The 57,671-nt window shown below is 43.0% G+C and carries 53 protein-coding genes (1 of these 53 running past the window's edge); 42 read left to right on the top strand and 11 right to left on the bottom strand.

The genetic code is table 11. The annotated features are described in order from the left end of the window. From KHM83_RS06500 to KHM83_RS06450, 11 genes are all read left to right on the top strand, one after another. Positions 1–605, top strand: partial view of a M56 family metallopeptidase gene (locus KHM83_RS06500; protein WP_213236143.1) — the final stretch only. Its footprint begins 1,678 nt before the window's first position; the window shows 605 of its 2,283 coding nt (coding positions 1,679–2,283); its start codon lies beyond the left edge, outside the window; the stop codon is at positions 603–605. A 235-nt stretch (positions 606–840) separates the two neighbouring features. Next, positions 841–1,056, top strand: coding sequence for a CsbD family protein (locus tag KHM83_RS06495; RefSeq protein WP_213236141.1), 216 nt, complete (start codon positions 841–843; stop codon positions 1,054–1,056). A gap of 237 nt (positions 1,057–1,293) precedes the next feature. Further along, on the top strand, positions 1,294–3,132 hold the full coding sequence (locus KHM83_RS06490; protein ID WP_213236140.1) for a putative Na+/H+ antiporter: 1,839 nt from the start codon (positions 1,294–1,296) through the stop codon (positions 3,130–3,132). A 13-nt stretch (positions 3,133–3,145) separates the two neighbouring features. Beyond that, entirely contained in the window at positions 3,146–3,661 is a 516-nt protein-coding gene (locus tag KHM83_RS06485; RefSeq protein ID WP_213236139.1) for an ATP-binding protein, read from the top strand. After that, entirely contained in the window at positions 3,658–3,945 is a 288-nt protein-coding gene (locus KHM83_RS06480; RefSeq protein WP_213236138.1) for an STAS domain-containing protein, read from the top strand. The genes KHM83_RS06485 and KHM83_RS06480 overlap by 4 nt, the downstream gene beginning before the upstream one ends. 15 nt (positions 3,946–3,960) lie before the next feature. After that, complete coding sequence (locus tag KHM83_RS06475; RefSeq protein WP_213236136.1) at positions 3,961–5,127, top strand: SpoIIE family protein phosphatase; 1,167 nt, start codon at positions 3,961–3,963, stop codon at positions 5,125–5,127. Positions 5,128–5,381: 254 nt separating this feature from the next. Further along, positions 5,382–5,801 (top strand): YjdF family protein, encoded by a 420-nt coding sequence (locus KHM83_RS06470; RefSeq protein ID WP_213236135.1) that lies wholly within the window; start codon positions 5,382–5,384, stop codon positions 5,799–5,801. Positions 5,802–6,180: 379 nt separating this feature from the next. Then, on the top strand, positions 6,181–6,852 hold the full coding sequence (locus tag KHM83_RS06465; protein WP_213236134.1) for a response regulator transcription factor: 672 nt from the start codon (positions 6,181–6,183) through the stop codon (positions 6,850–6,852). Between the two features lies 1 nt (position 6,853). After that, on the top strand, positions 6,854–8,308 hold the full coding sequence (locus KHM83_RS19940) for a HAMP domain-containing sensor histidine kinase (RefSeq protein ID WP_213236133.1): 1,455 nt from the start codon (positions 6,854–6,856) through the stop codon (positions 8,306–8,308). A 135-nt stretch (positions 8,309–8,443) separates the two neighbouring features. Then, positions 8,444–9,595, top strand: coding sequence for a hypothetical protein (locus KHM83_RS06455; RefSeq protein ID WP_213236128.1), 1,152 nt, complete (start codon positions 8,444–8,446; stop codon positions 9,593–9,595). Between the two features lie 23 nt (positions 9,596–9,618). After that, positions 9,619–10,266 carry a hypothetical protein gene (locus KHM83_RS06450; protein WP_213236127.1) on the top strand — a complete coding sequence of 216 codons (648 nt, stop codon included), beginning with the start codon at positions 9,619–9,621 and terminating at the stop codon, positions 10,264–10,266. A 49-nt stretch (positions 10,267–10,315) separates the two neighbouring features. Here KHM83_RS06450 and KHM83_RS06445 read toward each other — a convergent pair whose 3' ends face one another. Continuing rightward, positions 10,316–10,771 carry a DMT family transporter gene (locus KHM83_RS06445; protein ID WP_213236126.1) on the bottom strand — a complete coding sequence of 152 codons (456 nt, stop codon included), beginning with the start codon at positions 10,769–10,771 and terminating at the stop codon, positions 10,316–10,318. 237 nt (positions 10,772–11,008) lie between these two features. On the opposite strand from KHM83_RS06445, the gene KHM83_RS06440 reads away from it, so the two are divergent. Then, a complete protein-coding gene (locus KHM83_RS06440) occupies positions 11,009–11,749 on the top strand; it encodes an NADPH-dependent oxidoreductase (RefSeq protein ID WP_213236124.1) in 741 nt (246 codons plus the stop codon). Between the two features lie 150 nt (positions 11,750–11,899). Here KHM83_RS06440 and KHM83_RS06435 read toward each other — a convergent pair whose 3' ends face one another. Further along, entirely contained in the window at positions 11,900–12,817 is a 918-nt protein-coding gene (locus tag KHM83_RS06435) for an AEC family transporter (RefSeq protein WP_213236123.1), read from the bottom strand. 200 nt (positions 12,818–13,017) lie between these two features. On the opposite strand from KHM83_RS06435, the gene KHM83_RS06430 reads away from it, so the two are divergent. After that, positions 13,018–13,389, top strand: a complete 372-nt coding sequence (locus KHM83_RS06430) for a VOC family protein (protein WP_213236121.1) — start codon at positions 13,018–13,020, stop codon at positions 13,387–13,389. Positions 13,390–13,771: 382 nt separating this feature from the next. Beyond that, positions 13,772–16,519 (top strand): EAL domain-containing protein, encoded by a 2,748-nt coding sequence (locus KHM83_RS06425; protein WP_213236120.1) that lies wholly within the window; start codon positions 13,772–13,774, stop codon positions 16,517–16,519. Here the strand turns inward: KHM83_RS06425 and KHM83_RS06420 are convergent. Together KHM83_RS06420 and KHM83_RS06415 are read right to left on the bottom strand one after the other, a co-directional pair. Beyond that, entirely contained in the window at positions 16,501–17,118 is a 618-nt protein-coding gene (locus tag KHM83_RS06420) for a TetR/AcrR family transcriptional regulator (protein WP_213236118.1), read from the bottom strand. The genes KHM83_RS06425 and KHM83_RS06420 overlap by 19 nt on opposite strands. A 74-nt stretch (positions 17,119–17,192) precedes the next feature. Further along, positions 17,193–17,765 carry a hypothetical protein gene (locus KHM83_RS06415; protein WP_213236117.1) on the bottom strand — a complete coding sequence of 191 codons (573 nt, stop codon included), beginning with the start codon at positions 17,763–17,765 and terminating at the stop codon, positions 17,193–17,195. Positions 17,766–17,921: 156 nt separating this feature from the next. Between KHM83_RS06415 and KHM83_RS06410 the strand changes: the two genes are divergently transcribed. After that, positions 17,922–18,116 carry a DUF5320 domain-containing protein gene (locus KHM83_RS06410; RefSeq protein WP_213236116.1) on the top strand — a complete coding sequence of 65 codons (195 nt, stop codon included), beginning with the start codon at positions 17,922–17,924 and terminating at the stop codon, positions 18,114–18,116. A 115-nt stretch (positions 18,117–18,231) separates the two neighbouring features. Here the strand turns inward: KHM83_RS06410 and KHM83_RS06405 are convergent, their stop codons facing one another. Further along, complete coding sequence (locus KHM83_RS06405) at positions 18,232–19,221, bottom strand: NAD(P)-dependent oxidoreductase (RefSeq protein WP_213236115.1); 990 nt, start codon at positions 19,219–19,221, stop codon at positions 18,232–18,234. Positions 19,222–19,531: 310 nt separating this feature from the next. Here KHM83_RS06405 and KHM83_RS06400 point away from each other — a divergent pair, with 310 nt between their 5' ends. The 3 genes from KHM83_RS06400 to KHM83_RS06390 all read left to right on the top strand — a co-directional run bounded on the left by KHM83_RS06400 (position 19,532) and on the right by KHM83_RS06390 (position 22,301). After that, positions 19,532–20,584, top strand: coding sequence for a 1-aminocyclopropane-1-carboxylate deaminase/D-cysteine desulfhydrase (locus KHM83_RS06400; protein ID WP_213236113.1), 1,053 nt, complete (start codon positions 19,532–19,534; stop codon positions 20,582–20,584). A gap of 94 nt (positions 20,585–20,678) precedes the next feature. Next, positions 20,679–21,527, top strand: a complete 849-nt coding sequence (locus tag KHM83_RS06395) for a patatin-like phospholipase family protein (RefSeq protein WP_213236111.1) — start codon at positions 20,679–20,681, stop codon at positions 21,525–21,527. Between the two features lie 108 nt (positions 21,528–21,635). Beyond that, positions 21,636–22,301 carry an HAD family hydrolase gene (locus KHM83_RS06390; protein ID WP_213236109.1) on the top strand — a complete coding sequence of 222 codons (666 nt, stop codon included), beginning with the start codon at positions 21,636–21,638 and terminating at the stop codon, positions 22,299–22,301. On the opposite strand, the gene KHM83_RS06385 is transcribed toward KHM83_RS06390, so the two are convergent. Then, on the bottom strand, positions 22,270–23,220 hold the full coding sequence (locus tag KHM83_RS06385) for a LysR family transcriptional regulator (RefSeq protein WP_213236108.1): 951 nt from the start codon (positions 23,218–23,220) through the stop codon (positions 22,270–22,272). The two genes, KHM83_RS06390 and KHM83_RS06385, sit on opposite strands and share 32 nt — an antisense overlap. A 355-nt stretch (positions 23,221–23,575) precedes the next feature. Between KHM83_RS06385 and KHM83_RS06380 the strand changes: the two genes are divergently transcribed. The 22 genes from KHM83_RS06380 (at position 23,576) to KHM83_RS06275 (ending at position 48,105) form a co-directional block, all read left to right on the top strand. After that, the gene (locus KHM83_RS06380) at positions 23,576–24,061 is read left to right on the top strand and encodes a GNAT family N-acetyltransferase (RefSeq protein WP_213236106.1); all 486 of its coding nucleotides are present in this window, start codon (positions 23,576–23,578) and stop codon (positions 24,059–24,061) included. A gap of 10 nt (positions 24,062–24,071) precedes the next feature. Then, a complete protein-coding gene (locus KHM83_RS06375; RefSeq protein WP_213236104.1) occupies positions 24,072–24,995 on the top strand; it encodes a DMT family transporter in 924 nt (307 codons plus the stop codon). Positions 24,996–25,079: 84 nt separating this feature from the next. Then, the gene (locus tag KHM83_RS06370) at positions 25,080–25,931 is read left to right on the top strand and encodes an AraC family transcriptional regulator (protein ID WP_213236102.1); all 852 of its coding nucleotides are present in this window, start codon (positions 25,080–25,082) and stop codon (positions 25,929–25,931) included. A 147-nt stretch (positions 25,932–26,078) separates the two neighbouring features. Continuing rightward, positions 26,079–26,726, top strand: a complete 648-nt coding sequence (locus KHM83_RS06365) for a GntR family transcriptional regulator (RefSeq protein WP_213236100.1) — start codon at positions 26,079–26,081, stop codon at positions 26,724–26,726. 72 nt (positions 26,727–26,798) lie between these two features. Further along, complete coding sequence (locus KHM83_RS06360) at positions 26,799–27,746, top strand: DMT family transporter (protein ID WP_213236098.1); 948 nt, start codon at positions 26,799–26,801, stop codon at positions 27,744–27,746. A gap of 279 nt (positions 27,747–28,025) precedes the next feature. Further along, the gene (locus KHM83_RS06355) at positions 28,026–28,574 is read left to right on the top strand and encodes a DUF3793 family protein (protein WP_213236097.1); all 549 of its coding nucleotides are present in this window, start codon (positions 28,026–28,028) and stop codon (positions 28,572–28,574) included. Between the two features lie 13 nt (positions 28,575–28,587). Then, entirely contained in the window at positions 28,588–29,016 is a 429-nt protein-coding gene (locus tag KHM83_RS06350; RefSeq protein ID WP_213236096.1) for a flavodoxin, read from the top strand. 119 nt (positions 29,017–29,135) lie between these two features. Then, a complete protein-coding gene (locus KHM83_RS06345) occupies positions 29,136–30,359 on the top strand; it encodes an MDR family MFS transporter (protein ID WP_213236095.1) in 1,224 nt (407 codons plus the stop codon). A gap of 157 nt (positions 30,360–30,516) precedes the next feature. After that, positions 30,517–31,008, top strand: coding sequence for a hypothetical protein (locus KHM83_RS06340; RefSeq protein WP_213236094.1), 492 nt, complete (start codon positions 30,517–30,519; stop codon positions 31,006–31,008). A 426-nt stretch (positions 31,009–31,434) separates the two neighbouring features. Continuing rightward, entirely contained in the window at positions 31,435–32,178 is a 744-nt protein-coding gene (locus KHM83_RS06335) for an Ig-like domain-containing domain (RefSeq protein ID WP_213236093.1), read from the top strand. Then, positions 32,162–33,205 (top strand): FecCD family ABC transporter permease, encoded by a 1,044-nt coding sequence (locus tag KHM83_RS06330; protein WP_246542912.1) that lies wholly within the window; start codon positions 32,162–32,164, stop codon positions 33,203–33,205. The genes KHM83_RS06335 and KHM83_RS06330 overlap by 17 nt, the downstream gene beginning before the upstream one ends. Positions 33,206–33,216: 11 nt before the next feature. After that, a complete protein-coding gene (locus tag KHM83_RS06325; protein WP_213236091.1) occupies positions 33,217–34,032 on the top strand; it encodes an ABC transporter ATP-binding protein in 816 nt (271 codons plus the stop codon). Continuing rightward, positions 34,033–35,124 (top strand): ABC transporter substrate-binding protein, encoded by a 1,092-nt coding sequence (locus KHM83_RS06320; protein ID WP_213236090.1) that lies wholly within the window; start codon positions 34,033–34,035, stop codon positions 35,122–35,124. It begins immediately after the preceding gene. Beyond that, the gene (locus KHM83_RS06315; RefSeq protein WP_213236089.1) at positions 35,121–36,044 is read left to right on the top strand and encodes a hypothetical protein; all 924 of its coding nucleotides are present in this window, start codon (positions 35,121–35,123) and stop codon (positions 36,042–36,044) included. Before KHM83_RS06320 ends, KHM83_RS06315 begins: the two co-directional genes overlap by 4 nt. A 133-nt stretch (positions 36,045–36,177) precedes the next feature. Further along, entirely contained in the window at positions 36,178–37,011 is an 834-nt protein-coding gene (locus KHM83_RS06310) for an Mrp/NBP35 family ATP-binding protein (protein WP_213236088.1), read from the top strand. A gap of 346 nt (positions 37,012–37,357) precedes the next feature. After that, a complete protein-coding gene (locus KHM83_RS06305; RefSeq protein ID WP_213236087.1) occupies positions 37,358–38,278 on the top strand; it encodes a cobalamin-dependent protein in 921 nt (306 codons plus the stop codon). Further along, a complete protein-coding gene (locus KHM83_RS06300; protein ID WP_213236085.1) occupies positions 38,271–41,564 on the top strand; it encodes an efflux RND transporter permease subunit in 3,294 nt (1,097 codons plus the stop codon). The genes KHM83_RS06305 and KHM83_RS06300 overlap by 8 nt, the downstream gene beginning before the upstream one ends. After that, positions 41,554–42,636: an efflux RND transporter periplasmic adaptor subunit gene (locus KHM83_RS06295; RefSeq protein ID WP_213236083.1), complete on the top strand. Its 1,083-nt coding sequence runs from the start codon at positions 41,554–41,556 to the stop codon at positions 42,634–42,636. Before KHM83_RS06300 ends, KHM83_RS06295 begins: the two co-directional genes overlap by 11 nt. Positions 42,637–42,825: 189 nt before the next feature. Next, on the top strand, positions 42,826–43,443 hold the full coding sequence (locus tag KHM83_RS06290) for a DUF1847 domain-containing protein (RefSeq protein ID WP_246542910.1): 618 nt from the start codon (positions 42,826–42,828) through the stop codon (positions 43,441–43,443). 364 nt (positions 43,444–43,807) lie between these two features. Continuing rightward, a complete protein-coding gene (locus tag KHM83_RS06285) occupies positions 43,808–45,142 on the top strand; it encodes a pyridoxal phosphate-dependent aminotransferase (RefSeq protein WP_246542908.1) in 1,335 nt (444 codons plus the stop codon). A 383-nt stretch (positions 45,143–45,525) separates the two neighbouring features. Beyond that, a complete protein-coding gene (locus KHM83_RS06280) occupies positions 45,526–46,398 on the top strand; it encodes a MurR/RpiR family transcriptional regulator (RefSeq protein ID WP_213236082.1) in 873 nt (290 codons plus the stop codon). A gap of 36 nt (positions 46,399–46,434) precedes the next feature. Then, a complete protein-coding gene (locus KHM83_RS06275; protein ID WP_213236081.1) occupies positions 46,435–48,105 on the top strand; it encodes an aminotransferase class V-fold PLP-dependent enzyme in 1,671 nt (556 codons plus the stop codon). Between the two features lie 204 nt (positions 48,106–48,309). Here the strand turns inward: KHM83_RS06275 and KHM83_RS06270 are convergent, their stop codons facing one another. The 3 genes from KHM83_RS06270 to KHM83_RS06260 all read right to left on the bottom strand — a co-directional run bounded on the left by KHM83_RS06270 (position 48,310) and on the right by KHM83_RS06260 (position 51,419). After that, entirely contained in the window at positions 48,310–48,573 is a 264-nt protein-coding gene (locus tag KHM83_RS06270; RefSeq protein ID WP_213236080.1) for a TM1266 family iron-only hydrogenase system putative regulator, read from the bottom strand. A gap of 2 nt (positions 48,574–48,575) precedes the next feature. Then, complete coding sequence (gene hydF / locus KHM83_RS06265; RefSeq protein ID WP_213236079.1) at positions 48,576–49,832, bottom strand: [FeFe] hydrogenase H-cluster maturation GTPase HydF; 1,257 nt, start codon at positions 49,830–49,832, stop codon at positions 48,576–48,578. Positions 49,833–49,949: 117 nt separating this feature from the next. Continuing rightward, entirely contained in the window at positions 49,950–51,419 is a 1,470-nt protein-coding gene (locus KHM83_RS06260; RefSeq protein ID WP_343213124.1) for an aspartate ammonia-lyase, read from the bottom strand. A gap of 283 nt (positions 51,420–51,702) precedes the next feature. On the opposite strand from KHM83_RS06260, the gene KHM83_RS06255 reads away from it, so the two are divergent. After that, entirely contained in the window at positions 51,703–53,697 is a 1,995-nt protein-coding gene (locus tag KHM83_RS06255; protein ID WP_213236077.1) for an HD-GYP domain-containing protein, read from the top strand. Positions 53,698–53,787: 90 nt separating this feature from the next. Here KHM83_RS06255 and KHM83_RS06250 read toward each other — a convergent pair whose 3' ends face one another. After that, positions 53,788–55,116 carry a hypothetical protein gene (locus tag KHM83_RS06250; RefSeq protein WP_213236076.1) on the bottom strand — a complete coding sequence of 443 codons (1,329 nt, stop codon included), beginning with the start codon at positions 55,114–55,116 and terminating at the stop codon, positions 53,788–53,790. 39 nt (positions 55,117–55,155) lie between these two features. Next, positions 55,156–56,688 carry a histidine kinase N-terminal 7TM domain-containing diguanylate cyclase gene (locus tag KHM83_RS06245; protein ID WP_213236075.1) on the bottom strand — a complete coding sequence of 511 codons (1,533 nt, stop codon included), beginning with the start codon at positions 56,686–56,688 and terminating at the stop codon, positions 55,156–55,158. Positions 56,689–56,890: 202 nt separating this feature from the next. Here KHM83_RS06245 and KHM83_RS06240 point away from each other — a divergent pair, with 202 nt between their 5' ends. After that, the gene (locus KHM83_RS06240; protein ID WP_213236071.1) at positions 56,891–57,487 is read left to right on the top strand and encodes a TetR/AcrR family transcriptional regulator; all 597 of its coding nucleotides are present in this window, start codon (positions 56,891–56,893) and stop codon (positions 57,485–57,487) included. Positions 57,488–57,671: the final 184 nt, after the last annotated feature.

Raw genomic sequence — 57,671 nt, 5'->3', positions numbered from 1 at the left:
GTATCGAAACGCCGGTGCTGATGACACTGCAAGTGACGGAACAGGGAATATATGAACTCATAGAGATCCGGACGCCTAATACAGCAGAACAAGCTGAAACATGGCGAACCGTTCATAAAAATGTGGCAGATCCAATACCGCTTACATCGTATACAGTTCCAAATGCGATTGCGTGTTATCAGCAGGCGATTGCTGAAGCGGTATTGCCACCGGAGGCGATAAAGGTGTGGATTGAAGCGTTGATTGCCGAAATCGAATCTTCACCGGCGCTCAGTTCGGCACCTGGCGATTATATTGAGACGCATCGTGATGCTTATGACGAACTCGTTTATTTGGGGCGCGAAACACTGAAATATGGTTTTGCAGCCTTTGAAAACGGCGGCTTGAAGGGACTTGATGGTCATCTTGTTGCAATCGCGTGTCTCGATATTATCCCTGCTTTAGGTGAACCGCTAGCAAGCGAAGCAATGGTTGAGACGGGCTATGACTGGTATACAGTTTATCGGACGCAGACGCTTGGACATTTTGAAGCAATGCCGGATGACGCGGTTTTTCAGAAAGCCTATCCGGCAGGCGCTGTTCTCATGTCGATTATTGAAAAGTGATGAAAATAGGTGTTTAAGAGAATTGATTATTTTAAGATAATCATAATGTTATCTGAATCAATCAAACAACTTAAATGCCTTTTATTTTTTTGTTTTTTAGTAATTTCATCAAATACTTTAAGTGTATTTGGTGAGATTGATTAATCGTTTATTGATTTACATAAAATTGATTAAAATTTATCAAAATAGGTATACATAGAATGACGAAATCAGTAAAAATGAAGGAGGCTTTATCATGAATCGCAATCAACTGGAAATTGAATGGGATGAAATGAAAGAAGAAGTCAAAATGAGATGGGATGAGCTGACAGATAATGATCTGGATGAGATCGAAGCTAATCTCGAAAGCTTGGTTGGTATTATTGAAAAACGCTGCGGCGTATCACATGCGGAGGCTGAAAAAGAAGTGAATGATTTCAGTCATGCATGGGTTAATCGAAATTTCCAATAACAGAGGAAAGGAACAGTAAGGGCGTATGGTAAAACGACATCATGAACGGCACTGAAAAGACAGCTTTCGCAAGGGGGCTGTTTTTTCATGCAAAGAGGATCCAAACCTGTAAAAGTGTCTCTGGGGGAATTGACAGGCGATTAATATTGCCGTTTGGAGGACTATTCGTATAAGCAAATGATAGTATTGCCGAGATCTGGGTATCCTTTTGATATATCCCATTTTTGAGGTGCTCCCATGTATGAAAAGTTGTGTACAGTAAATGAAAAATTGAGTTTTTTTCGACATCATCGAATGATTTTATTAATGGTCATTGGCATTTTTTTACTGTTTTTTTTGCAGTCGGCCGCGTTTGCAAACGGTACTGAAGAGGCGGCGGTTTTCCCAAGATCAGATTTGAGTTATGAAGACCAAGCGATGACCGGCTATTTTAATATATTGGCGCATCGTGCTGCGGTAGAACCCTTTAATGTCATTGCGTTGGTGATTTTTGTACTCGCCATCGCCCATACACTGTTGACCAGTTTTTTTACGGGACTTGCGCATCGTTTGGAGCATGAATATGAGTTGCTGATTAAAGAAGGTCTTCGCGATAAGCACTCACATTCGATCCCTGCCAGTTTTTTTCACTTATTGGGCGAAATAGAAGTGGTCTTTGGATTTTGGGCGGTTTTTCTGGCTATTGCCATTGCGACTTATTATGATTGGTCGACATTTGTACACTATGTCGAAGGGCTTGAATATATTGAACCGCTCTTTGTTATTGTGATTATGGTGATTGCCTCTTCGCGACCGATTATTAAACTCTTTGAACTCGTCCTTTGGCGCATTGTCAGAATCATTGGCGATTCGCTTGAGACATGGTGGGTACTCATATTATTTTTATCGGGTATTCTGGGTGCATTTATCACGGAACCTGCTGCCATGGCTGTTTCGGCGTTGCTACTTGCAGATAAGTTTTATAGTCTTGGGCCATCTAAAAGATTGAAATATGCGACACTGGCGTTGCTCTTCGTCAACATCTCAATTGGCGGTTCATTGACCAATTTTGCATCGCCGCCGGTGATGATGGTAGCGGGGCCTTGGTCTTGGGATATGAATTTTATGCTGACCACATTTGGTTGGAAGACACTTCTGGCACTGGTTGCCAATACGGCAAGTTATTACATATTGATTCGAGGTGAACTTGGAGATATGAAGGAAGCCTACGAAAATGCAAAATTTAAACGTTATATACAGCGGCGTTTCATTAGTCAAAAGGAACTTGAAGAGAATTTTACGGAACTGGAAAAACTGGTGGATAAACGCGTTCACTTTACGTCTGAACTCAATGCATACAGCATTATTCTGAAAGAAAACATCAAGGATTTGGCTCACGAAAAACTGACGCCTGAAGAGTGTGAAAAATATGATATCAGCAATGCCATCGACGAAAAATTTGATGGGATTGTAATGGAAGAAATGGCGAAGTCCATCCCGGGACTTACAAAGTCATCAGGTTTGACGACAATCTACGATTCACACTGGGATGAGCGGGAAGATCAAGTTCCCTATTGGATTATGGGTGTCCATGTGTTTTTCCTCGTTTGGACAGTGATTCATGCTGAGACACCAGTCCTTTTCTTAGCGGGTTTTCTTTTCTTTCTCGGTTTTTATCAAGTCACTGAATTTTATCAAAACAGGTTGGATTTAAAGTCTCCATTGCTTGTCGCATTCTTTTTATCGGGCATTATGATTCATGGGACGCTGCAAGCTTGGTGGATTGCCCCGTTACTTGGAAGATTAAACCCTTTGCATCTCAATATTGCAGCAACGGTTTTAACGGCTTTTAATGACAATGCCGCCATTACTTATTTAAGTACGCTGGTACCGGATTTCCCAGCATCTATGCGTTATGCTGTCGTATCAGGCGCTTTGACTGGCGGGGGGCTTACCATTATTGCCAATGCACCAAACCCTATTGGTCAGTCTGTGCTAAAACGTTTTTTTGAAACGGGTATTTCTGCGGGCAAACTTTTTCAATATGCTCTGCTGCCAACATTGCTAACGGCGCTGATCTATAATTTCTTTTCCTGATAGGAGGCTTTTTATGGTGATTTATGAAACGACATTTCACTCGACATTCGAATTGGTGGATGAAAAAGCGAAAGAAGCGCTGATGCTGTTAAAAGCCAGAGAAATTGACTGGATGTCTCATACGCTTTTTAAAATCAATTTTGTACTCAGAGAGCTGTTAAATAATGCAGTGGAACACGGCAATGCATTTGATCCGCAAAAAAAAGTCTTTTTGAGAATCGAATCAAGAGATCAACTGTTTATTTTTACAATTCGAGATGAGGGGTCAGGTATTTGCATGGATGTAGCATCCTCTGATGCAGGTGTCGCAGAAAAAGTGCCAAGGCACGACAAGACCTATCATGCAATTTGTGCCAATGAGACACTGGAGCGTCTGAAACATTCGGCGGATGAGACCGAGTCGGACGTTGATGCACTCGCTGACCGACGACGAGGATTAGAAACGATTAGACGGCTGGAATTTGAGCTAAATATAACGGGAAACACCATCGTTGCGACGTTGGATTTGAGTAAGGAGGCGATGCAATGAATCATTTGAAAATGACAATTAAGGATGGCTTAACGGCCAACAACGTTGCAGCTTATCAAAAAGAAGTTGAACAAATTTTTACGGAGATCGATGATTTTAATGAACTTATATTAGACTTGGCAGGCAATGACAATATTGATTCAACAGGTGTTACCTTTATTATCAGTGTTTTTAAACGTGCAAAGGGTATGGAAAAACATTTTAGAGTTATTGGCGCCAATGCGGATGTACAGATGTTGTTTAAACTGATGAAGCTCGATCAGTTTTTTGAAATGAGTGATTGATTCGGGGGTGATGATTTGGGTTACTGTATTCTCATTGCAGATGATGCTAATATGAATCGGATGCTGGTTAAGGAAATTTTATCGCAAAGTTTACAAAATGTAACGTTTGAAGAGGCGGCAAATGGGTTAGAAGTTTTAGAGATTGTTTCAAAGAAGCAGATTGACCTCATAATGCTGGATTTAATTATGCCGAAAATGGATGGCTATGAAACGCTGAAAAAACTTAAGAGTCATGAACGAAGCCGAGATATTCCGGTTATCGTCAACAGTTCCATTCGGGAGATTGCCTCGATAGAGAGCACGTTGAAAAGCGGTGCAGTGGACTACTTTACGAAGCCTTTGTCACCGGATGATATGAACATTATCTTGCCGCTCAAAGCAAAAAACGCACTGATTATGTATGAGCAGAGCCGGACTATTTTTGAGCTTAATCGGGAAATTCAGGAAGAACTTAAAAATGCCAATGTCTTTGCCAATATTATGCTGCCGAAGTCGGATAGTTTTGAAGACATAGATCTCTATATTAAGTATCAGCCATCACTTGGGATTGGCGGCGATTTTTTTGACTGCGTTGAGAGAGATGGGCGCGTCTACTTTATGATCGCAGATGTGACGGGACATGGTATTGCAGCCGGTATGGCATCGTCCATGGTTAAAATTCTGTTCCGAAAGTGTGTCGATCATACAGCGTATATGCCGCATGAAATTCTGGAAGATATGAACCGAGCGATCTTTGAATACTTTGATTTTGCAGGGAGAGATCATTACTTTGTCTTCACGGCATTCGTAGGGATTATTGATCATGGCAAACTCTACTATGCCAATGCCGGACAGCCATATCCACTTATTTATATTTCATCGGAAGACGTGATACAGACCATTGAACAAAATGGCTTTATCGTTGGTATTTTTGATGATATTGCATTTGAAACGGAAGTGATCCCCTTTGAAAGTGACGACAGCATTTTTCTCTATACAGATGGTCTTTTCTGTTCCGGTGAAGCATCGGATATAACGGCGTGGACAGAGGTCAAAAAAGTAGCAGAAAAGTTCCAAACAATGTGGACGCAATCACCAAAAGATTTTCTGGACGAAGTACTCTATGCCTTTCATATGATTCACAAATCGAAAGAGACACACTTTAACGACGATGTAGCAATGATGGTGTTAAAGGGCAAATAAAAGACAGTACAGCCAACGATAAGGACAGAAGACAATAAGGCTGATGCTGTCAAAGCGAGGGCTTAAATTCGGTTGATGTGACGCTATAAGATGTGTTAAACTGAAAATGTACGTGTACAGGATAAAAACACGATCCGGTTGGTAGTCCGGATGCGGTTTATGGAGAAAGATGATAGAGCGCTGTAAAACCGTCAGTAACCTGCCCTCCTGGGTTGTCCATTCTTGAAAAAATGCCGTTCAAATAAGGAGGGAATATGAGCATTTTTTTAAGAGGACAGTTAACCGTTTTTTTTGAATCACCCTATTGGGTCGGCGTTTTTGAACGCTGGACTGAGGGGACTTTTCAGGCGAGTAAGGTAACCTTTGGTGCTGAACCGAGTACAGCTGAAGTCTATGTATTTTTAATGAATCAATACAAGCATTTGACTTTTAGTGAAGGCGTTGATGATGGCACGGCGGTGAAAACGATAAACCCCAAGCGATTGCAGCGCGCGATTCATCGGCAGACGATTGATCAGGATGTGCGTTCCAAAGCTCAGGCAGTTATTGCCGCGCAATATGAAGCGCAGAAATGTGTTCGGCGCAAAGCGGCCAAAGAACGCAGTGCTTTAACAGCTGCGGCTCGATATGAACAGAAACAAGTGAAAAAGAAGCAAAAAAAGCGTGGCCATTAATGGCTGAAAATGTCTGAAGCCGCGGGAACCGAAAAGCGTTCCCGCGGTTTTTAATGTGCCTTGAAGGATCAAAAGATGGAAAATCTCATCATAATCTTTAGCGTTTTCTTTACGACTGCCGTATTTTTTTACGATTGGATACATTTTGTTTATATTTCCTTTTTATAATGGGAGAGAGTATCCAATGAAAACTGAAAAATGATGCGGTTGATTGATAGTATTTACTGAGGGTCACCGGTTACAATTAAATGAAGGATACAAATAAATGAAGGATGCAAAAGTGATGTTTAAGGAATTTGCATAATCGCCTTAAAATTGCCTCATTTAGAAGCTGATTCACATTAAAGAGCAATTGTCATAAAATAAAAAAGGGGGAACCATGCCTGAAAAAATATTAATTGCAGATGATGAAGCCGGTATTGTCAGTGCAGTCAGTTATGCCTTAAAACGAGAGGGGTACACGGTAGAAACGGCATGCAATGGGCGCGAAGCACTGACACTGGCGGCGCAGTTTAAACCGGATATACTAATTCTTGATATTATGATGCCTGAACTCAGTGGTTTAGAGGTTTGCAAAGCGATGGAGGGCAATTCGTCCGCGGGGATTATATTACTGACAGCAAAAGATGATATTGTCGATAAAGTGCTGGGGCTGGCTTTTGGTGCAGACGATTATCTGACAAAACCGTTCGATATGCGCGAATTGATGGCACGTGTCAAAGCGCTGATTAGACGGCTTGGAAAAGAAGCAACCGCAGTGCAGTATCAATATGACGCGATTTGTGTGATTCCGTCCAGACGTGAAGCGCGAGTTGATGGACGTATACTTTCATTGACGCCAAAAGAGTTTGATCTGCTGGCGTTATTGGTCGCACACCCCGGTAGGGTTTATGAACGCGAGATGCTACTGGATATGCTTTGGGAGATGACCTATGAAGGCGGTACCCGAACAGTTGATATTCACGTTCAAAGGCTTAGGAAGAAATTAGGTACGGCGTATGAGCATTTAATCCAAACGGTTTATGGCGTTGGCTATAAAATTGGAGGTTGATGTGAAGCAGAGCATCAAATTTAAAACGGGGTTCTTTTTAGCGACGATTCTGCTGATTGCCATAACGGCATTGAGTGCCTTGGTTCTCTTTAATATTCGGAATTATCAGCGACAGGAGTTCGAGCGCACACTTATGGAGCGCGGTGAAATTGCGAATGACTATATTAAGCAGACTTATTTGATGGAGTCCATCGTCGATCCGCAGGCTTTTATCCATACAAGGGCAGCAGCACTGGTAAAGCGATTTGATCTCATCAGTGGGCTTCGGGTTGTCCTCTACGATAGAGATGGTGAAATTATCGCAGACTCAAGGTCTTATTTACCGACAGTGGCCGTTGAGAAAATGATGCCGTATGCGCTGGACGGGCAGAATGTGTATGTACAGCGCGGTAATACGGTTCATTTTTTAACACCGCTCAGCAATACGAATCAGCAAATCGGCGTTTTGCGATACGATGACGATGTATCGGCAATGAATGCTTTTTACGGACTGATGACAAAACGGTTGATGTCGATGGCAGGCATTGTCTTTGTCGTAACGTTAGTTGGGGCGATTGTCTTTAGTCATCCGCTGACAAAAGGATTGGCACAGTTAACAGCGTCTGCGGCAGCTATTGAGGCTGGTCGACCGAAAGAGGTGGTGCGGCTGGTACGAAAGGATGAACTTGGTGAACTCAGCGAGGCCATTTGGCATATGGGTGAAACCATAGCGAGGCAAATGAACGCGCTGCATTCAGAACAGGATAAGCTGCGTCATGCTGTTGACGATTTGGAAGCAATGGGACAGCATCAGAAACGCTTCATTGGCAATGTGACACATGAATTCAGAACGCCGTTGACAGTGATCAAGGCCTACGCTGACTTGATTCAAATGTATGAATCCGATAGGGAACTGCACGGTGAAGCTGCCGCTTATATTCAAAAGGAAGTCAGTCGGCTTTCAGAAATGGTCAATCGCGTATTGCGTTTAACGGCAATGGAGCATTATGATTTTCAGCTCAAGTGTGAGGTCTTAAACTTGGGCGAATGTCTGGAAGTTGCCGTACAGCACGTTCATGGAAAGGCACAGCATCGTGGGCTGGAGATGATACAAGCATTTGAACCGGTTTGCGTCTATGCTGATAGAGAAGCCGTTATGCAAATCGCCATTAATCTCCTCGATAATGCGATTAAATACAATCGGCCAAACGGGAGGATAACCATTCGTTGTTTTGAAATGGATCAGATGGCGTGTTTAGAAGTCGCAGATACGGGCGTGGGCATTTCTGAATCAGAGAAAACTGCGATCTTTGAGCCTTTTTACCGCATTGATCAGAGCCGTGCCGGTGATGATGAAAGCAGCGGCATCGGATTGGCGCTGGTTAAGGGGCTTGTGGAAAAACTGGGTGGACAGATTACAGTCGAAGATGAAGTAACCGGCGGAACGCGATTTACCGTACGGATGCCGATCGCTTAAAATGTCGGAACAAGCAAAGTGATTAAGGATGCGTTTGCAGTGAAGTTGATATTGTTTACAATGTGGATACATTTGTTTATTGTGATGAAAAGATTGAAGCGTATGCTAATAGCATCACTTCGTTAGGAGACGATGATGATTAAGTTTAATCGAATGACAATAAAGCACCGATCTTGGCGAATTTTTTTATTGACGGGTGTGTTGAGCGCTATGAGCATCAGTCTGCTGACAGCCTGCCAATCAGATGCATATCATCGAAAAACTGTTTCAGTGGGTGAGGAAACCCTCGTGATGCTTACACCTCTGGATGATGCAGAAGCATCAGATACTTACATGACGCTGAACAATCGTTTTGACTTTCAGAAAATAGAGCGTTATGAAGGAATGCGTGGTGAAGGCTGGCTTGATGATGATACTGTTTTGGTGACGAGACCCAATGAGGCGATTTCACCGGTGGTTGCTTTTAATGCTGTTCAGACCGTGCAGAGTCTTTATGCATTTCAGCTAAATGACGCAAGGCTGAAACAGCTTTCAGAACCATCAGCCTACATATGGGCGCCGATTATTTCACCGGATAGACAGCATCTTTTTTACGCGAAAGTTATCGATGGCATGACGATGGGTGAGATGTCGGATGCGAATGGCAAGGCGAAAGTAACGGTGGATGTACCAATGGGATATGGGAAGGCGGAATGGCTTAGCAATGATGAAGTCATCGTTCCCTATGGGAAAGACGGTGTTTGTATTATCAATGCAGATCAAACAGTGGATTATATGGATGGTATCGGTAGTATGCAAACGCAGCGTGCAGTGAAAGTTGGTGACAATATCTATTACGTTGGTACAGACCGAACCCTTAAGGCATATGACCTATCGCGAGGGATTCGTTCGACAATTGCCGATGCTGTGTTAGGATTTGAATTGTCGCCTAATCGGGATGCCTTTGCGGTTGAACGTCGTATTGATAATGAGACGGTGTCGCTCGTTCGAATGAACTTAACAGGAGATGAAAACGAAGTGTTGGCTGAAGGCAGTGCGATTTTTGGTATTGAATGGTCGCCTCAGCAGGATAAATTGGCGTATATCGTCATATCAGAAGATGAACAAAAAACGGGCCTACATATTCTTCATTTGAATAAGATGACAGACCTGTTCGTTTCCAGAGAATTTGTCGATGTCGTGGACGGTGTCAAATGGAGCCCATCCGGTGACAAGTTGCTGACGAGCATTGCAGAAACGAAAGCCATGAAAGCAATGGATGTTTCTTATGTCATTTATCTCAAATAGGGCACCGCTGAAAGGAGACACATATGTTTAAACAATCATTGAACCATAAAACGGGTATGCTGAGAGGACAGCGATTGAGAATGCTGTTATTGACGCTTTTAATCAGTGTGCTTGCCACCGTTGCATTAACGGGATGTAAAGATACGACAAGTCAAGATGATCCTCAGAATAATTTGCCAAATAGTGAACAAAGTGATAATGCAGCAGGACAGGATGATGAAGCAGAAGGGCCCATAGAATCTGATGCGACGGAAGGGGAAACGGCAGAAGAAGCGTCTGCTAATGCAGATCATGAAGCGATCGAAACAAAGGATAACAAATTTGAAACCTACATTAGCCTTTTGGGAATGGATGAACAAACGTTGACGGAAACACTAAATGAAACGCCGGAGAAAACGGATGAAGGCGGTCTGGCATTTGAAAACGAAGGGATACGCGTTTGGTTTAACGATAATACCGTTAGTCAAGTGTTCACAACTTCTTCTGAGATCGACTTGGACGGTGTCGTACTCGGCGATACAATTGATGCCTTTAAAACCGTATTTGGAGAGCCAACCAGCGACAGCGACGGCGATATGCACTTTCAATACGGTGATGTTTATCTTTCTGTCAACTATGATGCGGCAACGCAGAAGACAATGGCGCTTTATATTCTAAAAGAAGATTTTTAGAATGGTGATTAGGCTGACAATTATTCCGAATGACCACATTTAGACAGTGTTAAAATTTCTGAATAATATAGACGCCGCCGATTAAGAGAACGAGTCCTATAAGGCGCATGGGATTTAATGCGTGAACAGCATTGCCGAAGAGTCCAAAGTGGTCGAAGAGAATTGAGAGCAGTACTTGACCGAAGATGACCATGCTGAACATATTGGCGAAACCGATTTTCTGAGGTGCGATAATGGACATGAAGATATAAAAGGCGCCAAATAGTCCGCCGGTAAAAAGCCACCAAGGCATGCCTGTGAATAGCGTTTGGCGATCAATAACATAACTCTTATTGAGAATAGAGGCAAAGAAAATAACGGCAAGGCTGAGGGTGCCAACGGCAAAACTTATTAATGATGACAGGACAGGATTGCCAATACTTTGGCGAAGCTGACTGTTAATGCCGACTTGAATGGCGACAGCAGTACCGGCGACAAAAGATAAAAGATAGTAAAGATAGGACATGACTTCCTCCCTTAAAATTAAAATGGCAATTTATTAAGATGTGCATGTGCGTTCAAGGCGCAGCGGTATAGGTATTTTATACTGCTGCGCTTTGGCGGCATTTCAATATCATAGCAGAGCTTTAGCTAAGATACAAGCTAAAATGTAAAAAAGTTGTAAATGGCTTTAGGGTGCTTTTAGCGTTCGTGCAATTGGGTATGAAAAGGATATCTGTAAATCGTAAGGGAGGCATGACATATGAACAACCTGCAATCGCAGCTCGAGCATCGCACCATTCGTCAATTCAAACAAGAACCTATTCCAGAAACGCTATTTGATCAGCTGATGGCTGTTGCCCGACAGACGGCAACTTCCAACGGCATGCAGCAGTATTCGATTATTCGTGTTACCGATCCTGAACTGAAACAGTCGATTGCTGAAATCTGTCATCAAAAGTATGTGGCGAGAGCGCCGGAACTGCTTATCTTTATTGCAGATCAACATCGCAATGCGCAAATTGCTAAGGAAAAAGCGGGTTCAGTTTTTTATGCATCTGATATGGATCGTTTTTTCCAAGGTGTTACAGATGCATGCCTTGCAGCGCAAAATGTCGTCAATGCGGCAGAGCGCATCGGACTTGGCGCCATGTTTCTCGGCAGCATTCTCAACGACGCTGAAAAATTATGCGAATTGTTGAAGCTGCCGCCGTTAACTTTTCCTGTCGTCGGGCTTGGCTTGGGTTATCCAAACCAATCGCCGCAGCTAAAACCCAGAATGGCCAATACACTTAAAATATTTGAAAACAGTTACCAGTCATTTGACAGTTATTTAACAGAAATTGCCGATTATGATGAAGAAATGCAAACCTATTATGATCTTAGAAATGCCAATAAACGCGTTGACAGTTTTAGTGACCAAGTTGTTGCAAAATTGCAGGCAGTTATTGACAAACGGCAGGACATCATGGCAATTGCGAAAAAGCAAGGATTTACCGATTAAAATCGGGGAAATGACACATCATATTTTAATGAAAAAAAGCTCCTTTCCAATCTACGAAACCAGCCGCCTGATAAATGTTATAAAATCGTTTATCAAGGCGGCTGATGACGTGATGATTTAGGTGCTTTTTTAGATTGCCGATTGCATCCATTAGGCAAAGAGCAGGCTGAGCATGGGAATGGTAAAGATTGAAAAGAGTGTTGAAACAAAGGTGATTTGAGAGGCAAACATGGAATCTCCCTTGTAGGTATCCGCTAGAATAGAGGTTGTACTCCCAGCCGGCATCCCGGTCATAATGACGCAAATATTGACGAGCAAGGGATCAAGATGAAACGGCATGAGTACAAAATAGACCGATACGGGAAAGATGATGAGTCGAATCGCTGTAAAAAAGAGAACTGCCGGAGAAAATAGCGTTTTCAAATCGGCATCTGATAAAATGGCACCGATGACGATCATTGAAACGGGGATACTGCACTGACTAATTCGCTTAATTGCTGACGTCATAAAAGTTGGCAGTGTAATGGGGGCAAGCATGAGGATAAAGCCAACAAAGATGGCAATGATACACGGATGCTTGATTACTTTGCGATAGGCATCGCGTTTTTTGACATCTGTAAAGAGCGATAACCCCGCTGTCCACATAGTGATGCGGATCGGAATTTGAAAGATGGATGTATAAAGCACGCCCATGCTGCCATAGAGCGATTCGGCAATAGGAATGCCAATGAAACTCGAATTGGAAGTAATGAGGCCGTATGAAAGTACGCTCTTCTTGCCTTCGTCAAATTTTGCAAAGATTACTTTGCTGATGTTGATGGCAAAGAGCTGAATCAGCATTGAGAGGACAATGGCCTGGATACAACTAATCAGAAAGGATGCGCTGACATCGTCAGTACCAATAAAGGACTGAACAATGCTGCATGGCAATATAATAAAAATCAGCAAATTTGAAAGCGCCTTGCGCGCATGCTGATCGACGATGCCGATACGTTTCGTCAAGACGCCTACTGCGATTAGAGAAAAGAGCATCAGCTGTAAGTTAATCATATTGGTGAAAAATGACATGACCCTTCTCCTTTGGTTTAAGCATTTATGTCAGTATACCATGCAGTATTTTAGTTGTGAAATAAATATTGATTATTTTGCATGAAGTTTCAATTTCAAATGTGAATATTCATCCTTTTGCAGGCGTGATAAAATAGAAGGGTAGAGAATCATCAATTGATCTTAAAAAATTAGAAAACATCATGAAGGAGGCTGGATTTATGGGGTATGCGTGGACGACGATTACGGTTAAAGATTTAGAGAAGTCATTGGCCTTTTACACAGAAATTGCCGGGTTAACACTGGAACGACGCTTTTCACCGACAGATGGCGTGACGATCGCTTTTTTAACAGATGGTGAAAGTAAAACGGAATTGGAGCTTATGTGTCATCATGGAGAAGAAGCGATTGAACACATGCCGTTTATTTCGATTGGTTTTACCTGTGATTCGTTAGCAGATACAATGGCGCGGCTGCGCGAACGGGGTGATGCGTTTGATGAGACTGTTTATTCGCCGATGCCGGCGCTTAAGTTTATCTTTGCAAATGATCCGGATGGCTTAAGAGTTCAGTTAATTGAGCAGCAATCATAAACGGATTGCTGCTGTTGATCAAAAACGCTTATCTCACATGAAGAGGTAAGCGTTTTCTATTCATTGAGGTAATTACCTTCATGATTAATATTTCATTAACGAAGCGGCATCCAGTTTTTGATGTCTATGCGAATCGAGGGTTCGAAATCAAAAGAAGGCAGAAAAGTCACTTGAGATTTTAGTCAGGGATATTGTTTTTAGACCTTATTTTGTTGATGACAACGGATAGAAAAATGCGTAAAAATCGCCCTAAAAGGTATAAAAGCAAATATAGGCGCATCATATGATTAACGTCAACAGATTTAGTTGTTAGTCCTTTAAATCTGTCTACTGACCAAGAGGCTGACAAGCTGGGACGAATACATATTGAGAAAGGCAACTTATGAAGAGTTTTTACAAATCAAACGGGCTTTCACAGCGTTCTAAATGGATGATACTCATAATGGCGCTCGTGATGACATTTATCGCAAATGCAGCAATTATATACATTCATAATATCGCATATCGTGAGATGATGGCTAAATACAACCATCAACAAAATACAGCGCTTAAAGTCAGTGAACTCTTTATGAAAGAGAGTTTTCAAACGGTATATGATGACATGGGCTTGTTAAAGACATCGTATTCGATGATGAATTATCTGGACACCGATCGATCTGAGCTGGCGCGCGACGAACTTGAGAATATGTTCTATCGGTATGCGGGCGGACGAAATGGTTTATCGCAAATACGGATTCTAGACATGGATGGCAACGAATTGGTGCGCGTTAACCGAAGGAAAGCGGACGAAGTAGTGGAGCGCGTCTCGCCGAAAGACCTTCAAAATAAAGCGGATCGCTATTACTATCAGAGTGCGCTTGATTTGAGAGAAGGCGAAATGTACATTTCGGATTTTGACCTCAATATTGAAAACGGTGTTATTGTCGTGCCGTATGAACCGACCATTCGATTTGCCAGAAAGGTCTATGACGGTTTTGGCAATGAGGCGGGGATCTTGGTGCTTAATTTTGACGGCGATCGTTTTTTTTCTATTATTGGCAAGTACAAAGAACTTAACTTAGAACAGTTTGATATTGGTCTTGCGGATTCTAATAACTACTGGTCGTTTATAGGTGAAAACCTGGAACGGATGAGTGATTTGTATCAAACAACACTTGGATTTAGTGTCGAATCCATCTTGACATCAATAGAAAACCGCAAGCAAACTTCACAGGCAGAAACCGTTTCATGGGTAGAGGATGATGTCCTCTATATGTATGAAGAACTGCCTATTTTTAGTGAAGAACACTATGTTTTTGATTTTCCGGAAAATACATGGTATCTAATGACGGCGCTCGACATACAAAAAGCGCTTGAAAATGAAAATCTGTTCTTGAATCATTTTTACACGGTTCTTTTAGCATTGGATCTTCTGGTTTTTATTCTTACCTTTAGCCTTGCGGTTCTATTTAATACGAAAAATCAGCAAAACATGATGCTGTTGGTATCCGCATATATTTCCAATAATTCTCATGACGGCATTGTGATTTTAGATGAAAAGCTGACGATTCAATATTGCAACAGTATTTTTGAAGAGATATTCGGTTTCACATTGGCTGAAATACTTGGAAAACCCATTCGGCAATTCTTTAGCGATAATCGCATCACATTTTCGAAGGATGAGGAAACGGATCTGTGGGACGGCAACGTCTGGAATCGGACAAAGCGCGGGCATATGATACGCAAGCACTTACTGATTAAAGCCGTGCGAAACCGTCATAATGAAATTCGATATTATATTGGGATCTATGCCAATCCTAAGCTAAACTCAAATCTACAGCTGTCAGCAGCCGACAAGGATATTACGAGTTCTTTTATAACAGATGACGAAATTGAACGCGTGGGAAGCTATCTTGACGAGCGGTTTGAAGGAAGTGCAAAATACATGGTTGTTGCACTTCAAGTAAAAGATCGGCTGGGAGCGATGCTTGAGGCCAATCAGTCGATACAAGGCAATTTTGTCCGAAAGAGCAGTACGATACTCAATGCCATGATGCCGGAAAACACATTTATTATCCCACATTCAAACCTCATGGTTCTGGCGTCAGAAGTCTCGGATTCTGAAAAGGATACGGAAGAGCACATCACAGAAATAATACAGCGGATGGAACAGCTTTTAAGAAAAGTGCTGTTTGATATGAATCTCAGTAGCTTCAGTGTCAAGTTTCACGCCGGTGTCGCGTGCAGAGGCGATAATGATGCGCGTGGCGGCACGATTGTCGGCAATGCACTAATTGCGCTGGAAGCGTTGCTTAAGCTGAAACGCAGCAATTATCTGGTCTATACGGATCAGATATACAATTATGTTAAAGAAGATATGAGTATCCGAAAAGCCCTGCTGCACGCTTTTGATGAAGATGAGTACTATGTTCTTTATCAGCCGCAGGTAAATTTTGAGACCAATGAAATAGAAGGTGTCGAGGCGCTCGTCAGATGGCAGAGTTCTGAGCTCGGCATCGTATCGCCAAATAAGTTTGTACCGCTTTTAGAAGATACGAAAGAAATTTTGAGACTTGGGAAGCGCGTACTCGAAAAAGTGATTGATGATTTGGAACGTCTTAATCCGAGGCGGTCTGATGGAGAACCTTTGAGAATTTCAATTAACTTGTCCAGTATTGAGTTTACCAACAGCGTGATCATGATGGAACTGATTGAGATGATTCGAAATGCAGAACTCCAAAATTATCAATTCTGTTTTGAAATTATTGAAACGACATTGATGGATAATATTGCCGTTGCCAACATGATTATTGAGCAGCTGCATTTGGCGGGCATAGAAATAGCCATTGACGATTTTGGATCCGGCTATTCTTCACTGGCCTATTTAAAAGAAATCAATGCGGATGAGCTTAAGATTGACAGGCTATTTATCAAAGACTATCCGGAAACCGATGACGGCAAGATTATCAAAGCCATTATTCGTATGGGAAAAGAAATTGGCATTCGCATTGTCGTGGAAGGTGTCGAGACAGAATTGCAGTACCGTTTTGTTAAAGGTGCTGAGGCGGAGCTGTATCAAGGCTATTATATGTCGAAGCCGGTGTTGCTGGATACATTGTTTGCGAATAATCATCATGAGCCGGATGAATGAGAAGAAAGGCCGTTGCGCATAAAGTCGACATAGTGTTCTAATTGTATTTGGAGCACATTGGTGTGTTCTGCTTCAAAAATATCATAAAAACTTTGAAATAGATGGGTAATCAATCGATGAATAAACGCTTCGTCAAAATCGGGACGCAATTCGCCGTGCGCAATGGCCTCGTTAATGAGCTTGGTGAGTGCAGCGTTGCCGTCTGATCCGATATGGTGAATGGCGCGTTCGTAGATGGGATTGCCCTTTTCTTTTGTCAGCCTTACAGAGAGCAAGTGATACTGTGGATGTTCATTGGCGAAAGCAATCCCCATTTTGGCTTGATAGAGAAATCGGTCAAAGAGGTCCAAATTTTCATAAATGGGAGCGTTGTTTTCGGTTTGGGCATTGATAAATGTCCATTTTTGGCGATTGGCTTCATCGAGCAGTGCGAGATAGAGTGCTTCTTTGTTTTCAAAATGATAGTAGAAGACACCTTTGCTAATGCCGGATGTTTTAATAATTTGATTGAGTGAAGCACTTTCATAATCCGTTGTTGAAAATTCGGCAAGTGCTGCTGCGATAAGCTGTTCGCGTTTTGTAAATGATTTTGCTGCCATGGCAATCTCCCGTTTGATCTGTTTTATCATCTTGTCTATGAAATATCAAATTATATCATGATAAGCGGTTAGAATCAATGTGTCGCCTTATCGTCGTTACGGCGCTGAAACTTTATGAAAATTAGTATGGCGATGATGCAGATGCCAAGGCCAAGCAATGCGGGGACAAGGATGGATAAGCCGGAATTGCCGCCTTCGACAACACTCCATAAAATTTTTAGGAAGGCGATGAGCACAACGATGACCAGACCTATTTTGAGGCTGCGCTGCCAGAATGCATAGGCGAGGGCAGACATGGTAATCGGTACCAGCATGCTGACGGCTATTTTCGAAAGGGACCAATGAGCGGTAAGGTATTGCTGTTCCATAGCCAGAAAAGCGGCTACTGTTTCTGAAGTCGTCTCAGGTTTTGGAAACCAGAACATACTGGTGAGCAGCAAAAAAATGGTTACGGCAATGCCGGCACCATTTCGGCGATAGGCGAAGAAGCAAAACGGCATCATAAAAAGCGGCCGAATATACCAACTGAGTACATTGTGATGTCGTTCAAAAGCCCAGACGAACAGAGAATCCGATAGCGCCATAGCGATGATAAACGCAATTGATAAAAAGGTGAAGAGCAGGGTCCACTTATTTTTTTTCAACATGAAAAGCCTCCTTTTCAGAATAGACCATGTGGTCTAATTTTAGAATAACATAAACCGTTAAAAGATACAAGGAATTTTTTTAAAAAAGTTATTGACATATGCCCATAAAGGCCTTATACTTTATTTAGAGCATATGACCGAAACGGAGGTGATGATATGCCAAGAAGAGATGGAACAGGACCAAATGGTGAAGGACCGATGACCGGAAAGGGAATGGGCAGCTGCAATAGTGACAGTCGACAATTTTCCCGAGGTGGCTCTGGACGCGGCAGAAGATGCGGCGGCAGAGGCATGGGTATGGGCAAAGGCTGGCGTGGTGCCGGACAAGACAAAGCGACAGGCGATATGTAATTTCCTCATTTAAAAACCGCTGTAAGGGTGTGAAAACGTTTAAGTGTTCTCGTTTCACAGTAGCGACTTTACAGCGGTTTTTTTTATTGTGATACAGTTTTGCGGTTTTAGAAAACTAAAGACCATTGACGATATTGTCAGGCATTTCACCGTTCAAAGCTTTATAAATATTGAGCCAATTACGCTGATGCGCGTCTTGAAAAAAGCGCATGGTAACACCGCCGATATGCGGCGAGACAATGAGCCGATCGGCATAAGGCGACGGCAGTTTAAAAAGGATGTGGTCTTTGGGGACGGGGATTGGTGAAATTGTATCCAGGCCGGCGCCGGCGATTGTTTCTGAAAAAATGGCATCGTAAAGGGCCTGATTATCAACGATTTCCCCTCTGGCTGTATTAATGAGAAATGCATCAGGTTTCATTTTGCTCAAAAAAGAAGCGTTGACCATACCACGTGTCGATTCGTTAAGCGGACAGAGTATCACGACAAAATCACAGGTTGCAATCAGTTGATCTTGCGTGAGATAGGCGACAGCATATTGCTTTTCAACGGCTGACGCCTTGCGGTTTGGCGTGTGATAAAATTGCTGGCAGCCAAAGGGCTTAAGGCGATCGGTCGTTGCTTTTGCAATATCGCCAAAACCGATATACCCAACGCGGCAGTCAGCCATTTCTCTGATTCCTTCAATCATGAGGCGTTCTTTCATCGCGAGCTGACCGCCGTTTCGAACGGTACGGTCTCCAAGAACGAACTGCCTAAGCAAAGCAAGCATGAGCAGGATTGTCTGCTCTGCGACGGCTGGGGCATTGGCACCTTTTTGATTACAGACGTAGATACCGCGATCATGGGCGGTGTCGATGTCAATGCCATTATAACCGACGCCTTCTGATTGAATTATTTTTAAGTGAGGCATCTTGTTAATGAGGCCTTCAGGGAGCTGTACAGTGGGATCGACGGCAATGGCATCTGCATCGCTTCCCGCAGCTAAGAGATCCGTGAGGGATGCATCACGCGGCTGGTATACGATATCGAATGCGGGGAGATAGTCTGCATGCGGCATATACTGCCGATAACGGGCTTCATTGCCAATGATGAGAACTTTCATATAGCCTCCTTGTATAATGAGTGAGTCGTCAACGTGCGTAATCAAAGCGATGGCTTCAGGTGTTTTTAAGCTTTGTGATTGCTGCTTGTGACAGCGCTGTTATCAAGAATGGGATGCTGGTTGTTGCGGCGTTAATATTTATGCCTAATTATGTTTAATATAGTATCGCACTTTGCATTGAAGGTGAACCCTTAAAGCGATATAATTTAAGAACACGGATAATGCACTAATAAGTGCGGCAGAATCACATGGCATGATAGAAAATAACGCCAAGTGGCAAAATACTGCTGTGCACAATTGGAGGATAATGATGAAAAAAAATGAACTGCTTTATCAAAAATTAACGGCACAACCTCATCAGCCGCTCGGTTTTTTCCCAACGCCGCTGTATCGACTGGATAAGTTATCGAATAGTCTCGGCGTAAACATTTATATAAAACGCGACGATTTTACGGGTGCCAATACATTTGGCGGCAATAAAATTCGAAAACTGGAATATTTAATGGGTGACGCGGTGATGAAGGGGTGTGATACGGTGATCACCTTTGGTGCAACGCAGTCCAACCATGCGATGCAAACGGCGACGGCTGCACGTATTTGCGGTCTGCATCCGATCTTATACTTAGTGGATCTCGTCGAAAACGATTCGCCTGAGATGCGCGCCAATTTATTACTGGATAAAATATTTGGTGCTGAGCTTCATATAGAACCTTCCAATGGCGAGGATATGTCAATTGGCGTTGAGCGTTCGCGGGTTGCTGCTGCAGAAAAAGTGGCGGAACTCGAATCAGAAGGCAGAAAAGCTTATGTTATTCCAACAGGTGGGGCAACACCGGTCGGTAGCAGTGCTTACATCGGCGGGTATTTGGAGATACAGCAGCAAATGCGTGCCATTGGTCAGAACATGGACTATATCTTTTTGGCATCCGGCACTGGCGGGACGCTGGCGGGATTAAGCGGTGCCAATCATTACTTAGGGGAAGAAACTAAAATTATCGGTATCGCCGTCGGGGTTAAAAATGATGATTACTGCAAAACGGTTGCATCGCTTGCGACGATGGCACTTGAACATATAGGGATTGACCACGCAGTGCCTGAAAATGCGATTTTTGTAGATGATCATTATTATGCACCCGGTTATGAAAAACCAAGTGAAATGGGCAATGAAGCCATTCGTCGACTAGCACGAGCAGAAGGCATCTTAACAGATCCTGTCTATTCAGGAAAGGCGTTCTCGGGATTGATTGACTATGTGGAAAGCGGTAAGATCGAACCGGGTTCAAATGTGGTATTTTTACATACCGGCGGGGCGACGGCATTGTTTGCAGAGCCTGAAATCATTGGTACTTTAACGGAAAAATAAAACAATAGACCAACCTTTTAACAACAAATTTTTGAGCAGCAATCGCATTAATTTTTTTAATCAGTTAGTACATTTACATCTGGGAGGTGACATCATGCGAAGCGATGTTGGACTGGTACTGGAAGGCGGCGGTATGCGCGGGCTGTACACATGTGGTGTACTGGATGGCTTGCTGGCACAGCAAATGATGTTTCCATATGTGATCGGCGTTTCGGCCGGCGCATGCAATGCCGTATCATATATTGCAAAGCAAAAGGGAAGGAATTTTATTGTCAATACGGCTTATGTCAACGATTGGCGGTATATGAGCCTTAGAAATCTTTTAAGAGAAAAATCATACTTTGGAATGCATTTTATCTTTGACGAAATTCCGAATCAGCACGTGTCTTTTGACTATCAGGCATTTGAAGCGGCAGATTGTCGTTTTATCGTAGGGACGACGGACTGTCAAACCGGGATGCCGGTCTATTTTGAAAAAGAGGATTTTAAACAGGGATTTGATATTCTCAAGGCCTCATCGTCACTGCCGATGATTGCGCCAATGGTTGATGTCCAAGGGAAAATGCTGTTGGATGGTGGGGTTTCAGATCCAATTCCGCTGGAAAAATCCATAAGAGACGGCAACCAAAAACATGTGGTTGTATTGACGCGTGATGCAGCTTATCGAAAGAAGCCGCAGGCGTTTCGAAACTTGATCAAGGCGAAATACCGTCATTATCCTAAGTTGGTTGATGCCATGATGCAGCGTCATGAACGTTATAATCAAACGCTGGCGCTCATTGAACGCATGTCCGCAGAGGGAACTGTCTACGTCATTCGACCGGAGGAACTGGTAAAAGTAGATCGTCTTGAAAAAGATGTTGAAAAGCTAAAAGCGCTTTATCAGCAAGGGGAGAATGATTTTAATCGCCATTTAACGGCACTTAAGGACTTTATTAAATAGTGCTGTCAGCAGATGAAGTGATAAACTCGCGGAAAGAAGAATATTCCAATAACAAGCATACGAAACAACGTCTAAGCGGCGATGTTTATTAAAAATGAGGAGATTGAAATGAGTTGGATCAATACGGTAATCTTTGACCTTGATGGTACGCTTTTGGATACGTTAGAGGATTTAGCAGACAGCGTCAATGCGGCACTGTCAGCAGAGGGATTTCCCGTACGAACCTTGGAGGAGATTAGGACGTTTGTCGGGAATGGTGCAGAACAGCTGATTCGTCGAAGCATCGGCAATGGTGTTGATGATGCGGTTGTTCAAAAGGTTCTGTCTGTTTATAAAGCGCATTATGATCACAATTGTCAAAACAAAACGGTTCTTTATCCCGGTATTGCCGAGCTGTTGGAAAAGTTAAAAGCGGATGGGTACAAAATGGCCATTGTGTCCAATAAGCATCAAGAAGCCGTGAAGCCGCTTTATGAAGCTTATTTCGAAACGATGATTGATGTCGCCATTGGTCAACAGGCTGCTTATCGAAAGAAGCCGGATCCCGATTCGGTTTTTCTGGCGATACAAGCATTGGATGCCGATCGGGAGCGCGCTGTGTATATTGGCGATTCCGAGGTGGATTTGGAGACGGCAAAACGCGCTAATTTACCATGTGTTCTCGTAACGTGGGGGTTTCGCGATCGTAAACAGCTTGAAGATGCAGGCGGTGTGTACTTCGCGGATACGCCGGCTGAAATTCTCAGTTTTTTAAATCAGTATCAACCGGAGTAATATCACTTGGGAGTGATTCAATAACAGCTGCTTGAAGTGCATTCACATAATTGGACAGATAATTCGGCAATGACACATCGCGACGTGTTACATAGCCGATGGTCATCTCGCAGCCGTCAAAGAGTGGGATGACGCGCAGCTGATGCTGATAAGGATCTCTGGCGAGGCAGCCTGTGCCGATATTGTAGCCGTCGGTTTCTGCCAACAGTTTATCCATGGTGGCACGATCATTTAAGTAAACAATTTTTTCGGCATATTTAAGATGATTGCCCTCTTCTGTAAAAGTTTGAGGAAGATCATCTTTTTTATAGGTATAGCGCGTGTAAGGCTTTAACGCTTCGAGCGTAATGGTGCACTGTTTTGCAAGCGGGTGCTTGGCATTTAGATAAACGTGCTGTATGGTGCTGCCGAGTGCATGAAATGAAAGTGCTTTGCGTTTCATGATCCGTTCGAGAAACAGGCGGTTATTGTCGGTTAAAGCGATAATGCCGAGCTCGCTGATGCCGTCTGCAACGTCGGTAATAACAGTGGTACTCTTATCTTCACGAAAATTGATTTCGTAGTACTGCGGCGCTGCTAATCGTTTCACTAGAATTGCAAGTGCTTCCACGGCAAAAGTATAGTGCTGAGAAGTAATGCTGAATTGAAGCAATTGACGTGTTTGCTTCGCTTTGAAATGGGCAGACATGGCGGAAGCCTGTTCCAGCAGCATACTGGCGTAGAAAAGGACGTCGCGTCCGGCTTCGGTGAATGTAATGCCTTTATTGTTCCGGTTGAGGATGTGAATTCCCAACTCGAGCTCCAATTCACTAATCGCTTTTGAAATGGTTGGCTGTGTAACGAATAGTGCCTTTGCTGCACGGTTAATGGTCTTATGTTCAGAAATGGCGACAACGTAGCGGCATTGCTGTAATGTCATCTTATGGCTCCTGTCTTCAAATGAAATGAAAGGTCGTGGTCAGTAAGGAATCATTTATTATAAATATTATTTATAACAAATGATAGAAAATGGTTGCTGTACTTTCTTTTTCTCATCAATTAATATAAATATATACTAATAATATGTTCAAAAATAGTCCTTGTCAAATGACAGTGACAGTTTGGACGGGTTATAGTATTTATGCATAATATATGACATGCAAATATTGTATCATTCCTTTCGTTGATCCTTCACAACGATGAAGTTGAATGATCGTACTGGGAAAATAGTGCCTATTGCCGTAAAAGGATTTAAGTTTGAATGATGCAATTTCGCAAGCAACAGGAGGAAAGTGATGATTAGAGAAGTGATGGCAAGTGATCTGCCGGCAATTAAGGAAATTTACAATGAGGCTATTCTCAATACCACGGTGGTCTTTGATATTGAACCGAAGACAGATGCCGTTATGCAGGCGTGGTATCAGGCGCATCAGGATTATCACAAGATTTTTGTCTATGATGAGGGTGGTAAGGCAGTTGGATTTGCGGCACTTTCCAGATATAGAGAGCATCAGGCTTTTGCGGCGACGGTCGAACTCTCCATCTATGTGACGAAGACTCTGCGGGGAACCGGTATTGGGAAAAAGCTTATGGCACATGTGATTGCATATGCAAGACAGTGTGAAGCCATTCACACCATTGTTTCTGTCATTACATCATCGAATGAGGGGAGTATTCGATTTCACTTGGATTTTGGATTTAAGCATTGTGGACGCATTGAAGGTGCAGGCTATAAATTTGGAACCTATTTGGGCATTGATAATCTTCAGTTGATTGTCTAGGAGGATGTAAATGGCTTCCAAAAGAGCAGAGATAAAGCGCATGGGGATCTTGGCAGTATTGGCATCCTTTTGCTGTGCGCTTTGGGGGAGTGCATTCCCCGTTGTGAAATGGGGATATGCGCTTTCGGGCATGACAGACGGCAGTGTGTGGCAGTATATTTATTATGCCGGGCTCAGGTTTGTTTTGGCAGGTGCATTGTTATGGGTGATGACGGTTCGCAAAATAGGTTTGCCAAAACGACAGGACTGGCAGCCGATTTTATGGATCAGCCTTTTTCAAACCGTGCTGCAATATACTTTTTTTTACATTGGTGTTTCAAAAACTTCCGGAACGGGGGCCTCTATTATCGCAGGAGGCAATGTCTTTGTCGCCGTGATGATTTCATCACTGGTTTTTCACAATGAAAAATTGACAGCACCAAAAGTGATCGGCTGTTTGCTGGGCTTCTTTGGCATATTATGGGTTCATTTGCATGATTTCAATATGCTCACAGGGATGCACTGGTTAGGAGAGGGCTTGGTTTTTATGGCGACGATTTCTTATGCGATCTCAACGAATCTCATGAAACGGTTTGGCAAAACTTCAAGCCCTGTATTGCTGGCGACTTATCAATTTATTGTTGGTGGCATCGTTATGCTTGCCGCCGGTAATATCTTCGGCGGTACAGTAACCTTACAGACGGCGCAGAGTATTGGGGTTTTAGGCTATTTGAGCGGCGTCTCCGCAATTGCCTATGTGATTTGGAGCCTGCTGCTCAAGGCATATCCCGTTTCTAGCGTCGCAGTCTTCGGTTTTACAACGCCGATTTTTGGTGTCATTTTTTCAGATATTTTATTGGCAGAAGCCGGGATATTCGATACGACTGCCGTATGGATTGCGCTGTTGTTGATTGCCATTGGGATTATGATCGTTAATCGAAGTGAAGGTGTTTGAGAATGAAAACCTTTTTCAATTTTGAGTAGCAAGACGCTGCGGGTTGTGATATGATGTACAAATCAATAGCATTTGGAGATTGATTTGTACGAAATAAGTATTGAAGGTAAGCTGAGATACGCTTCAATCAAAATTGAACAAGTGACCAATGAGTTGCCCGGTATTCTTTTTTTGCCGCACTGGCATCATCAGATGGAATTTTATCGCATGCTTGAAGGCGAGATGATGCTTACGATTATTGACGAAACCGTTCACGTCAAATCTGGCGATATTGTCGTCGTCAATCCGAATGAGGTGCATAGTGCAGAGCGGATAACAGCATCTGTAAGTTTTGTGCTGTATCAAATTGATTTGTTTTCGCTGACGGATAATCTAGCCGATATACAGCAGAAATTTTTAAATCATATGTTTCATCAGCGTCGTTATTTTCTGAAAAGGGATCCGGTACTCAGCACGCGGGCGTTGCCCTTTTTAATGACCGTTGAAGCGGGATGGCGAGCCGGCAATGTCGAAGCCGTAGAAAGCGCAACCCGACTGATGCTCGTTGAATTGCTCAGACAGGTCAAGACAAAGTATCCCGATCAGGGTGCCTATAAAACTTACAAGCATACGTTGAGTCAGTTAAAGCCTACGGTGTCATTGATGACTTTTCGTTATCAGGAGCGCATTACACTGGATATTTTGGCAGAGATGACAAAGGTTAGTGCGATTCACTATTCGAGATTATTTAAGGGTGTTATGCACTATACGCCCATAGATTTTTTGAATCAAGTGCGAATTGCTAAGGCGCGGCAGTTGTTGCTGACAACTGAGCTCAGTGTCGGGGAAATTGCCTTTCAAACAGGACTCAGAGACAGTAATTATTTCAGCCGTTTTTTTAAGCATTATAATCAGATGACGCCGACTGCTTTTCGCAAAAAGTATCGAATTTCTTAAAAAGGTGAATATTTTAAAGTAAAAAGGCATACAACTTAAAATTAGGCATTGTAAAATCCCGAACAATGTGAAATAATGTGTTTGAAAAAATACAATTAAATGAGGCGATGGTGCCTCAAATCGTTTTCACATGAAAGGATACGTGCAATGAGCATCTATTCGGAAAAGGCAAAAGGGCGCTCTCTTTCAGATGTCGTTTTTCAAAAGTTGAGGAATGATATCGTCAATGGTCTATATCCCAAGGGTTACAAGCTCAATGAGATCAAGATCGCGAAAGAGATGGACATCAGTAGGACGCCGGTTAGAGAAGCGCTAAAGCAATTAGAGCTAGAGGGGCTGATTGACAGTATTCCCAATCGAGGAGCTGTGGTTGTCGGCATTTCAGATCAGGACGTTAAAGATTTATGTGCAATGCGGCAGAGTATTGAAGATGTTGCGATTCGATTTGCAATTGATAGAATGTCGTCAGATGATGTCGAAAAGCTGGAAGATATTTATGATCTGATGGCATTTTATACGAAGAAGGCGGACGTGGATAAGGTCTTCGATCTGAATACTTCTTTTCACGAAACGATCTATCAAACATTAAACAGTCCGCAGCTAGAATCGATTTTAAAGCACTTTCAAGATTTATTGAGAATATCCAGATATCAGTCATTAAATCGCGAAGGTCGCATTCAAGCGACTTTAGATGAACATGGTCGGATTTTAGATGCCATTAAATCGCGCAATGCAGAACTTGCAGCGACGGAAGTGACAAATCACCACAGTAAACTTGAGTATATTTTCAAATAAGAATCGCCCCGTTTGCTTTTAACGGGGCGTTCCATATTTTTTTGATGACGCGATCGAAGTAGAAAGGCATTTATGATGAAAAATCAGATGAAAATGGTTTCAGAGATTGAAACAGATATGAAAAAAGACGACAATGGGGAAAAAGAAAAAGTACGTGCGATTATATACATGCTCATTTCGGCATTTTTCTTCGCGCTTATGAGTATTTCAGTAAAACTGGCAGGAAACGATGTGCCAATATTTGAAAAGGTTTTTTTCCGAAACTTCTTTTCAATTTTTTTTGCCTATTATATTGTCCGTAAAAATAAGGTTAGGCCCCTGGGAAGCTTGAAAAGTCTACCTTTCCTTATTGGAAGGAGTGTTTGTGGTATTGGCGGCGTCGTCACGATGTTCTATGCACTTGAGCGTATGGATGTTGCAACGGCAAGTACTATTCAGAAGCTCTCACAGTTCTGGGTATTGATTTTTGCCGTCTTTCTTTTGAAAGAGAAAATTCGATCTTCGCAAGTCATCTATATGATCATAGCACTGGCAGGCGTGATCATTGTTTCAAAGCCGTCGGCTCCAGAAGTGCTGATCCCGACACTCGTCGTGTTTCTTTCCTCAATTTTTGCAGGGATGGCCTATGCCTTTGTCAGTAAACTTCGAACTTACGAGGAACCGGCAACAGTGGTATTTTTCTTTTCTTTTTTTTCAACGGTTGCGATGCTTATTCCAACTATTTTGGACTTTAAGTGGCTTACGCTTCGTGAATTTATCTTTCTGCTCATGACAGGACTCAGTGCAATGGGTGGGCAAGTGTTTTTAACGAGTGCCTACCATCATGCGAAGGCATCTGAAGTGTCGATCTATGCCTATGCCAATATTATTTTCAGTGCCGTTTTGGCATTGTTCATATGGGGGACTTACCCAGATTTGTTAAGCACAGTGGGGATTATCATCATCGTTGGCGCCAGTTATCTAAACTATAAAGATGTTAAAAACGCTTCTGCTGTTGAAGAAGTAAAAGCGATTTCATAAACTTGCAGTTACCTGCACAGCATAAAAATGAATTTTAGTGAAATGAAAAGTCGGCATGATCCCATTGGGTGAATGTCGACTTTTTTGAAATTAAGAAGATGATGCTTTTTGAGATGTTTCAACGGTTAAGCGTCATTGGCGAAATTTGATGGCGTCGAAATTCATCGAAACGGTGTTATTTATTGTTGAAAAAATAACAGTAAGGGATTGACAAAGTAATTGAGAAGAATTATCATTTATCTTGTAAATGAAAATAATTCTCAATTGATGGAGGTGCTCTTGCAGATCGATTTTCTTTTAGCTTATTATTGTGCACCGACGCTCTATGGTCTGAAGCCGTCCAATCTAATCCTTCACGAAACTGATAATACGACTGATGATGACTGCGAATTAACTGAAACATTGCTGTCGCGGGGGATTAAAATGCTGAAAATGCGGTCTTGCTCAAAGCGAACGCTAACGCTCGTCTATGATGAAAAGCGACTTGAAATGGTATTGGCAGATGCTGAAGTGTCCGCTTTTTTAGCATCAAGGGGCTATACAAATGATCATTCAGTCACAGAAAAGCTAACCATTTTAAAACATCGCATGAGGAAAGAAACAGATTTCCCGCATGAAGTAGGCGTTTTTCTTGGCTATCCAATGACAGATGTGAGAGGCTTTATTGAGCATAAGGGAAAGCACTGTAAATATTGTGGTTATTGGAAAGTATATGGTGATGTCGACGATGCAAAACAGCGCTTCAATACTTTTACCGCTGTTCGTGATGAATTGTTGCGACATTTGCAGCATGGCACGAAGTTGACTGAAATTATTAAATCAGCATAACAAGGAGTGTAAGATGGAAAAGATTGCAATACTTTACTGGTCCGGCACGGGAAATACGGCATTAATGGCCGATGCTATAGCAAAGGGGGTTCGTGAAGCCGGCGCAGAACCCGTTGTTGTCAATATTTCGGAAGATGCCTCAATAGCACTGGAATCATATGAACACATTGCCCTCGGTTGTCCGTCAATGGGGGATGAGGTACTGGAAGAAACAGAGTTTGAACCTTTCTATGAATCGGTCAAAGCAAAGCTCAGCGGTAAAAAAGTGGCACTATTTGGCTCATATGGCTGGGGTGATGGCGAATGGATGCGTGTTTGGGAAGAAGATGTCGAACACATTGGGGCAAAACTATTTGAAACGGGACTGATGATCAATGGCGAACCCGACAATATAGGCGAAGCGAATTGTTCTGAATTCGGGAAGCGCTTTTCCGCTAGTTGAAGACAGTCCGGTATCCGCTAAATGTGACGTTAACTTAATATCCGATCAAAGTGATTCTACGTGACTTCTCATAACCCTGATGGTAAGGTATTACTATATTATTTTCAAGGGGTGATGAAATGGGGATATTGAAGCGCTTTGACACCTATAGAGGGCTCCCTCAAGCGGTTTATGTGATTTTTATCGCGCAGATTATCAATCGCTTTGGTGATTTTGTCAGACCTTTTCTGACATTTTTTCTAACGTCGCAGTTTAACTATAGTATCACCTATACCGGTACCATTGTCATGATGACAACACTTGTTGCGATTCCAGGGAGCTTCATTGGCGGAAAGGCGGCCGATCACTGGGGACGCAAGCGAACGTATTTAGTTGCACAGGCGTTGGCAGGTATTTCGCTGTTTATTTGTACATTTGTGTATGATCAACCCGTGATGATTGGTCTTATTATGGCATCCGCTTTTTTTAATGGCGCTGTTCGCCCGATTATTGGCGCCATTCTAGCGGATGTCCTGCCGCCGGAAGATCGCCAGCGCGGCTTTTCGCTTTCTTATTTGGGGATTAATATTGGCGTGGCACTTGGACCAATTGTTGCGGGGTTTCTCTTTAACCATATGTTGTTTATGATTTTTTTGGGTGATGCGATTACATCGTTTGTCGCCGTCGTTCTGGTTAGTCGACTGGTTTCTGAATCCATGCCGGATGAGAAGGAGACAATTGCCCATTCAGAAGCTGAAAAGCACGAGGAAGGCAATATTTTTACAGTCTTGATAAAACGACCACTGCTCCTGGTATTTTTGGTATTTAATATCTTTTTCAGTGCGAGTTATGTACAGACCGGTTTTTCGCTGCCGCTCATGATGGAGGCGCTCTATGGTGAAAGCGGCGCGCCTATTTTTGGATCGCTGATGAGCTTAAATGCGATTACGGTTATTCTCCTCACTATTGCGGCGACGCGTTTTTCTCAGCAATTCAGGCCGATAACCAATATGGCTTTCAGCGGTTTGACCTATGTGTTGGGATTTGGCATGATTGGCTTGATTCGATATTTGCCGCTTTTTTATCTTTCAACAGTCATTTGGACGCTTGGTGAGATTATTAATGCCGTCAATTTTGGCGTTTATATTACCAATCATACACCACAAAATTTTAGAGCACGCTTTAATGCCGTGACGAATTTAAGTTTTTCCATTGGTGCGATCTTGGGAACGGCAGTCATTGGCCGATACATCGATTACACGGATATTTATAGTGTTTGGTGGCTGGTTGGTGCCTTTGCCGTCGTGGGTACGCTGGGCATGGCTGGGATCAGTTATGTGGAAGGGCGACAAAATACACGCTAATGAGGCAATATAGAGGCTCAATGGTTTGGCGGTGAAAATTTTGTGTATAATGAAGGTGAACGCAAGAGAGAAAGAATGTGCTCACCTTTTTTTAATTGAAACGTGATAGCGTGCGGGGTCGTGAACAGAACTTGATGATGAGTAGGAGGTGCTGATAATGACAGCATTATCGGGGATTAATCAATTCAATTCGGCGACAGCTGCAAATCAAATGAATGCAGAACTTGAAAGAAACACAGAAGCGGGGCAAAATAGTGATGACAAAACGGCAGTTGATAAAGAATCACTATCAACAGCAATATCAGAAGAAAACGCAGCGATTGCAAGCACAGCGGTGGATGGGACGTCAACTGTGACGGTGCTGTCAGACGGTGACTTGCTTGAACTGAGTGCAAAAGGCGTCTCGATGGCTATGGCGATGGACACGTCTGCGGTGACGGGAACAACATCTGCGGTGACGGGAACAACATCTGAAGATGATACATCCGATTTGTCGAATTACTCTGAATACGAATTGAGCAAAATGCTTTCTGAAGGAACCATTTCTGCTGGCGCGTACAATGCTGAGATTAGGAAAAGACAGCAGGCCGAAGCGCAGCAGCAATTCATGGGAAATGGTTTGCAGCGAAACATTGCAGATGATCTGTAATCATATGGGTTTCGCTTTAAAAAAGCATTCTATGATGTGATAGGCTCTGAAATGTGGGCCTATTTGCTTTTTGTCAATGATAACCGGTGAAAGCAATAACGTTTGAAACGAAGCAGATGGCGCAGGTTACTGTTTGACAGTTAGTGGACAAAGGCCTATAATCTTATTGTGATGAATGCGCATCCAGCGCTGCATAAAAACTCGAGGATAGGCGAAATCAATACGGGACAAAACGGAACGTGTGATCAATACTTAGCCGCTTTGCCCGAATCACAAGCTCCGCCTGACGGTGCTTTTTTTATGCTCAGTTAAGGGGTATACTATCTTGATTTTTCTGTAGTATCATATGTGATACTTACCTCGATGTGTTTCTGTTTTGGGTTGTAGCGTCAATCACAATGTTAAATAAAGAGTGGAGGCATTCGTATGAAACAGTTTAGATCACTAAAAAGCATCAGCCTTATTTTAGTGTGTTTATTGATGCTTGGAATCGCATCTTTTGCTGAAGGCGGCAATGGCAGTGGCGGAGGCGGCGGGGACAATCCGCTGACACTGGAATCCGTCGATGTGGCAGACGGACTTGATGCCGTTGGGGTAGACGAAATTATTTACCTGAATTTTTCAAATAATGTCGTTAACCTAAGTGTGAAAGATGCAAATGCCGCTTGTTTTTCAATGGTTGATTCGGCGGGTGAACCGGCTAATTTCCTCACATTTTTTGGGGATGATCAAGTCAATCGCGATATTCGAAATACCATTGAAATCAGACCGTTCGGCGGATGGACGCCAGGCGAAACGTATACGCTTAATATTTCAAAAGATTTGACGGCTAAAAACGGCAGTGCATTAGGTGAAGATGCACAAGTAACCTTTACAATTGTCGCCGATGAAGCGGCGGCAGAAACAGCACCTGAAGCGACAGCACCTGAAGCGTCAGCTGAGAGCGGCGAGAGTAGCCCTGAGACCACTGAGGTTTCTGCATCGGATTCCAATGATACTGCCGCCAGTGAAGCAACAGATGCTGATGCACCTGACGAAAGTGAGGCAGCTGAACCGTCGAATGATACCGTGGAAGATCAAAGCGGTGGTATTTCAAGAAATACGATTCTCGTTGTCGTCGTTGGCTTAATCGTAGTCGTGGGGGTTGTTTGGGTTGTCAAATCAAAATAACTTGACAAATCATCATAAAAAACGTTTGCGAATTGTAAGTGTCTGCATTGCATTGCTGCCTTTTGCAGCAATGCTCGCAGCACTATTTCTAGGACGTTATCCCATCACATTTCAAGAAGCGATTCAGCGAATATGGCAGGTATTAACGACCGGACACTATGATGTTCAGGATGTCGTGGCCGGCATTATCTTTCAGATTCGTTTGCCGCGTGCGATTTTAGGCTTTTTCGTTGGTGGTGCACTGGCTGTCAGCGGCGCTGTGTTGCAGGGAATCTTCAGAAATCCATTAGTTGATGCGGGGATGTTGGGCGTGAGCAATGGTGCTAGTTTTGGTGCAGTGCTAGGCTTTATCTTTTTTAATGGCCGTTATGAAGTCGTTATTCTATTGGCATTTTCATTTGGGTTACTCGCTGTATGGATGAGTTATCACATTGCGTCTGCTTATCGGTCGACGCCCACCATTATGCTTGTATTGGGTGGTGTCATTGTATCATCGGTATTTTCAGCGCTTGTTTCTTTCGGTAAATACATAGCCGATCCTTATGATGAATTGCCTGGGATTGTTTTTTGGTTGATGGGAAGTTTGGCGAATACAGGTTATCGAGAGCTGATGATTGCACTTTTGCCGATTGTCGTCAGCTTTCTGGTTATCTATTTGATGCGCTGGCGCATGAATGTTTTATCACTAGGTGATTTGGAAGCTTTTTCACTGGGGGTTAATATTCGTCAAACGAAGGGGATTCTCATTGCGTGCAGTGCCCTTATGACAGCGGCTGCGGTAGCTGTTTCAGGTACGATTGGATGGATTGGACTTGTAATGCCGCATATGATTCGAATGCTTATCGGATCGGATTATCGTTCACTGCTGCCGCTTTCATTTGCGCTTGGCGGCGGCTTTCTGGTTATTGTAGATATATTTGCCAGGAGTATTTCATCTGCTGAGATGCCCATTGGTATTATCACAGCGCTTGTAGGTGCACCGTTTTACGTATTCCTCTTAAGGAAGACAAAGGGGAAAAACTGGTAGGGGGAAAGCGTATGACGCTGAGTATCAAAAATTTATGCTTTCAGTATGGGAAGCAAACCATATTGAATGATGTTTCGACTACGTTGAAACAGGGAGAGCTCGTGTGTCTATTAGGGCCGAACGGCAGCGGCAAGACAACAATGCTTAACTGTATCAGCGGGTTTGAAGACGATTTTGATGGATACATTGAAATTGAAGGCATTCCCGTTAGTAAAATGCGCGATACTGAACGCGCGCGGCGTATTGCTTACATGCCGCAAAAAGATGAGGTCAATTTTCCTTTTGCCGCAAGAGAAGTCGTGTTGATGGGGCGAACGCCTTATCTAGGGCGTTTTGATGTGCCTGGCGATAAAGACCATGCACTGGTATTGGCGGTTCTGGAGGCACTGGATATTCAGCATCTTGCCGATCAGATGTATCATACGCTCAGCGGAGGTGAAAAGCAATTGGTACGCATTGCCCGCGGACTTGTTCAAGGTGCCGTTTTTCAGCTGCTTGATGAACCAACGGCATCACTTGATTTAAAAAATGAAATGATGGTGCTTGAACATATCAGCGACATGATGCTGTCATCTTCACATGGCATCGTCATGTCGACGCATGATCCCAATCATGCTTTTTACTTTGCACAAAGGGGCGTGAAAACGCGGGCGGTTCTGCTCGAAGCAGGAGCTGTCGTTTCAGAAGGGGCGCCAGAAGCCGTTCTGACTGTTGATAACATCAGACGTGTTTATCGATTGGGAACACAGATTCTGAGTTTTACAGCGGATGGGGCTGTAAAGCCGCAATCTCATATTGTGCCCATTCGTACGGAAAGGGGCATCTAAATGAAAACAAAAATTACAATACTGGGACTAATCGTCCTATTGGCAGTATCAGGATGTGCGACTGCACCCAAAACACAAACTGCTGATGATCCTGCAATGGTAACTGTTACAGATAGTGCCGGCAGAACACTGTCTCTGCCAAAGAATCCAGATCATATTGCAGCACTGTATGCTGTGTCCGGTCATATGGTAAGCATGCTTGATCGCGGCGATCATATTGTGGCGGTTAATAATGGTCTAAAGCGAGATGTTTTGTTAAATGAATTAGTGCCGACGATTGGCGATGCTGTAATGGCGGTGTCCAGCGGTCAAATCAACATGGAAACGTTGCTGGATCAATCCATTGATGTCGCACTAATATCCATGAGTATTTATCATGACGATAAACAGACAGAACAACTGGATAAATTCGGCATTCCGTATTTCGTCGTTGACTTTCAAAATATGACAGAGGAAAAAGAGATTGTGACGATGCTGGGGAAACTGTTGGATGCCGAAGCGGAGGCAGAGGCGTATACGACTTTTTACGATCGCATCATCGCATTGGTTGAAACACAGTTAGAAACACTTTCTGAGGAAGAAAAAGTACGTGTTTATCATTCGATCAATGAGGCGAACTGTACTGTCGCCAGTGATACGCTGCCGGCAGATTGGATGAAAGTTGCAGGCGGCATCAATGTTTCACTAGGTGCTGATCTTGAAAAAGACGGTGATAAATATTATACAAATTTAGAGGAGATTATTCTTTGGAATCCCGCGGTTATTTATTGTAATGAAAGCGGTGTTCCCAATTATATACTGACGAATCCACAGTGGCAGTTTATTGATGCTGTGAAAAATCAGGACGTGAAACAAATGCCTATTGGCATAAGCCGCTGGGGTCATAAAACATCTATAGAAACCCCGCTGGCGATTTTATGGGTGGCAAATGATTTATATCCGGATCGTTTTGTCGACGTTGATCTGCAAGGAGAGGTTCATCAATTTTATGATACACTGTTTGAATTCAATTTGACAGAGGACATGTATCAAGCCATCATGCGTGGTGAAACGATGCGGTTGCCTAAGAATTACGAGGAGGGACAGCTATGAAGTTCTTTCTGTGCTTAGACGATACGGACAATGTTGATTCTATTGGAACGGGTGAGCTGGTTGAAAGGATTAAACGTGAAATTGCGGCGCAGGGCATTGGAAAATGTCATCATATCACTAGGCACCAATTGCTGATTCATGAAGCGATTCCGTATACTTCGCACAATAGCTCCATGTGTCTTGAAGGAGAAGCGCCAAGATGTTCGATGCGTTTAATACAGGATATTGGTATCGACATCATTCGAAAATTCAGGGCCGCAGGTTCAGATCCTGGATTTTGTATGATTGGCAATCCTACGATTAATGAAAAAAACATGCTGATTCATTATGGACAGCGTGCGACGACAGAAGTGCTTACGAAACAGGAAGCATATGATCTCGCATACTATTTGGGAATACATCTTTCCGAACACGGCGGCACTGGTGATGGAATCATTGGTGCTATGGCCGGCATTGGATTGAGACTTTCCGGCAATCACGGTGAGGCGAAAGGACTGTTGAAGCGCGTCGAAAATCAACGATTTACAGTTAAAGCGCTTCAAGCTGATTATGATATTGAAGTGACTGAGACGACAATGGGTAAAGTCGTGCCTGAAAATGCAGAAATTCTCATTTATCAGCCTACCAAGGTGATTTTAAAAGATCATCGTTTTACCTTGCTCGTTGATGAAACACCTCAAGGTTATGTTGCACTGGACAAGCGCGTGATTAGGCAGACACAGATGGGCGCGGGCTTTGTTGAGCGTTTTGATTACCAAGTACTAAAAACGTATCAGCTGCAAGCGCCGAAAAAGGCTTGCCGAGCATTTGTAAAAGATATGGAAGAAGAATGTATTGATGCCGTTGTGGGTGTCTGCTGGAATTGTAAATACAGGCGATGGTCTCAAGAGGGAATGACATGCTTAAAAGGGATTGTCTGATCGAATGAGACGGCCTTTGTTTCGACATTGCCGCAAGATTGAACGAAAGCGATTTATGGGTTGACTTTGCTTGGCAGTGGCGTATAATGTTTTTATGGGGCATATGCCCAATATTTTAAAGTGGGTGATATTAATGAGTGAAAATTGTTCACATCAATGTGATTCGTGTACAGAGAATTGCGATTCAAGAGAAAGCAAGCCGCATGATTTTTCGGCGCCGCTGCATCAGGCGAGTCGTGTCAAAAAGGTGATCGGTGTCGTCAGCGGTAAGGGGGGCGTCGGTAAAAGCTTGGTAACGTCAATGCTTGCTGTAACCATGCAGCGCCGGGGTCACAAAGCCGCTATTTTAGATGCGGATATTACAGGACCCTCTATTCCAAAAGCTTTTGGCATTAAAGAGAAAGCGCTCGGAACACCAGAAGGCATTTATCCGCTTTCGACCAAAACGGGCATTGACATTATGAGTATTAATTTGCTGCTTGAAAATGAGAATGATCCGGTTGTATGGCGCGGCCCGATTATTGCAAATATGGTAAAACAGTTCTGGTCAGAAGTTATTTGGGAAGATGTTGACTACATGTTTATCGATATGCCGCCGGGAACGGGTGATGTACCGCTGACGGTTTTCCAATCAATTAAAGTAGATGGTATTATTGTCGTCACTTCACCGCAGGCATTGGTCGGAATGATTGTGGAAAAGGCTGTCAACATGGCCAATCATATGTCGATTCCTATCTTAGGTGTCGTCGAAAACATGTCGTATTTTGAATGCGGCAACTGCGGCGAAAAACATCAAATATTCGGCGAATCGAATTTAGAACAAATGGCAAGCCAGTATGCACTGCCGATTTTAGAAAAGCTGCCAATTGATCCGGCTTTTGCAAAAATCTGTGATAAAGGTATGATTGAACTCTTTAAAGGCAGCTGGTTTGAGAATACGGCTGAAAAATTGGAAGCGCTTTCATAAACGGAATAATGCATGTTTGTTCATGATATCGTATCGAACATGATGCTATACTGAAAAAATAATGCGGCAATTTACAAAAGCATTGCTGCGATGATGAAAGACCTTGTCAAAAATGACAAGGTCTTTTCTAATACAACAAAATTTCAGCAAATGTCGTCAAGAGTTGATTAAATATCACAAAGTGTGATATTTTTTTAAATCCGTGATAGGCTGTGATGAAAATGGGTATCCATTAGATTAAATAATCAGTCGCTAAATGAATACGCATTAAAATAACGTCATCTATAAGCGTTGCATATGATTTTGTATAAAATTGCGATGAAAGCATATAGGATGGGAGAGCAGTATGACATTTTCAGAACAGCTGAAATACTTGCGAAAACAAAAAGGATTAAGTCAGGTTCAATTGGCGCATGCTTTGTCGATTACACAGCCGGCGGTTGCGAATTATGAAAGCGGTGCACGCATGCCTTCTATAAAATTACTCCAAAAAATGGCGCTTATCTTTGATATAGCGATGCATGAATTGGTGACGGAAGATGAGATTGCAGCAGATATGCAAATGCTCCATCGCGAACAATCTAAAATATTAAAAACTAATCCCGACGTATTCTATAGCGTTCAAGTGGAAAAACTCATGATTTATCTTTTGAATGGCCACCTTGCGGATATTGTTCATTTCATTGCCATGCTGCATTATTATGAAATCACGACTGCGATGATTTGCGAACGTATTCTCAAAGTCGTTTTATACCGTATCGGCGGATTATGGGCAAACGGTGAAATTGATGTTTTTCAAGAACATTTTATGACGGAAGCCATTCATTTAGGTATGCAGCAGCTCTATGCAAAGCGCCATCCATTTAAAAAAGCAGGATTTACGACTTTTATCGGTGTAACGGCGCCGCAGGAGATGCATGACATGGGGCTTCGGATGATGCATCATGAATTGATGCAGGCGGGGTGGACGACTTATTATCTCGGAAGTCAAACGGCAATTGCCGAAGTTGTTGCAGCTGTTACTAAATGGGAACCTCACGTACTGGGAATATCGTGCACGATGCCTCAGCATCTCAATGGCGTTCATGAGTTGATCAATGCGATTCGATTAATGCCGAATGGATTACAGCCGCTTATTCTTGTGAGCGGACAGGCACTGGAATCACTAATGGCAGATACAGTTAAAAAAGAAGCGGACTTATATGCAGAAAGCATGGAAGAAGCGATTTATAAATTGTCTACATTGAAAAGAGGTATTTATGCGTAATGTGAATAATCAAGAAAATGATCGAGATCAATCAATTGAAATCGTTGAGCAGAGAAAGTCACACTTGCTCAGTAGAATAGCTGGCTATTTTATTCATCACACACATATGACCTATTTGTTTATCATATTGCTCCTAGTACTCGGGATTAGCAGTGCCTATTTGCTGCCAAAGGAATCACTGCCGGAAATCGTCTTTCCAACACTGATGATTCAAACGCCTTATCCGGGTGCCGGCGCATTAGATGTCGAGCAGCTTGTGACTGATCCCATTGAAACGGCATTGTCGGGAATGGATGAAGTCGATGAAATGACATCGCAGTCGTCGGAAGGTCTTTCTTATGTCGTCATTACGTTTCTGGAAGGCGTGGATATTCAGAAAAAGGAGCTCGAGGCAGACAGTCTTCTGGGTGAAGTTGATTTGCCCGACGGAGCTGAGCAGCCGGATGCTGTTATTTTTAAAACGAGTGAATTGCCGTTAATGACATTCAGCGTTAGTGGCCCCTATCGCATTTCAACCCTATCGCAAATAGCATCGGATATTGCTGATGAAGTTACTGCGATGCCCGCCGTGGATGATGTAACCTTATCAGGGGATGTCACTGAGGAAATTCATGTCGTCGTGGATGAAAAGAAACTGATCAACAGCGGTTTTACATTCGATCAGGTGATGAATGCACTGGCCGGCAGCAATGTTGATTTGCCGGTGGGCACCATTGAACGCGGCGGTCAAGTGACAACCGTCAGCATTGATAACCGAATCACAGATCTGGAAGCCATGAAAAATGTCATTGTTTCGGGAAACGGCGGTCAGTCGGTCTATCTTGGCGAATTAGCAGATATTCATTATGACATCAAATCACAGCGGCTGACGAACCGTACGTATTTTAAGGCTGACAACAGTGAGACGGCCAAAGAAAGTGTATCGATGACGGTCTATCGGAAAAAGGGCGCCGATGTCATTGGAACTAGTGCAGATATCAAAGCGATGATTGAAGCGGGACGCGGTAGACTGTATCCTAAAGATGTTGCAGTGGAAATTGTCTATGACAATGCTGTAAACGTCAAACGTGATTTAAGCAACATACAATTGAGTGCCGGTTCTGGTTTGATGGTCGTCATTATGGTGCTGTTTCTGTTTATCGGCCTTAAAGAATCACTTATTGTCGCGATTACCATGCCGTTATCGCTGCTTTTGACATTGGGACTTTTAAGTTACCTTGGGATATCACTAAATACTTTTGCTATTTTGGGCCTAATCGTGGCACTGGGGCTGCTGGTGGACAATGCTATTATTGTCATGGAAAACATGGATCGACTGTACCGGATGGGCTATACACCTTATCGGGCGGCACTTGACGGTGTGACTCAGGTGGCGCTCCCCATACTCGCATCAACGCTGACAACCGTTGCGGCATTTTTCCCACTTTCAATATTGCCGGGGATTCTCGGTGCCTTTGTTAATACGATTCCAAGAACGATTATTTTAACACTGCTGTCATCACTGCTTATTTCAATTACAGTAACGCCATCCATTTACTTGGTGATGTTAAAAAGGTCAAAACGACGTCCGGCGATGATTGATGCAGGACGCATCAAAAAAATGCTGGCACTGGCTTTTATGATGCTGATGAGTTTTATAGCTTTTTATGATCCGGAGGGAGCCAAATGGCTTCCCATTGCGGCATCAGCTTTTTTTGGAAGCTTAATGGCGTTGAAGCTTTGGCATTTAGGCAGTACCTCTATGGACACATCGCGGCTTGTGAAGTGGTACGAAAAGGTGCTCTCATGGTTCATTGGTTCACCTTTGCGTCAGCTTTCACTCATTGGTGTTGGGATTATTATACTTGTTGGCACAGCCGCTTTTATACCGCTTGGCATTTTAAAAGTCAATTTCTTTCCACAGTCTGAGCCGAGTAGTCTGACTGTCACAGTTGATACCCCGGGCGGTATGACGCTTGATGAAACGGGAGTCGTGACCGCTGAAGTCGAGCGCATTTTAATTGAAGAGCCGGCAGTTGCCGTGTTTAATACGGCAATTGGCGGTGTGGCGGCAGCGGATACAGCGACGATTAATGTAACATTTTATGATAAATCGTTCATGACAGAAGACGGTTTTACGGTACTTAAACGGCTGGAGCGCGCTTTTGCAGCGATTCCAGATGCCAAAATTGAAGTAACTGTAGCTGCACAAGGCGGACCGCCATCTGGCAAACCTATTGCAATAGAACTCTTGGCAAATGATTATGAAGCCGGTAAAGGGGTTGCCGATCAATATGTATCTATTTTAAGGGAAATTGACGGCGTTTATAATGCTGCTGTTTCTGTTACGGACAGCGGGCCGCGAACGGTCATGAAGATTGATCCCATTGCGGCGAATCAATATGGTTTGTCTGTCAGTGATATTGCAAGGCAGTTGAACCGAGCATTGAACGGCGCGATTGCCACGACACTTAAAGAAGGACAGACGCTGATTGATGTGCGCGTACTTGATGAAGCAATTCATAAAACAGATGCTGTCAACCTCGACACGATGTATGTCACATTGCAAAACGGGACGAAACTGCCGCTTTCGGCGGTTGCATCCTATCATTTTGAGCAAGGCGTTTCTGCCATTGCACATCAGGACGGTGAAAGGATTATTACTGTGACAGCTGATGTCATGGAAGGTTACAATGCCTCTGAAATTACAAATGATCTAGATGTGAAAATTTCGGCGATTCAAATGCCGGATGGCGTTAAAGTCAAGCTCTCTGGAGAAGTCGCACAGATTCAGGATAGTTTTAAAGATTTGATGCGATCAATGATTCTCGCCGTTCTGCTGGTCTTTGTCATCTTAACGGTTCAATTTAAATCTGTGAAGCAGCCTTTTGCCATACTCACGACTGTGCCGATGGCCTTTATTGGGGTGTTTTCCGGACTGGTCATCACGGGCAATGAATTTGGCTTTTATGCTTTTATGGGATTGATTGCCCTTGTGGGGATTGCCGTGAACGATGCAATTGTGCTCATTGATTTTATGAATGGTTTGAGACGGGAAGGTGTGAGTCTAGATGAAGCGGTTGTGGAAGCCGGGAAGATACGGTTTAATCCGGTGCTGGCAACGACGATGACGACGATTGGCGGCGTACTGCCGTTGGCGTTCCGAGAAGTTTACTATGCACAATTTAGTTTTACACTTGTCTTTGGACTGCTTGTGACGACGGTTATGACGCTCTATTTTATTCCGGTGACTTATCACTTGATTGAGCGTCGTTCAGATAAAAAGGAGGCGCATGATGAAGTATAATTTAAAGCTTATGGGATGGCTGGTGCTGTTGACGGTTAGTCTAACAGCATGTCAAAGTGATTCGACAGATGCGAATTCAGTAGAAAATCAGATTGTCGTAACATCGACAGCAGCGGAAACAACTGTTTTTACGGATGGCTTTAAAACAATTGGTGCTGTAAGGCCCGCCAATGTACTTTCGGTGACCCCTGCACTTGGCGGTACGATTAAAGAGGTCTTTGTAAAAAATGGGGCCTATGTTGAAGCGGGTGATATACTCTATCGATTAGATGATTCCACAGCGAAAGCCAATTATGAAGCAACCGTTTCCAGTTTGAAAACGACGCGGGATAACTTATCAATACAGCTTAAAGATGCGGAAAAGCAACTGGCTGATATTGAAGCGCTTCATGCTGTCGGTGCTGCGACGGATTCAGCCAGGACGTCAGCGCAATCACAAGTTTCATCTTTATCGAAACAGTATGATAATGCGGCCACTGCTTATAGAGAACAAGTTCGAATCTTAAGTGCGGGGATTACAGATTATACGGTAAAAAGCCCTGTTGAAGGAATTGTCAATGACTTTGAATTAAATGCAGGTGAACGCGTTTCATCACAAACAGCTGTTCAGGTGATACAGACTGACGGCATGCTCATCGAAACGGCGTTGACATTTGATCAGCTCAAACGCCTTGACACAATTGAGAAAAGTGTTGTGACGATTGATGGTGATGTTTATGATGCCGATGTTGAGACGCTTAGTTTTCTTCAAAATGAAATAACGAAAATGTATGATGTGACGTTAACGCTTTTGAATGTGGACGAGATGCTCCTAGACGGCATTGCCTGCGAAATTGACTTCTTGGAAGCGCCGCGAACGGCAATGACACTGCCGCTTTCCGCAATTAAATATATTGGTGAAGATCAGTATGCTTTCTATATTGAGGATTCAACGGCAGTCAGAGTGCCGGTTGAGCTTGGCAGTATAGCGGGCGACCGTATTGAGGTTAGGGATCTGCCAACGGATAAAGTGTGGATTGCCAGAGGTGTAGACCAAATCCAAGATGGGATGCGCGTTCAGATTTTGGAATAATTATGGCGTGATTTTGGGATGGTTTTGGCACCGTTTTCATATTTGACAGTATAGGTTATTAGCGTTATAATCAGGTTGCAAAAATGATGATAACAACTGCAATAACAGCGCTTTCAGCAGTATCTAAATGAACTGCAATTGGATGCCGTGCAGTGTGACAATGGAATGTGCTTTGAAATGGAGGAAAAAATGCCGTATACTTGTGCCGTGTGTGCAAAGACCAGCTGTCTGAATGAAGATAAATCCGATATGCCGGCGAATTGTCCAATGCGTGATCAATCAACACTGTCAAAAAGTCTTGAACTCTACGAAAAAGAAGGTATGAAATCATTTTATAAAGCAAGTGCTGAAATAGAATCAGAAGGTTACTGTGAGTGGCCGCGCGTTCGTGAAACCATTAATTTTAGTAAAAAGATGGGTTATAAGCGTTTGGGAATAGCTTTTTGCCTTGGCTTGAAACAAGAAGCAAAAACGTACGAAAGCATGCTTCGCAAAGAGGGCTTTGAGGTACACAGTGTCATTTGCAAGACAGGCGGTATTCCAAAGGAACATATGGGACTTGAAGATTCTCAAAAGGTACGTCCCGGAACCTATGAAACCATGTGCAACCCCATTGCTCAAGCCCTCTATTTAAATGAAATGAAAACAGAACTCAATATTATTATCGGTTTGTGTGTCGGCCACGATTCATTGTTTTATAAGCATTCTGATGCAATGGTAACGACACTTGTAGCAAAAGACCGCGTGTTGGCGCACAATCCTGCCGGAGCGCTTTATTGTGCACACAGTTATTATCGAAATAAGTAATGTATATCGCTTTAGGATCGTGAAAGTTGAAGACAGCATCTGCAAAATTACATCATGTGCAAAAGAGGGAGACGGCGCGTGCTGTCGTGATTGTGGATACTCTGTCCTAAGTTTTGGAAAAGAATGTTTTACAAGCAGGCAGTTTCTGGTTATAATAGGAATGGAATAAGATGAATGGTATAATTATGCAATAAATTGAACGTTTTTCACTATATATGCATTTTTGTGTGGGATTATACGTGTTTTATGCGTTTTCAACCTGTGTGTTTGTATGAAAACACATAGTGTAGAAATTGAAGATATTGCTAAATAATAGGGTGACGTTTTCATGAACCTAATATGAATAGTCATGTTGAGGAGATGTATGATGAATAAACCAATGGTTTCAAAACACTTTGAATCTAGAAAGCCTTCTGCTGTACGCGTGGCGCAAATGAAATATGAAGCGCGGGAAGTAAAACCGGAAGCTGTTATCAACGTTGGCATCGGCAATGTATCACTGCCGACGAATCCTGCGATGCAAAAGCGGCTTTTTGATCTGGGTGCCGCCGGCAGTCCTTTTGAAAATGGCGCTATCCGCTATACGACAACGGCGGGAACGGCAGAGTGTCGGGATGCTTTTAAAAATATTCTGCACTGTGAAGGCTTTGACACGGATGAGTTGTTTGTTCAAGTGACAGATGGCGGTTCGGCGGGGATGGAGCTCGTGATCGTCGGGGTATGCGGTGAGCCTGCAACCGGAGATAAGCCATTAATGATGATTGATCCCGCTTATACAAACTATATTTCTTTCTCAGAGCGAATAGGCCGAAAGACAGTGACTGTGAAGCGAACGCTGGAGGAAGACGGGAAGTTTAATCTGCCCAATATGGACGCCATTGAAGCAATGATTGAAAAACATCAGCCAGGCGCGTTGCTGGTGATTCCCTATGATAATCCCACTGGTCAACTCTATGATTATGACACGCTGGAGGCACTTGCAAAATTATGTGTCAAATATAACATGTGGATGATTAGCGATGAAGCTTATCGAGAGCTATATTATGATGATTCTAAGCCGCTCGTCAGCATATGGGGCCTTTCAGAAGCGCGCGTTCCTGGGATCAAAGGACGTAGAATCAGCATTGAAACGGCTTCGAAAGTATGGAATGCATGCGGTTTGCGCATTGGAGCAGTAATTACGGATAATGCATTGTTTCATGATAGAAGTGTTGCTGAATATACGGCAAATCTTTGTGCGAATGCGATTGGCCAATATATCTTCGGTGCGCTGGCGCACGAGAGCAAGGCGCAAATCACCAGTTGGTGCAAAGAGATGCGGGCTTATTATGGTGGACAGATTGTCAAAGTATACAATTGCCTTAAAGAAATGGAACCAGAGCTTATTGTATCAAGTCCTGATGCTTCCATTTATTCCGTGATTGATGTCAGAAATATTGTAGCATCTGGTTTTGATGCTCGAGCATTTGTACAATATTGTGCCAGCGAGGGGGCTGTTGAAATTGACGGCGTAATGACAACGCTTCTCGCTGCACCAATGAGCGGCTTTTACGATATTGCAGACGGCGAAATCAATCCCGGCAGCACACAGTTTAGAATATCGTATGTTGAAACACCTGATAAGTTGGCTCAAGTGCCGGAAGCCTTTATTAAACTGCTAAGACAGTATGAAGCAAAGCGATTGAAGGATGAAGATTAAGATTAAGATTAAGATAACACAGAGTTGATCGATACAATCTGATCTAAAATATAAAAACGCAATAACATGCTGTGTGGATAGACAATAGCTAAGATAAAAGATGATTTCATTGAATCGATGAGATCATCTTTTTTTGGTGAAAGCGAATTATTGGCTGCTATAGAATAAAAAGATAGAATTTTCGGAAAACGTATTGCTCTCTCGTGTGTTTCGATGTAAACTATAAAAAAAAGTTAATGTTTAAAACTAAAACAAAAATTAAGTTGATGTTTAAAATTTAACGATTTATCCATTTTAATCCCCAGTAATACATAAAGCAAAAGATGATGAGGTTAAAAAAACAAGGGATTAATCAATAAATACGATTTAAATTGGGAGATTTTATGACAGATTTGAACACATTGAAGGAATGCATCGTCAAATCAAAATTGACGAAAAAAGAAAGTGAGATCGCTGAATATATTCTCTACAACGTGAGTAAGGCTTGTTTTATGACTGCCAGCGATCTTGCAAAGGAACTTGATACGAGTAATACATCGGTTAATCGAATGGCAAAAGCGATCGGCTATAACTCATTTGTCGATTTGCAGAAAGAATTGCAGGACTTTGTTGCAGTTCAGGCGGAATCGACGGATAAATTTGAACTGCCGCCTGTGCAGCATATTGCTTCAGGTAAGGCAGATTCGGATTTTGAAGAAACGATTGTTAAAAAGCTGTATGAAATGACGTCATATAACTTAACGAGTATTATTGCTAAAAACAGTGCTGACAAAATAGACCGCGTTGTGGAAATGATCGCCGCATCTGAAAGACGCTATATTAACGGTATTCGAGGAACCGTTGATATCGCTAATAAATTTGCTTATCTGTTAAAACTGTTGGTGAGCAATGTCACACAAGTCGTCGGTGAAGAAGTTGACAATATTGAAAAGCTGATTGATATGACCCAGAATGACTGTATCGTGGTGTTTAGTTTTAATCGCTACCACATCTATACACGACAGTTTATTATTCTGGCAAAAGAGCGCAACGCCAAAGTTATTCTTGTAACAGATCGTGCCACGGCGCCATTTTCACAATATGCGGATGAACTGCTCATTGTGGATGTTGAAAGCATGAGCTATTTTAATTCTGATGTTGCGCCAATGTTTCTCATTGAAATTATTTGTACGAAGCTTGCACTAAAACTTGGTGACCAAGCCAAAACGCGATTAAGCATTTTGGAACCTTATATTAATCATTCGCAAATATTGTAGTTTTCAAATTTAAGCATAAGGAGAGGATGAACAAAGATGCAATGGACAGTTAATGAGTTGAGGAAAGAGGTGATTGGCAGCGAGGCGACGTTTAAAACATCTTATGGGGAACGATTCGTCACGTATGCCGATTATACGGCTTCGGGGAAAACACTGAAATTTATTGAAAAGTACATGATTACCCTTCAGGAGATGTATGCCAATTCTCATACTGAAGATAGTGAAACGGGAAAAGTAATGACCGCACTCGTTCACAAAGCTGAAGAGAAAATGAAAAAGATGCTCAATGCAGACGACTATAATATTTTTGCTGTTGGTACAGGTGCAACTGGAGCCATACACAAGCTGATTTCCATCTTCGGTCTTTATTATGCACCGGGACTTACTCGATATGTCAACATTGACAAGTCAAAAATTGAAAACCGTCCTGTCGTCTTTATCAGCTCTTATGAACATCATTCAAATGACTTGATGTGGCGAGAGAGTATTGCGGAAGTCGTCATTATTGGCTTAACACCCCTTGGCGAATTTGATCTGAAAGATTTGGAAGAAAAAGTATCTTCTCCGGCATATAAGGGCAGGCTTAAAATCGGCTCGTTTTCAGCGGCTTCCAATGTAACGGGTATAAAGTCGCCTGTGTACGAAATTGCTAAGATTATGCATGCTCACGGCGGGTATGCTTGTTTTGATTTTGCAGCCAGCGGCCCATATGTCGACATCAATATGAAAAAGGATGATGAATCCTATTTTGATGCCATTTACCTGTCAATGCATAAATTTATCGGCGGGCCTGCATCTAGCGGTCTGCTGGTGTTGAACAGCCGTCTGTATGATATTTATAATAAGCCGACGATCGCCGGCGGCGGAACCGTCGATTATGTCAGCGTATCAGGCTATGATTTTTCAAAAGTCGTCGAAGAGCGTGAAAGAGCTGGAACGCCGGGAATACTGCAAATTTTTAAGGCTTCACTGGCATTGGAAGTGAAAGAAAAAATTGGTATTGAACAAATTGAAAAGATTGAACACGACTACATTAGCCGCGTGATGTATAAGTTGATGAAAAATGATCGCGTTGAAATATTAGGCAGTAAGGACCCTTCAAAGCGAGTCAGTATCCTGTCATTCAACATTCGATATGAAGACGGTTACTTGCATCACAAGTTTATTGCCAAATTATTGAATGATCTCTTTGGCATACAGTCGAGAGCTGGCTGTGCATGTGCAGGACCTTATGGTCATGAGCTGCTGCACATTGCGTCTGAAGTTTCAAGTAAATATCGTGAAATTATCAAAAGCGGTATCAATGCTTTAAAACCGGGATGGGTCAGGGTGAATTTTCACTATGCGATGTCACCGGAGGCCGTTGATTTTATTGCAGATGCAATATTGTTTATAGCAGATAACGGTCATTTATTCCTTCAAGAATATCAGATGCACATGACTTCTGGCCTGTGGACGCATAAAGACTTTGTCGAAGATGATACCATTGTGAAGCAGTTTGGCATTGATGCCAGCATTGCAGACAGCGCATCCGATGTTTTTAAAAGCAAAGCGCTTGATCACAATGCCCTAATGAAACAATATATGGTGGAGGCAAAAGCAAAGGCAGAAAAACTTGCGAAAACATTTAATGATAACTTTGCGCAGTTTGATCAGGCGACATTAAATGACTTGAAATGGTATTATGTTGCTGCGATGACAAAATAAACAGACTAGATTTCCCTTTGCTGGAGCGCTGTTAAAGGCGTCAACTTGTCTTAGACAAAAAGAAGGCGTTGCTTATCTAATTTCTTAGATTTGCAGCGCCTTCCTATTTGAGGTCATGTATAAGAACATATTTTGAAACATATTTTGAATTGATGACATTATATGGCTGGGTTTAAACAATGAGCGCTCTGTGCCATCGTCGAATTATAGTGCAGGATAACTTTGCTTTGAAACGGCAGACTTAACGTTGACGCCTTCTAAACGGCCCAGTTTACCGGAGAGATTGCCGATGTCGTCATTCGTGCCGTCGACGATAATGGCAATTACGTTAATTTTGCGTCCGTTTGGATTGGGGAGTCCCATTCGTCCGGCAATGATGGATGCGTGTTCTGTCAGCAAGTGATTAACACGATCGATTTGTGAAGCATTTTCAATAATAATACTGATAATGCCAATGCGGTGCGTCATAACTATACCTCCTTGTATTTATCCCATGTTCGCTTTGCCATTGGGAATGGTTCCAACGCACGATCGAGAATGCCGTGTACGTAGGCGATGAGAACACCGTAGTTGACGATTGGTACTTGGTATTTAACAGCCGTTTCAATGCGATGCTGCATTGCGCGCTGATTGAGCATACAGCCGCCGCAGTGGACGACGAGTTTATAGGCTTTTAAATCATCTGTAAACGAGACGCCCGACGTATGCTCAAAAATAATCTCCTTACCTGTCAGCTGGCGAATCCATCTTGGAATTTTGACTGTGCCGATATCGTCTGATTGTTTATGATGTGTACACCCTTCGGCGATGAGCACTCTGTCGCCGTCCTGAAGATTGCGTATCGCCGCAGCTCCGGCGACGAGGCTGTTTAAATCGCCCTTATAGCGCGCGAATAAAATTGAAAATGATGTCATTGGAATGTCCGTTGGCGTGTCAGCACCGACTTTTAAAAAGGCCTGAGAATCTGTGATCACCAGTGATGGTTTTTTGCCCAGCGACGAGAGCGTCTCGCGGAGTTCGTGTTCTTTGGTGACGATAGCAATGGCGTCGCTTTCTAGAATATCTCGAATCGTTTGCTGCTGCGGCAGTATGAGACGTCCTTTTGGTGCGGCTTTGTCTATTGGTGTCACGAGAACGACGAAATCGCCCGGATGAATGAGATCGCCAACAATTTTAAATCGATCTTCATCGTGCGGCATTAAAGCAGCCAACTGCTTTTTAACTTGGTCTATGCCCTTGCCGGTATTAGCAGAAACCGGTATAAAAGGGATGTTAAAATCTCTTGAAAGCGTTTCACAGTATTGGACAATTGTTTCAGGGGGATGATCCTTCAAGAGATCTGTTTTATTGAATATGCCAATGAGGGGCAGCTTCTTTTGCTTGATTGTCTCGGTCAGCTTTTTTTCAAAGGTAAACGAAGTATCTGCATCTGTTGCATCGAGAACGATGAGTGCACAATCGGTCTTATTGAGAACATCGAGTGTTTTTTGTTCGCGCAGTGTTCCAAGTGCCGTGTCATCACTGAGACCAGCTGTGTCAATCATCATGACGGGGCCTAGCGGCAGTATTTCCATTGCTTTGTAGACGGGATCCGTCGTCGTTCCTGAAATCTCAGATACCAGTGCGATATTCTGTTCGGTAATGGCATTGATTAATGATGATTTGCCGGCATTTGTCTTGCCGAAAAAAGCAATGTGAATGCGATTGCCTTGAGGCGTTTGATTCATAAGTGATCCTTTCTGTGAAGGCTTGCGATTTAGCCTTGCTGTTAGATTATTCTGTTAGAGCTTTTAGTAGAAAAACATCGGCGATTGGTGTTATGTTTTGCAGTCATATCAAAAGTTTTAACGCTTTGGATGCGTCAAGTTTTGAACGGTGAGTCGTTCATCAATGGCTTCGTCTGAAAGCAGTGTTTCGTTGCGTAAAACGTTGCGAATATTTGCGCCGGATTCATGAGCGCGCTTGGCAATGGCACTTGCTTCATCATAGCCGAGGACATCGATAAAAGCAGCTGCAAGTGAGGTCGATTTAGCCACGGTCTCCTGACAGTGCGCACGATTGACAGACAGCGTTTCAATAACGCCCTGTGTGAATTTTTCGACTGAAGCCTCCAGTAGATCAAAAGCGGTAAACAGTTCATCGCCAATGAGGGGCAAAAAAGGATTGAGCTCAAATTGTCCGCCTGCGGCAGCGGCAGTTATGGCAACATCTGCGCCAAAAACGCGGAAGCATACTTGGTTGACCATTTCACAGAGCACCGGGTTGACTTTCCCCGGCATAATGGATGAACCCGCTTGGTGCGCTTCCAGAGATATTTCAGCGAAACCGCCTCTGGGACCGGCGTTCATGAGTCTTAGATCGTTGGCGATTTTCATTAAATTAGTGGCTAGTGCTTTTAAAAGTCCCGAGACTTCAACATAGACATCGGCATTTTGAGTGGCATCAACCAAGAGATCTGCACGAGCGATTCCGAGGCCGGTAATACGCTGTAAACGTTCTGTTACGAGATAGATAAAATCCAGAGAGGCGTTGAGTCCGGTGCCGACAGCTGTACCGCCGAGGTTTATTTCCCTTAGCCTTTCCTCAGCCTTATAGATGCGCCAGCGGTCACGGCTGATGGCGCGCGCATAGGCGCCAAAAACTTGACCAAACGTAATGGGAACGGCATCCATTAGCTGTGTTCGTCCCAACTTGATGACGTTGGCATGTTCTGTTTCTAAGCGCTGCAATGCGCTTTGAAGCTGTGCGAGCGCATCGGAAAGTTTCCGTACTTTACGGATTAGGGCGATTTTTAATGCCGTTGGATAGACATCATTGGTAGATTGACTCATATTGACGTGATTAACCGGGTGCAGACTGTCGTAGTCTCCTGCGTTTTTGTTGAGCCTTGCCAGTGCGAGATTGGCGAGGACTTCATTGACGTTCATGTTGACTGAAGTACCTGCACCGCCTTGGAGCGGGTGTGTTTGAAGTGCTTCATATATCTCCTGCTCATCAGGGTTCAACGGCAAGGATTCATTCTTTTTTTCGAAGACATCAAGTGCTTTATCGGCAGCTGAGATAATGGCAGCGCCGATGGTTGACGACAGATCACCGGTTTCAACATTGGCTTCGGCACATGCTTTTTTGACTTGGAGGATAGCGTGTATAAGACTTGGTGAGAGAGTGCGTTCCGTAAGATTAAAATTATTTCTTGCGCGATGTGTGTGAATGCCATAAAGTGCTTTTGACGGCAGAACTGCTGCGCCCAGAGCATCATTTTCTGTTCGGCAAGATTCTGACCATTCGGCCGAAGTGGTATCATTGCGTTTCACGACGAGGGGCTCCTTCCCATCATTTTTGCATAAAAAATAAACACATTCTGTCCAGAATAAATTCATGACAGTAGGGTTGCAAAAATTTGATCCGATCCTTTGGACAAATGACCTCAGGACAAGATTGTTATTTATTTAACTATATTGTATGATGGATTAGAGCCGATGTCAATCCTGAAATGTATTAAACGGTTATGATTTTGCGCTTTCGCTATGCGGCAATTGTGGTATAATTCATGTGTGAATATTATTGTGAATACTCATATTGGGGAGAATATTATCAATGTTTCAGAAAATAAAAGCTTTTATGAAGGATTTGGGACGCTATCGAGGCGAGGAAAACCGTCAGAGACTGGAACAAGTGCTGATTTCTTTCGTCATTCTTTCATCGCTCACAATTGGTGCGATTGCAAATTATTCGGTTCGGGTATTGTTTTTAGAGGAACCACAGATGTTTGTTGCATTTGAAAGTTTGATGCTGCTCGCTTTTGGGGTACTGGAAATCGCACTGTTAAAAATTAAGGAAGATCAGCTCAGACGAATTATGAGCATTATCGTCTATTGCGGGTTGTTGATTTATATGGGGGCAGCATTTTACGATTACATTGGTCCTGCAATCTGGTGTATGGCAGCCACTTTTATAGTGATGAGTCTCTTTCATGCACGCCGGGATATGCTGTTGGGCTTCATTGTTGCAACGGCGGTGCTCTACGCTTATGTGATGCGGTTTAAAAAGCCCTTCACAACCAACTGGATTTTTGAAATTGGACTGATTCTAACGATGCTTGTCTTTATGATGACAGTGTTGGCTGTGCATTATCTCATCAATGAGCGTTTGGCATTTATGAAACGTCAGTATGATACACTCTATCGAACAGAAAATCAGTTTTATTTTACGCTCAATGCTATTGGGGATGGTGTTATTACGACGGATTCTAAGGGACTGATTACCTTTATGAATCCAATTGCTGTTCAGTTGTCGGGTTGGTTGATGGATGAAATCATTGGCAAACCGTTTAACCAATATATCGTATTAGAAAGCGAATTGACGCACGAAGTACTGGAAAGTCCAGTCGATCAGGTAATCAAGAGTCAAAAAATATTGCATTTGGCCAACCACACAGTGATGTTGACCAAATCAGGTGATAAAATAGTCATTGAAGATACTGCGTCGCCGATCTTTGACGAAAATGGCAAACTGTCCGGCGTTGTTATTGTTTTCAGAGACCATCGCTACAAACAGGAGAAACAGCGTGAAATCGAATATTTAAGTTATCACGATCAGCTTTCCGGGCTGTATAATCGCCGCTATTTTGAAGATGTGCTTCGCAAACTTGACATTAATAGCGCGTGGCCGCTGGCGATTCTCTTTATTGATGTCAATGGGCTTAAGATTGTCAACGATGCCTTTGGCCATCGTGCTGGGGATGAGTTGATTACAAAGGTTGCCAATACACTTTCGCGTTATAAGCGTTCGGACGATGTTATTTCGAGAATCGGAGGCGATGAATTTGTTATTATCATGCCTCGAACAGAACAGCTTTTCATTAATCACTATACAAAACAGGTGACACAGGCGTTCAGACACGAACAAATTATGGGCATTGAAATCTCTGTATCTTTTGGATGGGATATTAAAAAGAATCAGGAACAGGATATCTTTGAATGTCTTAAACAGGCAGAAGATCGCATGTATCAAAGTAAAATATACTACGGCGGCAGTAAACGCAATGACATTATCAAATCAATTTCGTCTGCGCTGGCGATGAAGAGTGTTGAAGAAGAAGCACATTCAAAGCGCGTCGGTGAATACTGTACCAAGCTCGGACGGGTGCTCGGCTTTTCAGAGGGTGAATGTCAGAAACTTAAAGTTGCTGGAGAGTTGCACGATATTGGCAAAATAGCGATAGATGAAATCCTGCTGAATAAAAAGAGCGCCTTAACACTGACGGACTGGAATCAAATTAGGCAGCACCCTGAAACAGGTTATCGCTTGCTTAATACATCAAAAGAGTTTTACGGCATTGCAGAATATGTGCGTGCACATCATGAGTTTTGGGACGGCAGTGGGTATCCAAGTGGCTTGAAAGGGCTTGAAATACCGCTAAATGCCCGTATTATTGCCATTGCAGATGCCTATGATGCGATGACGAATGATCGCACTTTTCGAAAGGCAATGTCACATGAAGCTGCGATAGATGAATTGCTGCGGTGTGCTGGGTCACAATTTGATCCGGAACTAACGCGCGTCTTTATAGAAAAAGTGCTGCGTGTGTAATGTCAAATAAAAAACCGAGTCATCTAAAGGATGCTCGGTTTTTATATGTCAATTATTCGAAGCGCATTGAAGCCGCCATAATGATTTTTGCTAATGCAAGAAGAAGTGTACAGCAAGCGCGGCCATCGGAACGATTAATATAATTCGAAGAATGGCAATCTTGAAGATTTCAATCGGTTTTGTCAATGTATCAATGCCCATGGTTAGCAGAAAAGGTGCCATATACGTCATTTGCGTAATAAAGATAAGCTGTGCTGTGAAGCGCGCCGTTTCAGAGGCGATATTCTTGAGAACGACTGGCGGCAAAATAACATCAACGGTATTTAAGAAAAGTGCCGGTGCGATGGTGTGCGCCTCTTGAATGCCGAACAATCCCATATAAAGTGCGTAGGGCTTGGTTAACCATGTGATTAGCGGTGTTTTATAGATGAGGAACATCGAAAAAGTACCGATAACGATAATAAATGGCATAAAAGAAGTCATGTTTAAGAGCACATCGCGAAGATTCTTAAGCGGTGTATCGTGCGGTGAAAGTGCTTTAGCGGCAGCAGTGTCCATGGCATTGTTAAAAGTGCTCTTACGTATTTGACCATCGTTAGAATTGCTGGCAGGTTTTACCGCGTAATAGTGATTATCTTTTGTGGACAAAGGCGGTATTCTAATGAGCACGATACTAAGCAACAGCGCAATAAAGACAATAAGGAGATAAAAGAGCCCCCAGCGAGATGAAATGCCGTCAAGATCGCATAAGAGTATTGTCACAGGCATTGCGGGCAATGTTAGACAAGTTGTGATAAACAGCGTTTCGCGACGCGTGTAGTACCCTTTGTAGAATTGATCAGTCAAGAGCATGATTGCAACGGTAACACTGACGAATGAAGACGTTATAACGGGCATAACAGCTGCCCCGGGCAATTTGAAGATAGGACGCATCAAGGGTGTCAGGTACACTTCGATAAATTCTGCTAAGCCAAATTCACTAACCATGGGAAGCAATAATTTTGAAACCGTTAGAAAGACAAAGACTGTCGTGCACATGGTGACAACATCAGCGCTGAGATCATTGAGAAACGCGAACTGCGGGAAAAAGCTGCTTAAAACGATTAATGGCGCCAGCAGGTTAACGGCTAAACGCGTTTTGGAACAAGTAAAGGCCCGCTTAAAAAGGGGATGCTGGTCGAAATAAGGCGCCTTAAAACCAGTGACAAGTAATGCACCTAACCCGTTGATCAGTAAGAACAGTGACAAAATATGTTTGATAATCGGCTGTGTTAACGACTGTGTCGCTGAAATAATGTAAAGAAAAAGTGTTTGATCAAGCTGCGGCCATTTATAGAGGAACATAATGAGCCCTAAAAGTGTAATGCCGATAAATTTAAAACGTCCAAACGCGTTTTTGTTGGAAAGAGTTGAATCCATTTATACCTCGCTTCTCATGGGTAAGGAAATTGATTTGTGTCAATGGTTGGCAATATTGGTTTCATAGAGCATTACGCGGTTGCGATTTGCATTTTTTGCGGCATAGAGCGCCTCATCAGCACGTGCAATGATTAGTTTTAACGGTTCATTGGCATTGACGGAAATACTGATGCCGATACTGACTGTAAAGTGAATGGCATTGCCGTCTTCGGTGAAGACAACGTGATTATCAATACGCTTTCTAAAGGTATCCGCACGTTCGAAAGCATTTTCAAGTGTTTGGTCGTATAGATAGAGTGCAAATTCTTCGCCGCCGATTCTCGCGACTTCGCAATGATCGGTAAATGTCTCACGCAGCATGTCGGAAAATTGAATGAGCACGGTATCGCCATTTAAATGACCATATTGATCGTTAATCGACTTAAAGTGGTCTAAGTCGAGGACGCAGACGATTAAAGACTGGTAGCCTTCGTGTTTGTCATGAAAATAATTTAATCCAAAGCGGTTTAATAGTCCTGTTAAGCCATCTTGATAGGCGCGTTCAATTAGAAATTTCTCATACTCCTTTTGTCCGGTGACATCGGCGAGCAGCAACACGGCACCAACGATATTCTCTGATGCGATAATAGGATGATAAGTCATATCGATCATGCGATTATCGCCGCATGAGAGGTTGTAAGTTGTCATTTGCCCGGATAGTGCTGCCAGCTCGAACTGAAAACTGGCTTTGAGACAGGCGTTGATATCTTTCCCAACGGCTATTTTATCTTCCGATGCAATCAATGCAGTGGCAAAAGGATTGATATCGACGATTCGCATGCGTTTGTTGATAACGACAACGCCTTCGTGTATGACATCAAATACTTTATTATAGGCTATCGGCGCCAGATTGAAATAATCAAACCGAAAAAGACTGAAAAAGAATAAAATAGCACTTGGAATGTAGAGAACAGACATGCTGATATAAATACCGATTGATGATAGAACAGACATTTTTAAAGCGGTTACGAGAAACGTATACAGCGTGCTGATCATGAGGAGCGTTACCTGTCGCTTATAAGCAACGCCGATTTTTTGTCGAAAATCGAAAAAAAGCGCCACAGCAAGCAGTGGAATAACAAAGTTGATTCCAACGAGCATCGTATCAAATGCAGTTGCGTGCACGACGAGTTCTTTGCCGAAAATAGCATTTTCGACAATGTCGTAGCCGCTTCGCATCAAATGATGGTATCCATTGGTAAAAATCAGCAGATTGATCACTGCAGGAAAGACGAAGAGAAAACGGTGTATTTTCGAAAGTGCTCGATTCAGTGTATATTTAATGGCGAAGCTCAAGGTGAGCATCGGAACGCCAAAGACGCCTATTTGCTGAACATTTCGCCAAAAGATCATCTGCTCAATCGAGGATGCAAAAATTTCAAAATAAGCGCCGACAGACCAGATAACAGTTGCGAGCATCAGATATCCCAAGCTTATGGCGCCGGGAACTTCTCGATGTCTAAAGGCATAGTATGCAAAAAAAACGTATAGAATTGATGAACTGGCCAATAAGAGTCCTTGTAGAAATTGCATGGTCATCCTCGCTTTCATTCTACTCATTATACCGCATAAAAATGTAGGTGAGAAGCGTGGGAATCGTATAAACCATGAAGTTAACCAATTTAAAATATAATGTCGTACATTTCTATAGGGATATCATAAGAATTTCCATTTCATGTCATGCATCATTTCATTATAATGGCATCAAAACGACTGGTCGGGATAGGGGGTTGTTATGCCGAAGATTAGTGAAGAGAAGTTAAAGGCAAAACGAGATCATATTATTGCATGTGCGTTTAAAGTCTTTTCTGAAAAAGGTTATGATGCGACGACGATGGATGATATCGTAAAACTCAGCGGTGTGAGCAAAGGGGGAATCTATCATTACTTTCCAAGCAAAGAAGATGTCTTCTTTGACATTGCGGAAATTCAGCTGGCAAAGCGTCAGGCGCTCATTGCTGAACTGGCGTCAAAAAGTGATTTTGAAACATTTTTAAAAGTTTATATTAAGACGGTTATTAAAGCGTTGGATGATGAAACAGAAGTGATGAATGCTAAATTTTCATTTGAATTCTGGTCGATTGTGACTCGGGCGCCAAAACTTCAACAATATGCACAGCGACGGTTTGCGGGCTTCTATAAAGATCTTGAACAAGTTTTCTCAGATGGCGTAGACGGGGCGAAGTCACTGGATGTTTCAGCGATTGGTTATGTGCTGATTGCAACGATTGACGGCATTATTCACACACATGCCGTCATGGGGATCAAAGCATCGGATGCCGTTATTGAGTACTATACGAAAGCCATGATCAACATGGTAAAAAACAATTGAACCAATAAATGAGTAATGACAAAATACGCGACGTCATCAAAAAAGTGACAGCGCGTATTTTTTATGGTGTGCGTGCGTCCAGCAAAGCTGGACGTTGCTTGCTGGTGAAAGTCCAGCCATGGTAATCGCCAAGGAGCCATGTAGCCAGTCCCGGTGCGTCGCAGTAATGCGGGGTGCTGAGCGG

The organism is Fusibacter paucivorans (assembly GCF_018390735.1).
Classification (GTDB): domain Bacteria; phylum Bacillota; class Clostridia; order Peptostreptococcales; family Acidaminobacteraceae; genus Fusibacter; species Fusibacter paucivorans.
Note: the sequence above shows the minus strand (reverse complement) of the source record. Positions and strands in the feature narration are given on the sequence as shown.

Coding starts and splice junctions, on each gene's coding strand:
- KHM83_RS06375 (WP_213236104.1), top strand. CDS start 24,072: ATGGCTTCCAAAAGAGCAGAGATAAAGCGCATGGGGATCTTGGCAGTA.
- KHM83_RS06320 (WP_213236090.1), top strand. CDS start 34,033: ATGAAAACAAAAATTACAATACTGGGACTAATCGTCCTATTGGCAGTA.
- KHM83_RS06365 (WP_213236100.1), top strand. CDS start 26,079: ATGAGCATCTATTCGGAAAAGGCAAAAGGGCGCTCTCTTTCAGATGTC.
- KHM83_RS06270 (WP_213236080.1), bottom strand. CDS start 48,573: ATGACGCACCGCATTGGCATTATCAGTATTATTATTGAAAATGCTTCA.
- KHM83_RS06485 (WP_213236139.1), top strand. CDS start 3,146: ATGGTGATTTATGAAACGACATTTCACTCGACATTCGAATTGGTGGAT.
- KHM83_RS06400 (WP_213236113.1), top strand. CDS start 19,532: ATGAAAAAAAATGAACTGCTTTATCAAAAATTAACGGCACAACCTCAT.
- KHM83_RS06240 (WP_213236071.1), top strand. CDS start 56,891: ATGCCGAAGATTAGTGAAGAGAAGTTAAAGGCAAAACGAGATCATATT.
- KHM83_RS06360 (WP_213236098.1), top strand. CDS start 26,799: ATGATGAAAAATCAGATGAAAATGGTTTCAGAGATTGAAACAGATATG.
- KHM83_RS06495 (WP_213236141.1), top strand. CDS start 841: ATGAATCGCAATCAACTGGAAATTGAATGGGATGAAATGAAAGAAGAA.
- KHM83_RS06450 (WP_213236127.1), top strand. CDS start 9,619: ATGTTTAAACAATCATTGAACCATAAAACGGGTATGCTGAGAGGACAG.
- KHM83_RS06250 (WP_213236076.1), bottom strand. CDS start 55,116: ATGGATTCAACTCTTTCCAACAAAAACGCGTTTGGACGTTTTAAATTT.
- KHM83_RS06315 (WP_213236089.1), top strand. CDS start 35,121: ATGAAGTTCTTTCTGTGCTTAGACGATACGGACAATGTTGATTCTATT.
- KHM83_RS06470 (WP_213236135.1), top strand. CDS start 5,382: ATGAGCATTTTTTTAAGAGGACAGTTAACCGTTTTTTTTGAATCACCC.
- KHM83_RS06290 (WP_246542910.1), top strand. CDS start 42,826: ATGCCGTATACTTGTGCCGTGTGTGCAAAGACCAGCTGTCTGAATGAA.
- KHM83_RS06410 (WP_213236116.1), top strand. CDS start 17,922: ATGCCAAGAAGAGATGGAACAGGACCAAATGGTGAAGGACCGATGACC.
- KHM83_RS06340 (WP_213236094.1), top strand. CDS start 30,517: ATGACAGCATTATCGGGGATTAATCAATTCAATTCGGCGACAGCTGCA.
- KHM83_RS06395 (WP_213236111.1), top strand. CDS start 20,679: ATGCGAAGCGATGTTGGACTGGTACTGGAAGGCGGCGGTATGCGCGGG.
- KHM83_RS06385 (WP_213236108.1), bottom strand. CDS start 23,220: ATGACATTACAGCAATGCCGCTACGTTGTCGCCATTTCTGAACATAAG.
- KHM83_RS06455 (WP_213236128.1), top strand. CDS start 8,444: ATGATTAAGTTTAATCGAATGACAATAAAGCACCGATCTTGGCGAATT.
- KHM83_RS06325 (WP_213236091.1), top strand. CDS start 33,217: ATGACGCTGAGTATCAAAAATTTATGCTTTCAGTATGGGAAGCAAACC.
- KHM83_RS06430 (WP_213236121.1), top strand. CDS start 13,018: ATGGGGTATGCGTGGACGACGATTACGGTTAAAGATTTAGAGAAGTCA.
- KHM83_RS06275 (WP_213236081.1), top strand. CDS start 46,435: ATGCAATGGACAGTTAATGAGTTGAGGAAAGAGGTGATTGGCAGCGAG.
- KHM83_RS06405 (WP_213236115.1), bottom strand. CDS start 19,221: ATGAAAGTTCTCATCATTGGCAATGAAGCCCGTTATCGGCAGTATATG.
- KHM83_RS06310 (WP_213236088.1), top strand. CDS start 36,178: ATGAGTGAAAATTGTTCACATCAATGTGATTCGTGTACAGAGAATTGC.
- KHM83_RS06490 (WP_213236140.1), top strand. CDS start 1,294: ATGTATGAAAAGTTGTGTACAGTAAATGAAAAATTGAGTTTTTTTCGA.
- KHM83_RS06300 (WP_213236085.1), top strand. CDS start 38,271: ATGCGTAATGTGAATAATCAAGAAAATGATCGAGATCAATCAATTGAA.
- KHM83_RS06480 (WP_213236138.1), top strand. CDS start 3,658: ATGAATCATTTGAAAATGACAATTAAGGATGGCTTAACGGCCAACAAC.
- KHM83_RS06280 (WP_213236082.1), top strand. CDS start 45,526: ATGACAGATTTGAACACATTGAAGGAATGCATCGTCAAATCAAAATTG.
- KHM83_RS06445 (WP_213236126.1), bottom strand. CDS start 10,771: ATGTCCTATCTTTACTATCTTTTATCTTTTGTCGCCGGTACTGCTGTC.
- KHM83_RS06415 (WP_213236117.1), bottom strand. CDS start 17,765: ATGTTGAAAAAAAATAAGTGGACCCTGCTCTTCACCTTTTTATCAATT.
- hydF (WP_213236079.1), bottom strand. CDS start 49,832: ATGAATCAAACGCCTCAAGGCAATCGCATTCACATTGCTTTTTTCGGC.
- KHM83_RS06420 (WP_213236118.1), bottom strand. CDS start 17,118: ATGGCAGCAAAATCATTTACAAAACGCGAACAGCTTATCGCAGCAGCA.
- KHM83_RS06295 (WP_213236083.1), top strand. CDS start 41,554: ATGAAGTATAATTTAAAGCTTATGGGATGGCTGGTGCTGTTGACGGTT.
- KHM83_RS06255 (WP_213236077.1), top strand. CDS start 51,703: ATGTTTCAGAAAATAAAAGCTTTTATGAAGGATTTGGGACGCTATCGA.
- KHM83_RS06390 (WP_213236109.1), top strand. CDS start 21,636: ATGAGTTGGATCAATACGGTAATCTTTGACCTTGATGGTACGCTTTTG.
- KHM83_RS06465 (WP_213236134.1), top strand. CDS start 6,181: ATGCCTGAAAAAATATTAATTGCAGATGATGAAGCCGGTATTGTCAGT.
- KHM83_RS06425 (WP_213236120.1), top strand. CDS start 13,772: ATGAAGAGTTTTTACAAATCAAACGGGCTTTCACAGCGTTCTAAATGG.
- KHM83_RS06245 (WP_213236075.1), bottom strand. CDS start 56,688: ATGCAATTTCTACAAGGACTCTTATTGGCCAGTTCATCAATTCTATAC.
- KHM83_RS06335 (WP_213236093.1), top strand. CDS start 31,435: ATGAAACAGTTTAGATCACTAAAAAGCATCAGCCTTATTTTAGTGTGT.
- KHM83_RS06380 (WP_213236106.1), top strand. CDS start 23,576: ATGATTAGAGAAGTGATGGCAAGTGATCTGCCGGCAATTAAGGAAATT.
- KHM83_RS06350 (WP_213236096.1), top strand. CDS start 28,588: ATGGAAAAGATTGCAATACTTTACTGGTCCGGCACGGGAAATACGGCA.
- KHM83_RS06435 (WP_213236123.1), bottom strand. CDS start 12,817: ATGTCATTTTTCACCAATATGATTAACTTACAGCTGATGCTCTTTTCT.
- KHM83_RS06305 (WP_213236087.1), top strand. CDS start 37,358: ATGACATTTTCAGAACAGCTGAAATACTTGCGAAAACAAAAAGGATTA.
- KHM83_RS06285 (WP_246542908.1), top strand. CDS start 43,808: ATGATGAATAAACCAATGGTTTCAAAACACTTTGAATCTAGAAAGCCT.
- KHM83_RS06345 (WP_213236095.1), top strand. CDS start 29,136: ATGGGGATATTGAAGCGCTTTGACACCTATAGAGGGCTCCCTCAAGCG.
- KHM83_RS06440 (WP_213236124.1), top strand. CDS start 11,009: ATGAACAACCTGCAATCGCAGCTCGAGCATCGCACCATTCGTCAATTC.